The following is a 55910-nucleotide window of genomic DNA, read 5'->3' on the forward strand; positions in this document are numbered from 1 at the left end:
CGACGTGCTGGCCCGCGCCCAAGCCGTCGACACCATCGTCGAGGAGGTGACCACCGAACCCGACCTCCAGGCCCTCACAGCCTGACTGACACCCCCAACCGAGGGATCAACCTCGTACACCACCCCAGCGGACTTGACCGGCGCCGTTGCCGAGCGACTGCAGGTATCCGGTCTTGGCCTTTAGCCAGTGATAGAGGAACTTGGCGTGGACCTGTGGGCCAAGCACCAGGCTCTTGAACCCTTGATTGGTCGCCATCGGGACCGTATTGATGGCGACGTGCCCAATCGGTGCGCGTGAACTCAGGAGCACTGACCCTGCGGGTAGGACTGTGGCCGCGCAACTCTTGACGCCCGCGTCGGTAAGTTTCCGCGGAGTCGCCGAGATATACGCGCCGTCGAGTTTGCCTAGGTCAGCGGGCGTTGCCCACTCGATGTCGCCGTCCCAGTACTCCGCAACACCGGTCTTGGGCGTCGCGCCGGACACGATCTTGGCGATAGCCCCAAGGGGCACAGTCATCACGAGAGCATCGCCTTCAGCTCGGCGAGACCTTTGGCAAGCTCTTCTTCGATGGTCTCGATATCGGCGATGATCTCCAGCGGCGCACGATGCTCGATCTCGTCGAGGACGATCTCCTTGTAGCGACTTAGGGAGAGGTCGTAGCCCTGGGCGACGATGTCGCCCTTCGGTACGAGAAACGATTGCTCGGTGCGCGCGCGCTGCCGCTCACCGTCGCGGTGCTGCCAGCGAGTGAGCAGATCTGGGAGGTCGTTCGCCCCCACCGGGTTGCGCTTGTCGTCGAGTGAGAACCCATCGGCGCGGACGTCGTAGAACCAGACATCGTCGGTGCCGCCGGAGTTGGTCTTAGTGAAGAACAGGATCGCCGTCGAGACGCCGGCGTACGGCTTGAAGACTCCGGACGGGAGCTTCACGACGGCGTCGAGCTTCTGTTCTTCTACCAGCATCTTGCGTAGCGCCTTGTGCGCAGTACTCGAGCCAAAGAGCACGCCATCGGGGACGATCACTGCTGCGCGGCCGCCTGGCTTGAGCAGCTTGAGGAACAGAGCGAGGAAGAGAAGCTCGGTCTTCTTCGTCTTGACGATCCGTTGGAGGTCCTTCGCCGTCGACTCGTAGTCGAGGGACCCGGCGAAGGGCGGGTTGGCCAGGATCAGTGTGTACTTCTCCGCATCCCCGGCTGCCCCCTCGGAGAGGGAGTCGCGGTAGCGGATGTCAGGGGACTCGATGCCGTGAAGCAGCATGTTCATGCTGCCGATGCGGAGCATGGTGGAGTCGAAGTCGTAGCCGTGGAACATCGAGGAGTGGAAGTGCTTCCGCTGCGCCTGGTCGAGTAGCGCGTCGGCGTGGGTCTCGCGGACATACTCGCTGGCGGCGACGAGAAAGCCGCCGGTGCCGCAGGCGGGGTCGCAGATTTCGTCGCCGGGCTGGGGTGCGGTCATCTGCACCATCAGGTCGATGATGTGGCGAGGGGTGCGGAACTGGCCGTTGACGCCGGCTGAGGCGATCTTGGAAAGCAGGTACTCGTAGAGGTCACCGTTGGTGTCGCGATCTGCCATCGGGATGTCGTCGAGCATGTCGACGACCTTGGACAACAGCGCCGGAGTCGGGATCGTGAACCGCGCGTCCTTCATGTGCTCGCTGTAAGTGCTGCCATCGCCAAGGCCGCGCAAGAACGGGAAGACCTCGTCGGCGATCGTCTGGTGCATGACCTCGGGCGAGGTGTTCTTGAACTGGCTCCACCGCAGGTGCGCCTGACCGGGCAGGAACACCGGGTTTTCCACGGCGCCTCCGGTGACCCGGGCCTTCTTCTCGGCCAACGTCTGGATGTCGTCGAGGCGGCGGATGAAGAGCAAGTACGTGATCTGCTCGATGACCTCGAGCGGGTTGCTGATGCCGCCGGACCAGAAGGAGTCCCAGACGCGGTCGATCTTGCTCTTGAGCTCACCCGTGATCACGGATTTACCTTAGTGACCGTCGGACAGATGGGCGTGGACATGGCGGACCTCCTGCGGCCCAGTCCCTCTGGGCAGCCTTGCAGGATGTCGGAGGCCTCCGACAACGAGGTCGAAAGGTCACCCGAAGCCGCCTCGTCACGGCGCTGACAGGGGCATTTCCGGCCTCCGACCAGTGGCTCTGGGGGCGGCTCCGGCGAGGCAACTGTGCCCGCATTGTGCCCGCGCAGTGCCCGGAGGCGGTTTCGAGCAGTGTGCCTGCCGGTTCACCGACCCGGCCAACTAGTCGCGGGAAAGACAAAACCGCAGGTCAGCGGGCTCACCTGCGGTTCGTGTCTTGCGCGCCTGTAGGGATTCGAACCCCAAACCTTCTGATCCGTAGTCAGATGCTCTATCCGTTGAGCTACAGGCGCCCATCCTGCACGGGGCTGCCGCGAGGACTGGTTGATACTAGCGAACCCGCCCGCTGGTGCCGAATCGACGGGTCGAGCAGCTCGTCGGGACAGACCGTCGGGGGCTGCTCTCGTCAAAAGGCAGACCGATGTGACGAGCCGCTCTCGGTTCCCCGCCTGGGGTCGGGGCCGCCGCGCCTTCGAAGGCACCTTCGGTCTGCTGTTTGACGACGCGCTGACCTCTCACGAGGTGCTGACCGGCCGCGTGCCCCACAGGCGGCGATCCAGCCTGTGACCTGGCCCACGAGTCTTGGCTCGATCCAATATGCGGACGCGAACGTCCGAAGTTAGGGTCACGCCAGCCGGGCGGAGCCCTCGTCTCGAGCGGTGGCCCGGCGCTCACGAGCGTGGCCGGCAACGGCGCCACAGGTCCACCTCGAACCCCATCCAGGCGAGACCCGAAGAGGCCAGATGACCGTCACGCAGGACTCCCTCGACCTCAGCGACGCCCCCACGACGCACGAAGGCATCCTGTCCTTCGTCCGCGAGGTGGCCGCGCTGACTCAGCCCGACGCCATCCACTGGTGCACCGGCTCCGACGAGGAGTGGGTCGTGCTGACCGAGGCCCTCGAGGCCACCGGCACGTTCACCCGGCTCAACCCGCAGATCAAGCCGAACTCCTTCTACGCCGCCAGCGACCCGATCGACGTCGCGCGCGTGGAGGACCGCACCTACATCTGCTCGGTCGACGAGAAGGACTGCGGGCCCACCAACAACTGGATGGACCCCGAGCAGATGAAGGGGATCATGCGCGGCCTCTACGAGGGCTGCATGCGTGGTCGCACGATGTACGTCATCCCCTTCGTCATGGGCCACCTCGAGGCCGAGCGCCCGATGTTCGGCATCGAGCTGACCGACTCGGCGTACGTCACCGCCTCCATGCGGGTCATGGCGCGCATGGGGTCGCAGGTGCTGGACAAGATGACCGAGACCAACGCCGACTACGTGCAGGCGATCCACTCCGTGGGCATGCCGCTGGCCGAGGGCCAGGCCGACGTCGCGTGGCCCTGCAACGACACCAAGTACATCGTGCAGTTCCCGGAGGAGCGCGCGATCTGGTCCTTCGGCTCCGGGTACGGCGGCAACGCGCTGCTCGGCAAGAAGTGCTACGCGCTGCGCATCGCCTCGGTCATGGCCCGCGACGAGGGCTGGCTCGCCGAGCACATGCTGATCCTCAAGCTCACCAGCCCGCAGGGCGTCGTGAAGTACGTCGCCGCGGCGTTCCCCTCCGCGTGCGGCAAGACCAACCTGGCCATGCTCAAGCCGACGATCCCGGGCTGGAAGGTCGAGTCCATCGGCGACGACATCGCCTGGATGCGGATCGGCGAGGACGGCCGCCTCTGGGCGGTCAACCCGGAGTACGGCTTCTTCGGTGTCGCCCCCGGCACCAACGAGCACACCAACCCGCACGCGATGGCCACCATCAACAAGGGCAACTCGGTCTTCACCAATGTCGCCCTGACCGAGGACGGCGACGTGTGGTGGGAGGGTCTGGAGAACCCGCCGGCCAAGGCCACCTCGTGGAAGGGCGAGCCCTGGACCCCGGATTCCGAGGAGCTGTCCAGCCACCCCAACAGCCGCTACTGCACCCCGATCAAGCAGTGCGACATCCTCGCCCCGGAGTTCGACGACCCGCGCGGCGTCCCGATCGACGCGATCCTCTTCGGCGGTCGTCGCAAGACCACTATCCCGCTGCTCTTCGAGGCCCGCGACTGGACCCACGGCACCTTCCTCGGCGCGACCCTCTCCTCGGAGACCACTGCCGCCGCGATCGGTGCGACCGGTGTCGTGCGCCGCGACCCGATGGCGATGCTGCCCTTCATCGGCTACAACGCCGGTGACTACTTCAGCCACTGGATCAACGTCGGCAAGGACAACGACGAGTCCAAGCTGCCGAAGATCTTCTACGTCAACTGGTTCCGCCGCGCCCAGAACGATGACGGCAGTGAGGGCGGCTTCCTGTGGCCGGGCTTCGGCGAGAACTCCCGCGTGCTGAAGTGGGTCGTGGAGCGCCTCGACGGTCAGGCCGCCGCGGTCGAGACCGCCATCGGCCACGTGCCGGCGCCGGGCTCGCTCGACACCGAGGGTCTCGACATGACCGACGAGGCGCTGGCCGCCGCCCTGCACGTGGACGTGGAGGAGTGGAAGGCCGAGGTCCCGCAGATCCAGGAGTGGTTCGAGAAGTTCGGCGACGACCTCCCGACCGTCCTGTGGTCCGAGCTCGACGGCCTCAAGGCGCGCCTGGGCATGTGAGCCACCGCCCCCCGTGGGCCTCTGCGAGCCCGTCCCGGTGCGCTGGGGCGGGCTCGCGGCGTCGTACGGGGTCTGGGGGCGCGCTGCGCTCGCAGCTCGACCCGCCGTGGGGGTCGGGGTTTCGAGACGGTTGCTGCGCAACCTCCTCAACCGCCGACGGCGGTGGGGCGGTCTTGAGGGGCAGGACCTGCCAGTTGCAGGAATGTGCAACGCTTGGCCACCTCGGGACGGATCGACGAAGGGAGCGCCCGGTGTCGACGTACGGGCCGGAGCAGCGGGCCCTGCTGGAGTCCGAGGGCCTGGCGTTCTTCGAGCGGGTCCTGGAGGAGGACGGCATCGCCGTCGACGACGAGCGGATCGCCGAGGGCGGCCCCGACCGCGCGGCACTGGAGCTGCTCAGCAGGCTCGGGCTGCTGCTGCTCGACCCCGACGCGGACCGCTGGCTGCCCGAGGACCCGGCCCGAGCCCAGTCGCGCGTGGTCTCGCCGCTCGCCAGCGAGAGCGCCCGGCTGCTGCAGGAGTCCGGCGACTGGGCCGAGGCGTTCACCGGCGTCACGACCGCCTGGCGCCGCGCCCCCCGCTCCGATGCACGTGGCCCCTTCACCTACCTGCGCGACGAGGCCATCGGCACCTTCCTCGCCGGACTCGTCGCCGAGGTCGAGACCGAGATCCTCACCGCGCAGCCGCAGGCCGGCCGCGACGCCCAGACCCTGGCCGCCGCCGCTCTGCGCGACGTCGCCGCCCTCGAGCGCGGGGTCAAGATCCGCACGCTCTACCAGCACTCCGCGCGCCGGTCCTCGGTCACCCACAAGTACGTCGCGGACGTGACCGCCCGCGGCGCGGAGGTGCGCACGCTGGACGAGTTCTTCAACCGGATGATCATCGTCGACCGCCGGGTCGCGCTCATCCCCGGCGCGGAGGACCTGCGGGTCGCCGTCGCCGTGCGCGAGCCGTCGATCATCGCCTACCTCGTCGACGTCTTCGAGCGGGCCTGGGAGCGCGGGCGGCCGTTCGGCGACCGCGAGACCTCGATGCTCAAGGACATCGCCGCCGAGCAGCGCGCCATGACGATCCGGATGCTCATCGAGGGCCACGCCGACCCGGTCTCGGCCAAGCGGCTGGGCGTCAGCCCGCGCACGTACGCCGGCTACGTGGCCGACCTCAAGGCCGAGTTCGGGGTGCAGACCCGCTTCCAGATCGGCTACGCGATGGGTCGGCTCGGCATCACCGGGAGCGAGCGACCCGGCGAGGAGCCGTCGCCCGACGGCGTACCCGGCGGCGCCGGCGGCGCTGGCAGCCCCAGCACAGAAGACTGACCCGGCGCCGGGGGACGTCCGGGCGCCGGGTCAGGTGTCGGTGGCCCAGGGGGGGTGGGTGGCCACCTCGGCCGAGAGGGTGGTCGGCCGGGTCTGCGGGTGGAGCGGAGGGTCAGGGAGCGGTGCGGCAGAAACCGCCGCAGCCCCAGCTGGTGTCCTTGGCCTCGGCGGGCGAGACGGCGCCGAGGACGCCCAGGGACATGATCGAGGTGGCCAGGACGACGCCGGCCTTGCGGAGGATGGTCATGCGGTGTGTCTCCCTCGTGGCTGCGGGCCCACGGAACGGCCCTCGGCACCCATCATGCGTCGGGTCTGCGTGGATACCCACGGCTGCGTCGGCTCACCTCTGTGCAATGCAGAAACCTGCAACTGAGGCGACACCCGAGGGCGAGCCCCGGGGCAGACGGCTCGGCCCCCGACCTGGCGGACGGGGGCCGAGGCTGGCGGAGGCGGAGGGATTTGAACCCTCGATGGGGTTGTAGCCCCAAACCCGCTTAGCAGGCGGGCGCCATAGACCTGACTAGGCGACGCCTCCTCGCGACAGCGCCGACAGGCTACTAGCAGCGCGGCGCGCCCGCCGAATCGCCCGGTGAGTCGGTCGGCGAATCGCCCGCCCCACCGCCGGGGACTGCCGGCGACCTGCCGTCAGCGACCGGGCGCTCCTGCGCGAGCCGTCAGGAGAGCGGGCGGAGCTTCTGGCCGGCGGCGAGCCGGCGCTGCATCTCCCGCACGAAGTCCTCGCGGTCCACCGCCAAGGCCTGCACCGGGATCGTGGTGGCGGTGCCGTCCTTGAGGTGCAGCACGAAGCACGGGATGCCGCGCGGGCTCGCGGTCGCCGCCTGCGCCACGTCGGTCCAGCGCGCGCGCCGGGTGCCGGCGCCGCGCACCAGCCCGACGGCGTACCCGTCCTCGTCGACGCGCAGCACCCACGCCCGCGTGCGCAGCCACCAGCCGAGGCCCAGGACGGCCAGCAGGCCGAGGGCCGCACCGAGGACGAGGAGGTCCGGGGAGAGGTCGGCGGCGGCGACGAGGGCCGTGAGGCCCAGGACGAGGACCGCCAGCAGCACCAGCGCCGGGCCGACCAGCCGGGCGGCGAGGGTGGGCGCCAGGCGGTAGGTGTACGGCGTGGGCAGCGTCGACATGCCCCCATCCTCTCAAGCGGGGTGCAACGCGGGCGCCGGCCGGGGTGGGGGGTGGCCGCCGCGTGTGCGGCGCACCACCGTGCCGTGGAGGGGCGGACGGCGGTGGGCCGGGAGGCGTCTCCTAGGCTGGCGGTGGCCCGGTGCTGCGGCGGCGGGCCGAGGAGAGGTGCCGGAGTGGCCGATCGGAACCGCCTTGAAAGCGGTCGTAGCGAGAGCTACCGCGGGTTCGAATCCCGCCCTCTCTGCCGGCTGGCCGGGAGCGTCCCGGGGGAGTTCCGGGGCGCTCAGGCGCGGAGCGTGAGGAGCACGTCGCCCTCCTGGACGACGTCGCCCGGCGTGACCGTCACCGCGGTCACGGTGCCGGCGTGCTCGGAGATCACCGGGATCTCCATCTTCATCGACTCCAGCAGCGCCACGGTCTGCCCGGCGGCGACCTCCGCACCCGGGGCCACCGTCACCTCGAGCACGTTGGCGACCATCTCGGCCACGATGTCGATCAGCTGTTCGCGGGGCACGGGTCGAACCTAAGGGTTACCGGTGCGTACCCCGATTCGCTCGGCCCGGCGCCGGGGAGTGGCGCTCGAACCCGCGCCGAGTCGCACTCGGATGCGTGCCGAGTCACGCTCGAATACGTGCCGAGTGAGCGGCCCCGCCCTCAGAGCAGGGCGCGGCTGCGGGCGGGCTCGGGGCGCTCGGCGGAGTCCTGCTCGTCGCGGCGGGCACGGCGGCCGCGGGAGCCGGTGAGGCGCAGGTCGACCCGGATGACGGCGTACCCCAGGACCAGGCCGAGGACGAGCCCGTAGAGCACGGAGAGGCCGCTCTCGAGCAGCGCGACCGAGGGGTCGGTGAGCGCGTTGGCGACCGAGGCGGTGCCGGCGGCGCCGAACGCGCAGACCCACCAGCCCTGGCGGCGACGGGCGCGCATGTGGCAGCCCCACGCGAGGGCCGGCACGCCGAGGACGGTCTCGAGGGGCCGCGGGAAGGCGCCGAGGTTCTCCCGGCACCAGCGCACGCCGTCGAGCAGGGTGGCGACCAGGTCGCCGGGGCCGTAGGTGCGCAGCAGCTCGGCGTACCCGACGAAGGCGAGCAGCACCGCGCCGCCCCCGACGGTGGCGAGCAGGCCGCGGCGCCCGAGGCCGTGGAAGCCGGCGCCGAGGCGGTGCACGAGCAGGAACGCGCCGACGAGGGCCAGGCCGAGGGTGACGTACTGGAAGCGCACCACCGTCAGTGCCGGGGCGAAGCCGACCGTCGCCAGCGCGCCGACCGAGGCGACGGCCACCGCGATCGTGCACTCGCGGGCGGCTTCACGGAACCGCTTCGCGGGGACCGTGGTCATGACCGCCAGCACCGCGGAGACGGCGCAGGTCATCACCGCCGCCCCGGTGCGCGCGCGGTCGTCGTCGAGGAGCAGCACGAGGACACCCACCGCCAGGGCCAGCCCGCCGAACACCACGGGCCGGCCGCCGGTGCGGGCCGCGAGCGCCCAGGTGTACGCCGTCACGACGGCCACCGAGCCGGCTCCGCCCAGCCACGACGGCCCGACCGGCACGACCCCGCACACGAGCAGCGCGGTGCCGGTCAGGACGGTCAGCCACCAGGCGACCTGCGGGACGCGGGAGCGGCGGAGCCGGGTCAGGCGCTCGCGCCAGGCGGTGGCGCGGGGGGAGGGCCGGTCGGCGCTGTCGGGGCTGCCGGGGCTGCTGCCGGGGTCGGGGCTGTCGGGGCTATCTGGGTCGGCGGCGGGGATGTCGGCGGCGGGGGCCGGGGCGGGCTCGTCGGACACCCGACGTACGACGGGGCCGACGGCCGGCGAGGCGGGCGCCACGGGTGCCCGGTCGCGACCCCGGCGGACGCGGCGCGGCTTCTCGGCGCGACGTCGGGGGGCGGCTCGGGACACGCCGAAGGACCTTACAGCCGTCGGTTGGCCAGGGAGGGGTTGGTCCGACGGGCCTCGAGCAGGCGTGTGAGGCCCACCTCGGCCCGCACGACCTCGACCTCGTCGGCGCCGCCGGGACCAGCCTCCGCGAGCACGTCGCCGAGCGGGTCGACGACCATCGAGTGCCCGCTGTAGCGCGGCGCGGGCTGGGCGCAGGCCGCGACGAAGACGGTGTTCTCGATGGCGCGCGCCCGCACGAGGGTGCGCCAGTGGTCGACCTTGCGCTCCCCGGCGACCCACGCCGCCGGCACCACGAGCAGCTGGGCGCCCGCGTCGACCAGGGCGCGGGCGTGCTCGGGGAACCGCAGGTCGTAGCAGGTCATCAGGCCGACGACGAGTCCACCGACCTCGACGGTGACCGGGGTGGTGGGACCGGCCGTGAGCCGGTCGGACTCGCGGTAGCCGAAGGAGTCGTAGAGGTGGATCTTGCGGTACGCCGCCACCGCGCCACCCCGCACGAGCAGGGTGTTGAACGGGCGGGTCGGGTCGTCGCTGCGCTCGAAGGCACCCGCGACGACGGTCGTGCCGCGGGCGGCCGCGACCCGGGAGAGCTCGGTGTCGAAGGGCCCGCCCTGCTGCTCCCCCGCCGGGGCGAGGTCGTCGTCGACCGGGCCGAAGTCGCGGGCGAACGCCTCCGGCAGCACCACCAGGTCCGCGCCCTCGGGGACCAGCTCGGCCAGGCGCTCGCGGTTGCGGACCGGGTCGCGGTCGGAGGCGACCTGGACCAGCGCGACCCGGAGCACGGGGTGAGTCATGTCTCCACCCTCCCACCCCGGCCCCGGGGTCTGTGAGAGTGCTGCCCGTGAGCCCGAGCCCGTCCTCACCGCCGCCCGTCCCGTCGTCGCCCTCCGCGCTGGGGGCCTTCTCCGCGGTCGTCCTCGCGGGTGGCACCGCTGCGCGGATGGGCGGGATCGACAAGGCCTCGGTCGAGCTCGGCGGCCGCACGCTGCTGGCGCACGCGCTCGAGGCGGTGCTGGACGCCCGCGAGGTGGTCGTCGTCGGCGACGAGGTGCCGACCGACCGCCCCGTGACCTTCGTCCGGGAGGACCCGCGGCACGGCGGTCCGGTCGCCGGGCTGCTCACCGGTCGCGACGCGCTGCTGCGGCCGCCGCCGCTCCTGGCGGTGCTGGCCGTCGACATGCCCCGGGTCACGCCCGCGACCTTCGACCGGCTGCGGGCCGGGGTCGGCGACGCCGACGGTGCCCGCCTGCTCGACCCCGGAGGCCGGCACCCCCTGGCACTGGTGCTGCGGACCGACCGGCTCGACGGCGTACGGCCCGATCGGGAGGGGCAGCACGGCATGGCGCTGCGGACCCTGCTCGCCCCGCTGCGGCTGGCCGAGCTGCCGACCGTCGGCGAGGAGCACCGCGACGTCGACACCTGGGCCGACCTGCGGGACCTCGCCGAGGACTGAGTCCGCGGCGGCGACCGGGGCCCGCTCGTCACATGACGTACCGAAGTCAGCTGCGGCGGGTCCGTCCCCCGGGGCGTGGCCGGCGAGAGGCACTTCGGTACGTCGTCTGCCGAGCCCGTGCGACCAGACGGCAAGCCCAGGGGTCGGGCCCGCGACGCGCCCGGACCCTGTCGGGGCTTGTCGCCCGTGGTGGCCCCGCGGATAGTGGGCCGGGTGAACCTGCACGACTGGATCGACGAGCTCTGCGACGCGCTGGACCTCGACGCCGAGGTCGACGAGGGCCTCGTGCTGGACCTGGCGCGGGTCGCCGCGCACAACGTCACGCGCCCCGCGGCGCCGATCTCGACGTTCCTGCTCGGCCTGGCCGCCGGGCGCCAGGGCGCCGACCCCGAGAAGGTCGAGGAGCTGGCCGCTCGCGCCCGCGTGCTCGCGGAGTCGTGGGACCGGCCCCGGGGAGCCGACGAGCCGAAGGTCGACGTCGAGGTCCCCGACGACAGCGCCGTGGACCACACCGCGGACGTCCGGGACCTCGAGGACGCCTGAGCCCACGCCTGAGCCCATGTCGTACGGCGGGGACGGGTCTCGTGGCTCGCTCCGCTCGCACCTCGACCACCGGGACAGCGCGGCGCTGCTCCACCAGCGGGACAGCCCCTCTCGGGTCGAGGCCTGCGTCGAGGCCTGGGTCGAGGCCTGAGGACGCGCTCCTGCGCGTCCCCGCACCTCGACCCGCACCTCGACCCCGGCGGGCGCGGCGGGCACGGTCGGACCGGCTGTCGGCACCCCGGCGGTCACCGGTGACGCACGCGGGCCCAGCACCCCGGGCGGGCGAGGCACCCCGGGCGGGCGAGGCCGGCCCCCGGACGGCTCGGTAGCGTCGCGGCCATGCGTGCCGTCGTCGCCCAGGGGACCGGTGGTCCCGAGGTCCTGTCCGTCACCGACGTACCCGATCCCGTCGCCGGGCCCGGCGAGGTCCTGCTCGAGGTGGTCGCCGCGGGGCTCAACCGGGCCGACCTGCTGCAGCGCCGCGGCTTCTACCCCCCGCCCCCGGGCGCCTCCGAGATCATCGGCATGGAGTGCTCGGGCCGGGTGCTCGCGCTCGGCGAGGGCGTGACCGGGCTCGCGACGGGCCAGGAGGTGTGCGCGCTGCTCGCGGGAGGCGGGTACGCCGAGAAGGTGGCCGTGCCCGCGGGGCAGGTCATGCCGGTGCCCGCCGGGGTCGACCTGGTGACGGCCGCCGCGCTGCCGGAGGTCGCGGCGACCGTGTGGTCCAACGTGTTCATGGTGGCCGGCCTGCGCCCGGACGAGACGCTGCTCGTGCACGGCGGTGCCGGCGGCATCGGGACATTCGCGATCCAGCTCGCCCACGCCCTGGGGGCGCGGGTGGCCACGACCGGCGGGACGGCGGAGAAGCTCGCGTTCTGCCGCTCGCTGGGCGCCGACATCACGATCGACTACCGCGAGCAGGACTTCGTGGAGGTCGTGCGCGAGGCCACCGGCGGCCACGGCGCCGACGTGGTGCTGGACAACATGGGCGCGAAGTACCTCGCCCGCAACGTCGACGTCCTGGCGCTCGAGGGCCGGCTGGTCGTGATCGGCATGCAGGGCGGCTCCAAGGCCGAGCTCGACATCAACGCGCTGCTGCGCAAGCGCGGTGCCGTCATCGCGACCTCGCTGCGCTCGCGCCCGGTCGAGGGCAAGTCCGCGATCTGCGCCGGCGTCGTGGAGCACGTCTGGCCGCTGGTCGCCGACGGTAGCGTGCGGCCGATCGTGCACACGACGCTGCCGCTGGACCAGGCGGTCGCGGCCCACGAGCTGATGGAGTCCGGCGCCCACACGGGCAAGATCCTGCTCACCACCGGGGCGTGACTACGGTGGGCGGCATGAGCGAGCAGCAGCAGGCCCCGGCCGACCAGCACAGCGGTCCCGACGCCGACGGCGAGCAGGTCGTGGTCGTCGTCGGTCCCGACGGCCAGCCCCTCGGCACCATCCCCGCCGCACAGGCCCAGGCACTGGCCGCTGCGGCCGCGGGGCAGTCCGGGGACGACGACGACGAGGACGAGCGGCACATCACCGAGCTGGTCGAGCAGCCGGCCAAGGTCATGCGGATCGGCGGGATGATCCGCCAGCTGCTCGAGGAGGTGAAGGCGGCCCCGCTCGACGAGGCCAGCCGCAACCGCCTCCGCGACATCCACGCCGCGTCCATCACCGAGCTCGAGGCCGGGCTGGCCCCCGAGCTGGTCGAGGAGCTGCACCGGCTCTCGCTGCCCTTCACCGAGGACGTCACCCCGTCCGAGGGGGAGCTCCGCATCGCCCAGGCCCAGCTGGTCGGCTGGCTCGAGGGGCTCTTCCACGGCCTGCAGACCGCGATCTACGCCCAGCAGATGGCGGCGCGGGCGCAGTTCGAGCAGATGCGCCGCGGGCTGCCGGTCGGTCCGGGCGGGGCGGCCCCGCAGCCCGGCGCCGAGGCGCCGCACGCGCCGGGCGACTCCGGGGGCATGTACCTCTGACCCGACCGGAGTGCGCATGACGCGGCTCCCGCGTCGTACGCACTCCACTCGCCGTGACCCGGCGCTCGTTCGAGGGCACTCGAACCGGCGCCGACTCACGCTCGAACCGGCGCCGAGTCAGCCCTCACAGACCGGGTCGGGCTCAGCGGCGATTGAGGCGACGTACGACGAAGAGCCCGAGCAGCCCGGCGACGACGAGCGCGGCGCCCGGGGCGACGGCGCGGCTCAGCGGGGCCGGCTCGTCGACGGGCAGCGCCTCGAACTCCGCTTCAGCGGGATCGGCCGGGACCGGCGTCGTGGGGTTGGGAAGGATCCGCTCGACGGCGTCCAGCAGGTCGGCGTCGGCCACGGCGGTGCCGGAGTCACCGGACGCGACGAAGACCGGCGGCTCGGCGACCTGGCCGTCCTGGTCGGTCTGCGCCCGCACGAAGAACACGACCTGCTTGCCCTCCGCGAGGCGTCCGAGGTTGCAGGCGCCGGGCACGCCGCGGGTCGTGAGGACCTGCAGCTCGGCGGGGACGTCGACCCGCGCGGCCTTGTAGACGGCCTCGACGGTGACCTCGTGCACGAGCTCCACCCCGCGGCGGTCGCCCTCGACCGGGCTGGTCGTGACCGAGCGGACCTCGCCGGTGAAGACGGCCTGCGCCTGGCGGGTCTGGGTGGGCACACCGACGTCGGTGCAGGACGGCTCCGGGGCGGCGTACGCCGGCGGGCCGGCCACCAGGGTGACGGCACCGGCCCCGGCCAGCGCGCTGGTGAGCAGCGTCGCGGCGAGGATGCGGGCGGTCGTCAGCACCGGGCCATGGAAGCAGGTCACAGGTCGAAGACACCAGCCAGGACCCGGGCCACGCCGTCCTCGTGGTGGCTCGGCGCGACCTCGTCGGCGACCTCGACCACCGTCGGGTGGGCGTCGGCCATCGCCCACGAGCGGCCGGCCCACGAGAGCATCGGGATGTCGTTGGGCATGTCGCCGAACGCGATGACCTCCTCCGGCCCGATCCCGAGGTCGGCGCACACCATCGCCAGCGTCGAGGCCTTCGTGACCTGCGCGGCGCTGATCTCCAGCAGCGTGGTGGAGCTCGACCAGGTGATGGTCAGCCGGTCGCCGGTCGCGGTCTCGGCGCGGTCCCAGAACTCCTGCGGCCCCAGCTCCTCGTGCCGCGCCAGCAGCTTCCAGGCACCGGCGTCGAGCAGCTCGTCGACGTGCGCGCGCCGCACGACGTCGGGGATCGGGTAGCGCTCCATGAACCCCGGCTCCAGCTCGATGCCGGCCAGGGTCTCGACGGCGTACGCCGTGCCCGGCACCGCCTCGCGCAGCAGGCGGGCGAACTCACGCCCGGCCTCGGGGGTGATCGGGCGCTCGAGCCGCGCACGGTCGGCGGCCACGTCCCAGACGGCCGCGCCGTTGGAGATGACCGCGAGCCCGTGGGAGCCGACGTGCTCGAAGACGTCGCGGGCCCAGCGCAGGGGCCGGCCCGTCACGAAGACGACCGGCACCCCGAGGCGCTCGACCTCCAGCAGGACCTCGCGGGTGTAGTCGGAGACGTTGCCGTCGCGGTCGACCAGGGTGCCGTCGAGGTCGGTGGCGACCAGGCGGGGGCGGGGGTGCTCAGCCACGGGAGACCTCCGGCGGCAGCGGGCGGGCCATCACGAGCCGGCCCTCCTCGTCGGCACCGCGCAGGGTCGTGAAGCCGCTCTTGGCGAGCACGCGGAGGCCGGCGGCGTTGTCGGGCTCGACGCTCGCGCGCATCCGGACCCCGGCGGCGTCGGCTGCGGCCAGGACCGCGGCGAGCGCCTCGGTGGCGAAGCCCCAGCCGCGGGCCTCGGGGACCAGGCCGTAGCCGACCTCGGTCTCCAGCACCTCGTCCGGCGCGAGCGAGGGCGGGCCGAAGCAGCCGATCGAGCCGAGCACGGTGGTGCCGCGCACGATGCTGCGCGGACCCCACGGGTCACCGTCGGTCCAGAGCGTCGCGGCGTCGAGGTCGTCGGCGCGCGGGAAGTCACGGTGCCACTCGGGCCGGCGGCGGCCCGCACGCAGGTCGGCGACCACGTCGGAGGACCACAGCGGCAGGACGAGGCGCTCGGTGGTGAGCACGGGGGCAGGGGCGGGCATGCTCAGAAGTACCGCCCCAGCTCGACCGCCGCGCCGTCCTCGTCGACCGGTGCGGTGACGTCGTCGGCGGCGGCGCGGACCTCCTCGATCGCCTGGCCCATCGCGACGCCGCGACCCGCCCAGGCCAGCATCTCCAGGTCGTTGCGACCGTCTCCGATGGCCAGCGCGTCCTCAGCCGAGACCCCGAGCCGGTCGCAGACCAGCTGCAGCCCGGAGGCCTTGGAGACTCCGACGGGCGCGAGGTCCATCCAGGCCGTCCAGCCCACGACGTAGTCGGTGCCGTGCAGGCCCAGCTTCCCGGCCAGGGCCACGAAGTCCTCGGCGGTGGCCTCGGGGTCGCGGATGATCACGCGGCTGACCGGCTCGGCGACCATCTCCTCCAGCGGCGTCGGGATCATCTCCCCCGACAGCTCGCCGTCGGGGAAGGGCCGGTTGACGCGGTAGCCGCGGCCGCGCTCCTCGACCCCGACCAGGGCTCCCGGGTGCTCCTCGAGCACGGCGGCCACGGCGGCCCGGGCGTCGAAGGTCTCCTCGTGCACGACCTCGAGCGGCGGGTAGCGGAAGACGACCGCCCCGTTGGAGGCCACGACCCACACCGGCACGATCTCGCCGTCGGGACCGGCGTGCAGGTCGAGCAGGTCCGCGACCGGGGTCATGCCGTGCGGGGAGCGACCGCTGGCGAGCACCACGTGGGCACCCGCGTCCTGCGCCCGGCGTACGGCGTCGCGGACCGCGGGCGCGACGTCGGCGTGCGTCATGCCGGCTCCCTCCACCCAGCGCAGGAGGGTGCCGTCGATGTCGAGCGCGACGAGCTTCGGGACCCAGCCGGGCTCGGGCGCAGCGCTCACGCGCCCACCGGCCTGAGGACCTCGAGGCCGGCCATGTGCGGCTGGAGCGCCTTCGGGACGCGCACGGAGCCGTCGGCCTGCTGGTGGGTCTCGAGGATCGCCACGATCGTGCGGGTCATGGCGCACAGCGTCCCGTTGAGCGTAGCCAGCGGCTTGGTGCCGTCCTCGAACCGGCCGCGGATGTCGAGGCGGCGGCTCTGGAACTCGGTGCAGTTGGAGGTCGAGGTGAGCTCGCGGTACTTGCCCTGGGTCGGGATCCAGGCCTCGCAGTCGAACTTGCGGATCGCCGAGAGCCCCAGGTCGCCGGCGGCGACGTCGATGACGCGGTAGGCCAGCTCGAGCTTGTCGAGGAAGTCACGCTCCCACTGCAGCAGCCGCTCGTGCTCGGCGTAGGACTCCTCGAGCGTCGTGTAGACGAACATCTCGACCTTGTCGAACCAGTGGACCCGGATGATCCCCTTGGTGTCCTTGCCGTGGGAGCCGGCCTCCTTGCGGAAGCAGGGGCTGAACGCGGCGTAGCGCAGCGGCAGCGTCGCCGGGTCGAGGATCTCGTCGGAGTGGTAGGCCGCCATCGGGACCTCGGAGGTGCCGACGAGGTAGAGGTCCTCGCCCTCGATCCGGTAGACGTCGTCGGCGGCCTGGCCGAGGAAGCCGGTGCCGTCCATGGCGCGCGGGCGCACCAGGGACGGGGCGATGACCTGGGTGAACCCGGCCTCGCGGGCCTGCTCCATCGCGAGGTTGACCAGCGCCAGCTCCAGCTGGGCGCCGACGCCGGTGAGGAAGTAGAAGCGCGAGCCGGACACCTTCGCGCCGCGCTCGATGTCGATGGCGCCGAGCAGCTTGCCGAGCTCGATGTGGTCGCGCGGCTCGAAGCCCTCGGCGGCGAAGTCGCGCGGGGTCCCCACGGTCTCGAGCACGACGAAGTCGTCCTCGCCGCCCTCGGGCGCCTCGGGCGCGGCGAGGTTGGGGATCTCCTTCAGCGCCGCGTCCCAGGTCTCGTCGGCGGCGATCCGGGCGGCCTCGGCCTCCTTGACCTCCGCTGCCAGGGTCTTGGTCTGCGCGAGCAGGGTCTGCTTCTCCTCACCCTGCGCCTTCGGGATCAGGGCGCCGAGCTGCTTCTGCTCCGCGCGCTTGGCCTCGAAGGTCGCGATCGCGGCCCGGCGGGTGGCGTCGGCCTCCAGGGAGCGGGAGACGACCTCGTCGGACAGCCCGCGCTTGGCGAGCGCGGCACGGACGCGGTCGGGGTCGTCCCGCAGGACCTTGGGGTCGATCATGTGCGTCAGGCTATCCGGGCTCCTCGCCCCGGCTCACCCCAGTTGGTGGCCGCCTCCCCTCTGCCATGCTGTCGCCCGTGCTCGACCGCTCCCGTTCCCTGCTGCTCGCCTGGGCGCTGCTGTGCTGGGCCGGCCTCGCGCTGCTCGCCGTGGGCGTCGTCCAGGGGTGGGGCGCGCTGGCCGACGTCGACGCCCGCGGCAGCTCGGGCCCGGAGACGCCGTACGTCGGTGCCAGCTCCCCCGCCTACGACCTGCTCCGGTGGGTCGAGCTGACCTTCGGCACGATCGGGATGACGGTCCTCACCGTCGTGGTCGCCGGGCTGATGCTCGCCAAGGGCTACCGACGCGCGGCCCTCGTCGCCGCCCTCGTCCCGGGGCTGACCGCGGCCGCCACCACGGGCATGAAGGTGTGGCTGGGCCGCGAGCGGCCCCCGTGGCAGGACCCCGAGGCGCTGCTGTCGACCAACTCCTTCCCCTCCGGCCACGCCTCCTCCGCCGCCGCGCTCGGCGGCGTCGTCTGCGTGCTGGTGCTGATGCTGGTGCGTCGGGCGAGCATGCGGCGCACGGCGTACGTCGCCGTCGGGCTCGTGGTCGTGGCGATCTGCCTAGACCGCGTGCTGCTGGGTCGGCACTACCCCAGCGACGTCGTGGCCGGCGTGCTGCTCGGTGCGGCCATCCTGCTGACCGTCGTGGCGGCGTACTCCCCGCTGCCGCGCAGCCACGCCGTCAAGGCCGAGCCGCTGCCGGTGGCCATCCCCGGCACCAAGCGGCTGGCCGTCGTGCTGAACCCGATCAAGGTCGAGGACGTCCGGCAGTTCCAGACGGTCGTGACCGGGATGGCCCGCGAGGCCGGCTGGGCCGACCCGACCTGGCACCTGACCACCGTCGAGGACCCCGGCACCGGGATGGCCGAGGAGGCCTCCGTGGCCGGCGCCGACCTCGTGCTGGTGTGCGGCGGTGACGGCACCGTGCGCGAGGTGTGCGCCGAGCTCGCCGGCACCGGCATCCCGGTCGGGATCGTCCCTGCCGGCACCGGCAACCTGCTGGCCCGCAACCTCGACATCCCGCTCTACCTCCGCGCGGCCATCGACGTCGCGCTGACCGGCCAGGACCGGGCCATCGACATGGTCGAGGTCTCCGGCGACGGCATCGAGGACAGCTACTTCATGGTCATGGCCGGCATGGGCTTCGACGCCGCGATCATGGAGGGCGTCAACGAGGACATCAAGAAGCGGGTCGGCTGGATCGCCTACGTCATCTCGGGCCTGAAGTCGCTGATGTTCCCTGCGGTCAAGGTCGAGATCTCCGTCGACGGCGGGGAGTTCACCAAGCACCGCGCCCGCACCGTCGTGGTCGGGAACGTCGGGTTCCTGCAGGCCGGGATGCCGCTGCTGCCCGACGCCGCGATCGACGACGGCACCCTCGACGTGGTGATCCTGCACCCGAAGAACTTCCTGGCCTGGATCCCCCTGGCCTGGCGGGTGCTGCTCAAGCGCCCGCACACCGACGCGCTCATCGACCGCCGCACCGGCTCGACCGTCGTCGTCCGCGCCGCCACCGACACCCCGCGCCAGCTCGACGGCGACTCCATCGGCCCCGGCCGGGAGCTGTCGATGCGCTGCGTCCACGGTCGGGTGCTCGTCCGCGTCCCCCGCTGACCGCCGAACCGTCAGTTCCGCACCGCCGAACCGTCGGTTCCGAACCCTCGAGACGTCACTTCCGGCCCGTACGCCGGCCGGCTCTGCCAGGCTGACCCCCGACTCTCGGGACGGACGGGTCGAGGAGCACAGCATGGGATTCCTGGTGGGTGCAGCCGTGGCTGCCGTCGTCGCGGTCGTGGCGTGGTGGATCGGCCGGTCGGCCGAGCGGGACCGCGGGGCGATGCTGGCGACCGAGACCTCCACGGTCGCGACGCTGCGCGAGCTCGCGGCAGCCGCCTCGGCAGCGGCGGGCGCCGGGTCCTACCGCGAGCTCGTCGAGCTCTCCGGCGAGGCCGCGCCCGGGCCGGGCGGCCCGCTGCGGTCCCCGGAGACGGGTACGCCGTGCGTCTGGCACCGCCAGGTGGTGACCCGGCGCTACACCAAGATCAGCAAGGACGCCCAGGGCAACCGGACCTCCTCGACCGCGGAGGAGACCGTCACCTCCGAGAGCTCGGAGTCGGCGTTCGTGCTGCGCGACGCCACCGGCGAGGTGCTGGTCGAGCCCACCTCGGGGGTCGACGGGGCGCGCCGGTCCGTCTCGGAGTTCCGGGAGGGCAAGCGCGGTGGGGGTCGGGACACGATCGGGTTCGAGCACGAGGAGTGGGTGCTGGAGCCCGGCACACGGCTGTTCGTGCGCGGGGAGGTCCGCGAGCTGGACGGGCGGCTGGTCGTGGGTGAGCCCGAGAAGGGCGACCTCGTCGTCACCACACGGTCCGAGGAGCAGCTGCTCGAGTCGGCCGCGGGCTCGGCGCGCACGGCCGGGATCGTGTCGAAGGTGGCCGCGGTCGCCGCGGTGGGGCTCGCGGTCGTCGGGGCGGTCAGCCTGCTCTGAGGCGCGCCCGGCGGCGTACGGCGGGACGACGGCTGAGTCAGAACTTTCGGCGTACGGCTGAACCTTCACCCGTGGACCGAGAGGTTCAGCCGGCATCAGCTGAACCTCACGGCCCGCCGCTACGGCCGAGCGGCCTCGACGGCCTCGGTCTCCTCGGGCGAGAGCTGCTGGTCGCAGCGCCAGGCGGCGATCGACTTGGCGTAGGTCCGGGCCTCGGAGCGGCCGTGGATCGAGGTGAGCACGACGCCGTTGCCGCCGTCGTCGAGCAGCGCGACCGACCAGGAGAGGTGCCCGCCCATGTCGCCGAACGCGTCGTAGCGGACCGCGGCCAGGTGCCGCAGGGCGTCGCGGCCCTCGGCGCGCAGGGCGGCGACCTCCTGGCGCAGGCCCAGGACGTCCTGGGGCAGCGCGTCCGGCCCCACCGGGGACGCACCTGCACGGGCGGCCCGCAGGGCCAGCACGGCACAGGCCAGCGCGGCGAGGGCGACCACCAGGGTGAGCACGACCAGGATCTCCACGGCAGCGAACCTAGACTGCGCGGGTGCCGGAACCGCGACGCATCGCCTACCAGGGAGAGCCGGGCGCCAACTCCCACATCGTGTGCCAGGAGCACTACCCCGACCTGGAGGCGCTGCCGTGCGCCTCGTTCGAGGACGTCTTCGCGGCCGTGGCGGGCGGTGAGGCCGAGCTGGCGATGATCCCGATCGACAACTCCATCGCCGGTCGGGTGGCCGACATCCACCACTTCCTGCCCGGCAGCGGGCTCCACATCGTGGCCGAGCACTTCCTGCGGATCCGGTTCCACCTGATGGCCGTGCCCGGCGCGAGCCTGGACACGATCCGCACGGTCCACAGCCACGTCCACGCCCTCGGCCAGTGCCGCCGGATCATCCGCGAGCACGGCCTGACCCCGCTCATCTCCGGCGACACCGCCGGCGCCGCCCGCGAGGTGGCGGAGGCCAAGGACCCCACCCAGGCCTCCATCAGCCCGCCGCTGGCCGCACAGATCTACGGCCTGGAGGTGCTCGCCGCCGACGTCGAGGACGAGGACCACAACACGACCCGGTTCGTCGTGCTCAGCCGCGACTTCGTGCAGGCGCCGCCAGGCAACGGCCCGGTGGTGACCAGCTTCGTCTTCAACGTCCGCAACCTGCCGGCCGCGCTCTACAAGGCGCTCGGCGGCTTCGCGACCAACGGCGTGAACATGACCAAGCTCGAGAGCTACATGGTCGACGGACACTTCACCGCGACGCAGTTCCTCGCCGAGGTCGACGGGCACCCCGAGGAGACGCCGCTGCGCAACGCGCTGGAGGAGCTGGCCTTCTTCACCACCGACATCACGATCCTCGGCGTGTACCCCGCCGATCCGTTCCGCGCGCAGGCCTGACCTCGCGGCTCGGCGGTGCGGAACTGACCGACGGCTCGACGGTGCGGAACTGACGGCTCGGCAGTTCGGAACTGACGGCTCGGCGGTGCTGGCCTCACGGGTGGGCGGGGCGGAGCCCGGGTTCACTAGGGTGCGGTGCATGAGCGAGCGCCCCGCCCCGTACGCCGACAGCGAGGTCGGTCGTCTCCGCACCGTCATGCTGCACCGTCCCGGCAACGAGCTGAAGCGGCTGACCCCGCGCAACAACGACCGGCTGCTCTTCGACGGCATCCCCTGGGTCGCCCGCGCGCAGGACGAGCACGACGCCTTCGCCCAGGCCCTGCGCGACCGCGACGTCGAGGTGCTCTACCTCACCGAGCTGCTCACCGAGACCCTGCAGGACGAGCTGGCCCGCAACCACGCGATCACCTCCGCGCTGTCGGGCCTGCACCTCGGCGACACCCTGCGCACCTACCTCGCGCACTTCCTGCACGACGCCTCGCCCGAGGAGCTGACGGCCTACCTCACCGCCGGCATCCGCAACGACGAGGTGCGCGGTGGGTTCGGCCTGGTCACGAGCCTGCTCTCGCCGTACGACTTCCTGGTCGACCCGCTGCCCAACCTGCTCTTCACCCGCGACTCCAGCGTGTGGGTGCGCGACCGGGTCGCCATCACCTCGCTGGCCATGCCGGCGCGCTCGCGCGAGACCCAGCTGACCGAGCTGATCTACACCGAGCACCCGCGCTTCCGCGGCACCCGCAAGATCCACGGCTGGCACTCCGAGCACGTCGAGGGCGGCGACGTCCTGCACCTCGCGCCGGGCGTGATCGCCGTCGGCGTCGGGGAGCGTACGACGCCGGCCGGTGTCGAGCGCTTCGCCCGCCAGGTGTTCCACGCCGGGCTCGCGCGGACCGTGCTGGCGGTGCCGATCGCCCAGGAGCGGGCCACGATGCACCTGGACACCATCTGCACCCTGGTCGACGTCGACAAGGTCGTGATGTACCCCAACGTCGCCGACTCCCTCGTCGCTCACGCGGTCACGATGACCGAGCAGGGCGAGGAGGCCACGCTGACGCTCAGCGTCGCCGAGCCGGAGCCGTTCCTCGTGGCCGCGGCGCGCGCGATGGGCATCGACCAGCTGCACCAGATCGACACCGGCCTGGACCCGGTCACCGCCGAGCGCGAGCAGTGGGACGACGGCAACAACACCCTGGCGCTGGCGCCCCGGGTCGCGGTCGCCTACGAGCGCAACGACGAGACCAACGACCGGCTCGAGGAGGCCGGGATCGAGGTCGTGCGGATCGCCGGCTCCGAGCTAGGCTCGGGCCGCGGCGGCCCGCGCTGCATGAGCTGCCCGATCACCCGCGACCCGCTCTGAGACCCATCTCTTCACCCACGTCCCCGCGCTGACCTGCTGTGACGCGCGAGATGCTTCCTTTACACCTCTGACACGCGTCCGCGAGGATGCGGCCGGGAGGACCCACGACCGGCGGAAAGGACCCCCATGTCGTTCTTCAGCGCGTTCACTCCTCAGGAGATCGCGAAGATCAGCTCGGCCGGCACCCGCGTCACGCTGCCGGAGGGCTGGGCGCCCATCTCGGAGAAGACCGGCGCCGACAAGGCCTACATCATCCTGTCCGGCACGGTCTCGGTGCGCCAGCACGGCAAGGAGATCGCCCAGGTCGGCGAGGGCGACATCGTCGGCGAGGCCGCGATCCTCAACCACTCCCTGCGCTCGGCCAGCATCGTGGCGCTGACCCCGCTCGAGCTCATCCACTTCACCCCCGAGCAGCTCAACCGGCTCGCGGTGGAGATGCCGAAGTTCGCCGAGCAGCTCGACGCGGTGGCCAAGGAGCGCTTCGCCGGGGGCGGCGAGCAGTCCTGACCCGGTCCGGAGCCCCGCGCTGAGCACCCCCGAGCACCCCGGACGGCCCGAGGACCCGGCCGGTCCCGGCGCCCTGCCGCCCGCGCCCGACCCAGCACCCGACCTCGACGACGAGGGGTCGGTCGAGGAGCTGCTGCTCGGCGAGCGCCCGTCGCTGACCCGCCTCGAGGTCGCGGCCGCTGCCGGCGTACCCCTCGAGGTCGCGCGCGAGCTGTGGCGCCTGCTCGGCTTCCCGGCCACCGCCGACGACGACCCGGCCTTCACCCCCGCCGACGTCGAGGCGCTGCAGCTGGCCGGCGACCTGGTGGGGCTCGGCATCCTCGGCGAGGACTCCCAGGCCGCCCTGGTGCGCACCTGGGGCCGCTCCTTCGCCCGGCTCGCAGAGTGGCAGACCACGCTGCTGGCCCGGGTCGCGGCCGCTGACCCCGACGCCAACCCGGTCGAGCGGCTCGGGGTGCTGACCGGCGAGGTGCTCCCCCGGGTCGAGCGGCTGCAGTCCTACGTCTGGCGCCGGCACCTCGCGGGCGCCTCCGGTCGGCTGATGGCCGGCACGGAGTCCGACGAGACCGGGGCCACGGCGGGGACGACCCCGCAGGCGGTCTGCTTCTGCGACATCGTCGGCTTCACCTCCCGCTCCCGCTCGATGCGCGACGCCGAGCTCGTCGCGTGGATCGAGACCTTCGAGGCCCGCACCGCCGAGGTCGTCGTCGACCACGGCGGCCGGGTCATCAAGAACATCGGGGACGAGGTGCTGCTCGTCGCCGACGACCCCACCGCGGCCGCGCGGATCGCGCTGACGCTGGTGGCGATGGGCTCCGACGAGGACGACCCGTTCCCGCAGGTGCGCGCCGGCATCGCGTACGGCGACGTCGTGACCCGCCTCGGCGACGTGCTCGGCCCGACCGTCAACATCGCGGCCCGGCTGACCGGAGTCGCCCGCGACGGCACCGTCCTGGTCGACGACGGCATGCGCGAGCAGCTCGGGGACGACCCCGCGTGGTCGCTGCGGCGCGTGCCGCGGACCTCGGTGAAGGGCTACTCCTCGCTGCGGCCGTGGGCGCTGCGCCGGCGCGAGGACGACGGCGACCGCTCGGGCTGACCCGGGCCCCCGGGCCCGCACCCGTCGTCGTACGCCGACGACGCTGCGACGCGCGACCCGGCCGGTATCGAGTACGCCGGGACCCGCCTCTTTACCTAGGATGCGCCGGTGACTCGGCTGATGACGAAGGTGCTCTCCGACGACCCGCTCATCCGCTCGATGTCCTACCAGTCGGTGCTGTCGGCCTTCGGCGAGGGCGCGTTCCTCACCGGATCGGCGGTCTACTTCACGCAGATCGTCGGGCTCTCCCCCGCGCAGGTCGGCCTGGGCCTGACCATCGGCGGCATCGTGGTGTTCTGCGCCTCGGTGCCGCTCGGCCGGCTCGCGGACGCGGTCGGCACCCGGCGTACCTGGATCCTCGGCTCGCTCCTCGAGGCCCTGCTCTTCGCCTCGTGGTTCCTGGTCGAGGGGTTCGCGGCGTACGTCGCCGTCACCATCGCCCTGGAGCTGGCCGCCTCGTGGATGCGGTCGGGCCGCAACGCCTACCGCTTCGAGGTGTTCCCGCGGGAGACGCGGGTGCGGTCGCTGGCCTACATGCGGGCCTCGCGCAACGTCGGCTACACCCTCGGCGCCGGCGCGGGCGGCCTCGCGCTGGCCGCCGGCTCCGACGGACCGATCATGGCGATCCCGCTGGTGACCGCGGTGATCCTGCTGCTCAACACCGCGTGGATCACCCGGATGCCGCGGCTCTCGCGCGAGGCCGAGGCGCACGCCGAGGCCGGGGATACCGCGCTCGAGGCGGCGGTGGCGGGGAGCCGGCGCAGCGACCCGCGCGCGGCGCTGCGCAACCGTCCCTTCATCCTCACCTCGGCCCTCGGCGGGCTCCTCCTCGGCTCGGTGTGGGCCCCCGCCGCTTACACCTTCCTCGCCATGGAGGTCGGCACCTGGGGCTGGATCACCATCGGCGCGCTGGTCGTGGTCGCCGCCGCCGGCATCACCCCCGCCGCCCGGGCCGCCGAGCGACACCTGGTGCGGGTGGGGACGCCGGGGCAGGCGGCCGTCGCGGGGTAGTCCGAATCATTTCTGATGCTCAGCTCGAGTTGAGCATCAGATCGGATTCGGAGTACCCCCTCTACCGCGAGCCCGACCTCAGCGCAGGGTGACCTGGCGGTTGGCCAGCCCGTTGCGGGCCGAGCGCTCCTCCTGGGTCAGGTCGGACTCGTCGGCCAGCGCGGCCTCGAGGTCCTTCTGGAACGCGGCGGCCGGCTCCTCGAGCGCGTCGGCACCGGTGCCGACCTCGAGGTCCCACACCGGGGCGAGCAGGCCGTGGGCACGGAACATCCCGACGAAGCGCGCACCGGGCACCAGGACGTCCTTGCCGGCGGCGTGCAGCCGCGCCAGCGCGGTGAGCAGCGCGTCCTCGGGGTGCGGCATGACCCAGCGCAGGTGCTCCTTGGTGCCGATGTTGGTCCAGTACACCGCCTCGACGCCGCTCAGGCGGGAGGTCGGGACGGCCGCGGCGTTGGCCTGGTCGAGCGCGCCGGCGAGGTCGTCCTTCTCCTCGACGTCGGCGAGCCAGAAGTCGAAGCCCTCGTGCACGGTCACGTCGAGGGTGTCGCCGGTGACGAGGTCCTGCAGGCGGGGGGCGTCCTCGGGCAGCTCGGTCAGCCCGACGATGCCGGGCTCACCGGCCTCGGCCTGGGCGACCGCCTTCCGGAGCACCGCACCGAGGTCGCGGGCGGGGTCGCCGAAGTGGTGCTGCACCTGCATGCCGAGCCAGATCGCACCGGACTCGCGCACCATCGCCGGGGCCGCCATCGGCAGCAGCGAGCAGAGCACGACCTCGCGGTCGGAGTCCTTGAGGCTCAGCGGCGCCGTACCGGCCGGGACCAGCTCGCGCAGGGCGATCACGTCGCACTCCGAGGGCAGCCCCTCGAAGGGACGCTTCACGAAGGCGGGCATCGTCTTCTTGGGCTTGCCCTTGGTGCGGTTCTTCTTGGCCATGGCGGTGAAACTACCCGGCCTGGTCCGACTGCCCGTCCAGCAGGTCGAGGAGGTACGCCGGGCGGTCGCTGATCACGGCCTTCACACCGAGCTCCTGGCAGACCCGCAGGTCGTCGTCGGTGTTGACGGTCCACACGTGCATGTCGTGGCCCGCGGCGGTGATGCTGCGACCGAGCCTGGGACTCTCGTGGAGCAGCTTGACCCCCGGGCCGACCAGCCAGTCACGGCCCACGACCCGGCGCAGCACCGGCCAGTAGGGGATGTGCTCGAGCAGCTGCACCACCTGCACCCCTGGTGCGAGCCGCTCCATCCGCTGCAGCGCGGTGTGGGAGAACGACATCACCCGTGCCGGTCCGCCGGGCTCGTCCCACCCGAAGTCCTGGAGCAGGTCGGCCACGCGCCGCTCCACCAGCCCGCCGTACCGCGTCGGGTGCTTGGTCTCGACCGCGATCTCGATCCGCCGGTCGAAGTCGGCGCAGACCTCGAAGAGCTTGCGCAGGGTCAGCACCCGCCCGTGCTCCTCGACCAGGTCGGGGCGCTCGTCGTCGAGGTCGGCCCAGGGGTGCTTCCAGCTGGAGAAGTCCAGCTCGCTGAGCTCGGCGAGGTCCATCGTCGAGACGATCCCGCGCGTGGAGGCGGTGCGGCGCAGGTCGCGGTCGTGCACGCACACCAGGTGCCCGTCCGCGGTCAGCCGGACGTCGCACTCCACGCCGTCGGCACCGGCCTCCAGCGCCGCGAGGTAGGCGCCGAGGGTGTGCTCTGCGTGGTCGTGGCTGGCTCCGCGGTGGGCGAGCACGAGGGGCCGGTCCTGCATGGCTCCATGATGGGGCCAGGTCGCCCGTCCGGGTGAGCGATCAGCGCTCCGGCGTGCCGTCCTCGCGTCGTCCCTCGGCGATGGCGCGGGCCGCGGCCAGCAGGTTGTGCTCGGGCACGTCGACGTCGGCCGGCAGCTCGGCGCGCAGCCGCGCCACGACCTCCTCCTCCGGGGCTCCGCGCAGCTCGTCCTCCACGTGCCGGATGGTGCGCTCGAGCACCACCGTGGTCCGGTCGCCCTGGCTGTCGGGGTTCGCGTGGTCCATGACCCCGACCGTGCCCGCGGCCTGCCGCTCGGACACCACCCGGACGAGCGGGCGGTGCCGGGAAGCGGATGGTCGAGCAGCGAGCGCCAGCGAGCGTCGTCGGGACCGCGCAGGAGACCTGTGGACCTGCTCCTCGCTGATGGCCGTGGTCAAGGTCCTTCGACAGGTGCGGCGGTCTCGACGACGGCTCGCCGGGGGCTCGCCTGCTCGATCATCAGCGGAGCAGCGGCGTACGGGCTCCGGGGCTACTCCTGGCCGAGCAGGTAGCGGCCGAAGTGCGGCACGGTGAAGGCGATCCGACCACGCTCGCCGGAGTAGATGAGGCCCTTCTTCAGCAAGGCGTCGCGTGCAGGCGACAGCGACTGCGGCTTCTTGCCGAGCACGGCCGCGACGTCGGCGGTGGCGACGGCGCCCACGGCGTCGGTCTCCTGGCCGAGGGCGGCGTCGGCCATGGCGCGCAGGTAGTCGCGCTCGGCGGGGGTGGCGCGCTCGTAGCGGGAGCCGAAGAACCCGACGGCCAGCTCGCGCTCGGCCTCGGGCGCGGCGACCGCGACGTCCTCGGCCGTGATCGGGCTGCGCGGGGCGAGGTCCCAGACGGTCTTGCCGTAGGCCTGGATGAAGTAGGGGTAGCCGCCGGTGGCGGCGTACATCGCCTCGAGCCCCTCGGGGGTGAACTCGGCGTCCTCCTCGGCTGCCGGGGCGGCGAGCGCGCGGTCGGCGGCGTCGCGGGAGAGCCGGTCGATGCGCTGGTAGGAGAAGAGCCGCTCGGAGTAGGACTTGCTGGCGCTCAGCACCGCCGGCAGGTGCGGGAGGCCGGCGCCGACGACGATGACGGGCAGGCCGGACTGGCTGATCTCGTGGCAGGCGGCGCACAGGGCGCTCACGTCGGCCGGCCCGAGGTCCTGCATCTCGTCGATGAAGACCGCGACGCCCTTGCCGACGTCCTGCGCCAGGCCGCCGACGTCGCCGAGCAGCTCGACCAGGTCGATCTCGATGTCACCGGAGTCGGCGCGCCCACGGGCGGGGGGTACGTCGATGCCAGGGCTCCAGCGGTCGCGCAGCTTCGCGTCGCGACCGGCGTCGCGCTCGGCGAAGGCGCGCAGCACGCCGAGCACCTGGTCGCGCTCGTCCTCCTCGGGGTGACCGAGCTCGCGGACCGCCTGGTGCAGCGCGCTCGACAGCGGCCGCCGCAGCGGCTGGTCGGGGCGCGCCTCGAGCTTGCCGGTGCCCCAGCCGCGGCGGACCGCCGCGCCGCGCAGGGCGTTGAGCAGCACCGTCTTGCCGACCCCGCGCAGGCCGGTCAGCACCAGGCTGCGCTCGGCCCTGCCCCGCGCCACCCGCTCGAGCACCACGTCGAACGCGGCCAGCTGCTCGTCGCGGCCCGCCAGTTCGGGCGGGCGCTGCCCGGCGCCGGGGGCGTAGGGGTTGCGTACCGGGTCCACGATCGGACGGTATCGGGGTGTCTAGGGAAATCGTGAGATTCCGGTCGGCCCGCCCCGCGTGAGTTTCAGCGGGGCGCCGCCGGACCTGACGGCGCACCGATGCACCTGCGCCCCGGGCCCGTGAGGTCCAGCGGGGCGCCGCTGAACCTTCCGGACGGCGACGGCACGCCGGCACGCGATCGCCGAGCGACCCGCCCGGGTGCGGCCCCCACCCTAGGATCGGCCCATGCCCGAGCTGCCCGAGGTCGAGGCGCTGGCCCAGGACCTGACCGGCCGGCTGGCCGGGCGCGCGATCGTGACGGTCCACGTGCCGCAGTTCGCGGCGCTCAAGACCTTCGAACCGCCGATCTCGGCGCTGCACGGCACGCTCGTCGACGGCGTACGACGCCACGGCAAGTTCCTCGACCTCGACTGCTCCGGGACCCACCTCGTGCTGCACCTCGCCCGGGCCGGCTGGGTGCGGTGGCGCGACGAGGTGCCGACGATCCCGCCGAAGCCGTCGAGCAAGTCGACCCTGGCGGTGCGGATCGTCCTCGACGACGACGGCACCGGGGTCTCGCCCGGGCTCGACGTCACCGAGGCCGGCACCCGCAAGAGCCTGGCGATGTACGTCGTGCGCGACCCCCTCGACGTCCCCGGGATCGCCTCGCTCGGCCCGGACCCGCTGGCGCCGGAGTTCACCCAGGAGGTGCTCGGGTCGATCCTGGCCGCCGAGGGGCGCAAGCAGCTCAAGGGGGTGCTGCGCCACCAGGGGACGATCGCCGGCATCGGCAACGCCTACTCCGACGAGATCTTGCACGCGGCCCGCATGTCGCCGTACAAGCCGGCCGGCACGCTGGAGCCCGAGGAGCTCTCGACGTTGTACGCCGCGCTGCGCACGACCCTGGGTGACGCCGTCGAGCGCTCGCGCGGGCTGGCGGCCAGCGAGCTCAAGGGCGAGAAGAAGAGCAACCTGGCCGTGCACGGCCGGACGGGCCAGCCGTGCCCGGTCTGCGGAGACGTCGTGCGCGAGGTCTCCTTCGCCGACTCGAGCCTGCAGTACTGCCCCACCTGCCAGACCGGCGGCAAGCCGCTCGCCGACCGGCGGATGTCGCGGCTGCTGAAGTAGCGGCTGCGGCCGGGAGACCCGGGGCTCAGCGCAGGGCCGCGGCGTGGCTGCCCGACTCCCCCGCTCCGACCTCGTCGGCCACCGAGACGACCAGACCGCCCGCGAAGAACGCGGCGATCGCGGCGACCAGCACCGGCGTCTGCAGCGCAGGGATCCAGGGGCGGACGACGTCGGCGCCGTGGAACTCGTGGGTCAGCGCGTGGCCCTTGCCCCGGGAGAGCAGCCACTTGTTGACCGGCAGCGCGGCGAAGAAGGCGATCGTGAGCGCGAGCGGCATCGAGAGCCAGAAGACCGGGTTCACCAGTCCGGCCTCCATGGCGCCGGGGACCAGCGCCATCACGGCGTTGTCGACGACCTCCATGACCGCGATCGAGAGGGTGTCCGCTGCCAGGACGACGCTGAGGGCCGTGCCGACGCCCAGGCCGGCGCGCAGCAGCGGCAGGGTGGAGAGGGTGTAGCCGAACAGGAAGGCCAGCGAGACCGCCAGGGCGATCGTGGCGATGGTCGACAGGCCCAGGGCGGTGCCGATTGTGAGTCCGAGCACCTCGCCGATGGCGCAACCGGTGAGGCAGTGGAGCGTGGCGGAGACCGCCATCCGGTTCGAGGCCATGTCGTGGCCGAGATGACCGGCGTGACCGGAGTGGTCCTGCGCGTGTTCGGTGTGGCCCTCGTGGGCATGGGTGCTGTGGTCCAGGGCGTGGGAACGGGTACCCCACCGGGGTATATTCCACACATGCGCAACCGATCCGCCGCGATGCTCGTCCTCGTCCCCGCGTTCGTCCTCACCGGCTGCGGCACGGACGAGCCCGCTCGGGTCCTCTCCGACACCGAGCACAGCGCGCAGGACGTCGCCTTCGCCACCGACATGGTCCAGCACCACGCGCAGGCGCTCTCCATGGTCGACCTGACCCGCGGACGCCCGCTCGACCCCGAGGTCGCGGCGCTGGCCGAGCAGGTCCGCGACGCGCAGGCGCCCGAGATCGAGCTGATGACGGACTGGCTGGTCGACTGGGACGAGGAGGTGCCCGCGACCATGCGCGACCACTCCAACGCCGGCCACGGCGACCACTCCGCGGCCGAGGCGATGGAGAGCATGGAGGGCACGGGCGGGAGCGACATGCCCGGCATGCTCACCGTCCAGCAGCTGGGTGAGCTCGAGGAGGCGAGCGACGCGGAGTTCGAGGACCTCTGGCTGGAGCTGATGATCGCCCACCACGAGGGTGCCGTGGCGATGGCCGAGGAGCAGGCCGCCGAGGGCACCTTCCGCCCGGCCGTCGAGCTGGCCGAGGACGTCGTCGCGGGCCAGACCGCGGAGATCGAGCAGATGAGGGCGCTGCTGGGCTGACCCGTCGCACGACGGCAACGCTCCGACGTACGACGGCAGCCGGCCCGGCCCGGGCTCACTCCACCGAGGGCGACTCCGTGGCCTCCGGGTCCTGGCCGGCGCCGGTCGCGCAGGCGCTCGTGGCGTAGCCGACCATCGCGTCGACCTGCTCCTGCTCGCGCGAGGTCAGGTCCGGGTCCTCCAGGGTGGCGAGGTCGCGCGCGGTGGCGTCGGGCTCGACCCGGCCCAGCACCTCGAGGTAGACCTCCAGCCCGGACTGCGCGTCCTCCCCCGCCTCCTCCGGCAGACCTGCCTCGGCAAGGCTGTCGCGCAGGTCGGCCACGTCCTCCCCGTCGCGCACGCTCGCGGTCGCCAGGAGCGCCTCGCAGAAGGGGGCGACCGAGGCGGCCTCCTCCTCCGAGTCGATCCCGGGGCTGACGGTGCCGGAGCCCAACGAAGGCTGCCCGGCCTCCTCGGAGTCGTCCGCGCCGCAGGCTGCCAGCGACAGGCCGAGGACCAGGGCGATCGGGACGAGGGCGAGCTTCACGGGGGACCTTCCGTCGGGTGCATCGGGTGCATCAGGTGCGGCCCTGACGGTGCCATCCCGACCCAAGAGGCACCTGAACGCCCCGGGACGGTGGCACCGCCGATGCGGGAGCGACGCCTCGGCGGGGAGCAACCGACGGTTCGCCGGTCCAGAACCGCCGACGGCTCGGCGGTTCAGAACCGACGGTTCGCCGGTTCGGAAGTGACGGCTCGGCGGTTCAGAACCGACGGCTCGGCGGTTCAGAACCGACGGCTCGGCGGTTCGGAGCTGACGGCTCGGCGGGGGAGAGGTCAGCCCGCGAAGGCCGCCGGCAGGGGCAGGGCGACGGCGACCTCAAGCCGGGCGAGGTAGGTCGACCGGGGCACCTCGACGACGCCGAGGCTGGCCAGGTGGTCGGTGCGCCACTGGACGTCGATCAACCGTTCGGAGGCGTGCTCGTCGCGGAGCAGCCCCACGAGGGAGACCAGGGCGGACTTGGAGGCGTCGGTGACCCGGTGGAACATCGACTCGCCCGCGAACAGGCCGCCGACGGCCACGCCGTACAGGCCGCCGACCAGTCGCCCGTCCTGCCAGGTCTCGACGGAGTGCGCCCAGCCCAGGCGGTGCAGCTCGCAGTAGGCCTCGCGGATGTCGTCGTCGATCCAGCCCTGCTCGCGGTTCGGCTCGGCGCACGCGGCGACGACCTCCTCGAAGGCGGTGTCGACGCGCGACTCGAAGTCGCGGGTGGAGCGGCGCAGCGAGCGCGAGACGTGCAGCCCGTCGAGGGGCAGGACTCCGCGCAGCACCGGGCAGAACCAGTACATCGGGTCCCCGGGGTGCCCCGAGGGCATCGGGAAGAGCCCGCGCCGGTAGGCCGCCAGCAGGGTCCCCGGCTCGAGGTCCGCGCCGATGCCGACCAGGTCGTCGAGCGCGTCGTAGCCCCGGGGGTCGCCGAACGTCCACGCGGTGGCAGGGGGCTCGATGGGCATTCCAGCGAACGTACGCGCATCCGGGCACCGACCGTCAGACCCCTAGGGTGAGCGGTCGCGTCCGTAGGATCGACCGTGGGGCAGCACCCGTCCCCCACGACCGAGCCGAGGAGCAGGAGGGTCCGTGAGCAGGAGCCGCAACGTCGCCGGCCTGGTGGGCCGCCAGCTGGCCCCCAAGGTGGCCGGCGCCGCCCCCGGGATCACCGAGACCTTCGTCCGCGAGGCCCTCGAGCGGGCGATCCGCGGCGTCGGACCCCTGCCCGGTGCGGCGGCGGCCGCCGAGACCCAGCTGCGCGAGCAGGGCGGCGACGTCGAGAAGGCGGTGCACGAGGTGGTGGAGAACCACGTGCGGTACGCCGGCGCGCAGGGCTTCCTCACCAACATCGGCGGCGTGGTGACCGCGGCGGTGGCCATCCCCGCCAACATCACCGGCCTCGCACTGGTCCAGTGCCGGATGATCGCCGGGATCGCGCACCTGCGCGGCTACGACCTGGCCGACCCGCGGGTGCGCAACGCGATCATGGCCTGCCTGCTGGGCGCCGACCAGGTCGACGACCTGCTCAAGCGGGGCACGCTGCCCGCGCCCCCGATGGCCCTGGCCACCGCCCCGGTCGCCGACCCGACCCTGCACCGCACGATCGCCACACAGGTCGGCACCGAGATCATCGCGCGGATGACCGGCAAGCGGCTCGCGGTCACCGTGGGCCGCCGGGTCCCGGTCGTGGGCGGCGTGGTCGGCATGGGCGCCGACGGCTACGCCACCTGGAAGATCGGCCGCTACGCCGGCCGCGAGCTCCGCCCGCGCGCCAGCCGGTAGACCCGGTGCAGCCCGCGCCCGACGGCGGTGCGGCGCACCCCACGCAGGAGCTTCTCGCGGACGCGGTACGCCGGGCGCAGGTGCGCGCGGTCCAGCGCGACCCGGGCCTCGTGTAGCTCGTGGGCCAGCCGCTGCTCCTCGGAGCGGATACGGGCGTTCTCGACCAGCAGCGCGCGGATCGCCTCGACCGCCGCACCCGCGACCTGCGACTCGCGCGGCGAGTCCGGGTCGGCCCAGTGCTCGGGCGGCGGACCGGGCTCGAGGTCGGCGAGGTCCCCGACGACGTCGTACCCGCGCCGGCGCACCTCCTCGCTCCACCGCTGGCCCAGGTCGCGGGCCCACTCGTGGAGGTCCGGGGGCAGTGCGAGCCGGGGCGTGCGGGTGCGTCGCGAGAGCGTCTGGTGCGCGAGCAGCTCGCGGACCAGGGGGCGGTAGTCGGGCGGGTCCAGGACGGGGTTGACCGCCTTGTTGATCCGGCGCAGCAGCGCGGTCTCGGGGACCCCGAGGGAGGGGTTGGCGCGCTCGGCCTCGAGGTCGAGGTCGAGGCCGTCGAGGCCGTCGAGGCCGAACGCGGCGCTGAAGCGCTGCCAGAGCACGTCCGGCGGGCCGCCGGGGGCGGGGACGGTGACGAGGTGGACGTTCTCGGGCGGCAGGTCGTGGCCCCACCGGTCGAGGATGTCGGGGATCTCCTGCACGCCCCAGAACCAGCTGGCGATCCGGCTCGACCGCGCGGGGTCGCGGAGCTGGGCGAGGAACTCCTCGTAGGAGACGGTGCTGCGGTGCTTGACGTTCTCCTGCCACTCCGCGGGGATCTGGCGCACCAGGTCGCGCACCGAGAGCACCAGGTGCACCTCGGTGCCGTCGTCGCGGGCCAGGGAGGACAGCGCCCGGCCGACCTGGCTGCGGGAGGCGGTGGCGAGGATCTCGTGGCTGATGATCGAGGTGCCGCCGTGGCGTCGGACCTGCTCGGCGAGGGCGTCCCAGCGCCCGATCGCCTCGGCCTGCAGCCCGCCCCAGGGCAGCGCCATCAGGTCGAGCGCGGCGAGGAAGTGGGCGTCGAACCGGTCGGCGGGGTAGAGGACGCCGTGCTGCTCGAGCCGCTCCCGGTTGCGGAAGAGCACGTCCTGGAGGTGGGACGTGCCGGTCTTGGGGGTGCCGACGTGCAGCAGGACCTTCGCGCTCACGCCTGCTCCTCCTGTCGTGCCCGATCCGGTCCTGCCTGCCCCGGTCCTGCCGCGTCCGGCCCGCTCCGACCCAGCAGCAGGTCGGCCGCAAGCGCGAGCACCCGCTCGTCCGCGACCGCGGCGGGCGCGGGGGCGCGGGCGGCGAGGACGCGCGGCCGGCTGACCAGGTCCTCGACCTGGCCGAGCACAGGGTAGTCACCGGCGCGCACGGCATCGCGCAACCGCAGCGAGCGACGGTGCACCCACCGGTGGTGCTCGGGAGGTACGCCGAGGGGCGGGCCGCCCGTGCGGGCCGCCTGCTCCAGCAGCCGCGGCAGCAGCACCTCGCGCATCAGCCGCCGGCCGGGCTCGGGGGTGACGAGCAGCCCGAGAGCGCCCGAGACCAGCCGGGCCAGCTCGACCGCGTGCGCGGGCAGCACCGGACGCGCGGCGAGCGCGTCCACGCCGAGCAGCTCGGCCAGCGCCCGGTCGTCCAGGACGATCCGGACCCGGTCCCGGCCGACGCCCCGCGCCCAGCGGGCGGCCACGGCAGCGGGGTCCGCGCCGCGCGCGACCCGGCGTGCCCCGGCCAGCGAGTCCAGCCAGGTGCCCCACGCGGGGACGGCGACACCGGTGGAGAAGCAGCGGTCGGTCCAGAGGTCGGCGAGCATCGTGGCCAGGTCGTCGGCCACCACCAGCACCAGCGCCCCGCGGCCGCCGGGCGGCCGACCGCGGGCGACCAGGTCACGACGCAGGACGTCGGCGCGCCAGGGGTCGCCGACCAGGCGGTAGCGGGTGCGCCAGGGTCGACGCCACGCGGCACGGCGACGCACCCGGCGGGCGGCGTCGGCGGCGAGCCGGCGCAGGTCGTCGGCGCCGGGGTCGCCCCCTGGTCCGGCGTCGGCGGAAGCGAGGTCCTCGGCCAGCAGCAGCGCGGCGACCCGCAGCAGCTCCTCGGCCGGCAGGTCGGCCGGGTCGACCGGCGGCGGGCCGAACTCCGAGGGCGGCCGCGAGCCGACCAGCTCCAGGTCGGGACGGCCACGACCCGCAGCGCTCGCCGTCAGCACCCGCTCGGCGAGCTCGCCGGGCACCGCGCCGACCTCGTTGAGGCGGCGCAGGAGCTCCAGCTGCTGGGCGCCGGGCAGCACCCGCGGCGCCGGGCCGTCGGTGGTGCCGGTCCAGGCCGCCCACGGGGTCGTGCCCCCGGCGCGCAGGTGGGTCACCCAGGCGGTCGCGCGGGCGGCACCGGGGTCGGGCCGGGTCATCGGGCCGCGGCCCGCGGGACGTCATACGTCCCGCACCGAGGGACGTCCCGCCCGCATGACGTCCCGGGTCGCCGGGCGGGGCTGGCGATCACGACTCGCGCAGCCGGCGTACGCCGGAGCGCAGGCGGTGCGAGAGCTGCTGCTCGGGGTCCTCGCGCCGCGCCGCCTCCTGGGTCATGACGGTGAGGGCGTCGAGCGCGGCGGCGAGCTGGGCCTTGGAGGTGACCTTGTCGGGGTTGGTGTAGTCGACGCGGCGCGTCGGCAGCGGGCGGAGGTCCTCGAGGTCGCCGATGACGTCGACGCCGCTCTGCTCCAGCCACTCGACCCAGCGGGCGGACTCGGCCTCGACCCAGTCGTGCATGCCGGGGGGCAGCAGCAGCTTGGCGCTCTCGCGGCCGGCGAGCTCCTGCTCGGCGAGCAGGCCGCGGACCAGGTCGTCGTACGTCGCGTCGCGCCGGACCTTGCGACCCAGCCGCTTGTTCAGCCGACGGATCAGCGCGGCCTCGGCGACCCCCAGCGAGGGGTTGGTGCGCCGCGACTCCTCCGGCGCCCAGGCGGGGTCGATGGAGACGGCGCGGCAGAAGCGGTGCCACAGCTCGTCGGGGCCCGTGGTGCCGGCCTGCGGGACGGTGACGACGTGGACGTTCTCCGGCGGCAGCCCGGCCGACCAGGTGCTGAGCACTGCCGGGACGTCGAAGGCGCGGTAGAACCACGGCTTGCCGGTCCGCACCTTGCGCAGGAACCCGCGGTAGGTCCACTTGCGGCCCTGCTTGATGCTCTCCTGCCACGCGGCCGGGAGCTGGCGGGCCAGGTCGCGCACGCCGTAGACGACGTGCAGGTCGTCGCCGGCACCCAGCTCGGCCTTGGCCCGGGCGACGGCCTCGGCGGGCGCGGGGGCGAGGATCTCGTGGCTGACGATGACGCTGCCCTTGTGCCGCCGCACCCGGCGCACGAGGGCGTCCCAGTTACCGTCGGCGTGGCCGGGGTCGCCGCCCCAGTCCTGGCCGAGCAGGTCCAGCGCCGCGCGGAACTGGAACATCCCGGGGCTCACCAGCGGGGAGCGGCTCGGGAAGTGCACTCCGTGCTGGGCCAGGGTCTTGGCGTTGCGGCTGAGCCGGTCCTGCACGTAGGTGGTGCCGGTCTTCGGCGCACCGATGTGCAGGTAGACCCGCCGCTGGGATGTCACGAGGTGGATTGTGCCAGCGCCCGGACCACCGCGGAGGGGCTGGGCCGCCCGAGCTGCCCGGCCATCCAGGAGCTGGTCGCCACCAGGGCGCCGAGGTCGACCCCGTGCTCGATGCCCAGGCCGTCGAGCAGCCAGACCAGGTCCTCGGTCGCGAGGTTGCCGGTCGCGCTCTCGGCGTAGGGGCAGCCGCCGAGGCCGCCCGCGCTGGCGTCGTACGTCGTCACGCCGGCGCGCAGGCCGGCCTGGACGTTGGAGAGGGCCTGGCCGTAGGTGTCGTGGAAGTGCAGCGCGAGCCGGTCGAGCGGGGTGCCCGCGGCGGTGAACGCCTCGACCAGCGCGGTGACGTGGCCGGCGGTGCCGACGCCGATGGTGTCGCCGAGGCTGAGCTGGGTGGCGCCCATCGCGAGCAGTCGCTGCCCGACGCCGACGACCTGCTCGGGGGCCACCGGGCCCTCCCAGGGGTCGCCGAAGCACATCGAGACGTAGGCGCGGACGTCCAGGCCGGCCGCCAGGGCGCGCTCGACCGTCGGCTCGAACATCGCGAACTGGGTCTCGAGGGTGCGGTTGAGGTTCTTGGCGGCGAAGGCCTCGGTGGCGCTGGCGAAGACCGCGACGTGGCGCAGCCCGAGCTCCAGGGCGCGGTCGAGCCCACGCTCGTTGGGCACGAGCACCGGGCAGTCGAGGCCGTCGGCGCCCAGGCGGGTCATCAGGTCTGCGGCATCGGCCAGCTGCGGGACCCAGCGCGGGTGGACGAAGCTCGTCGCCTCGACGAGGGGGAGCCCGGCGGCCAGCAGGCGGCGGACGAACTCCTCCTTCACCGCGACCGGGACGACCGCCTGCTCGTTCTGCAGGCCGTCGCGGGGTCCGACCTCGTAGATCGTGACGCGGTCTGGGAGCCCGGGCGCGGGGACGGCCGTCGCCCGGGTGATCACACCGGTCACGCCGTGCCCTCCTGCCCCGCCTGTTCCACGTGGAACAACACGTGCCCCAGCGGCACCTGCCGTCCCACCGCCGCGTCGACGACGGTCACGGTGCCGGGGTACGGCGCCTTCATGGCCAGCTCCATCTTCATCGCCTCGAGCACCCCGAGCACCTGGCCCTCCTGCACCTGCTGGCCGGCCTCGACCCGGACGTCGAGGACGGTGCCGGGCATGGGGGCCAGCAGGTCGCCGTCGTGGTCGTCAGCGTGACCGGCGAGCCGGTCGGGCGGGGTGAAGCGGAAGAGCTGGCCGCGGTGGGCGACCTCGACGACGCCGCGGCCGTCCAGGCCGAGCCGGGCGTCGACCACCGCGCGGACGCGGGTGCCGTCGACGACCAGGTCGAGCACGTGGTCGGCGGCCGAGAGCTGGCGCACCTCGACCCCGTCGACCGTGCCGGTGTCGTCGGGTCGCCGGTGCACGACGACCGGGCGGTCCAGCTCGACGGTCGTCGCGGCCGGGTCGGCGCCGAGGCGGAACCCGTCGGCGACGTACGCCGTGCCGCGGCCGTCGAGGGAGCGCACCATGGCGGCGGTCCAGGCGGCGAGGACGCGCGGGACCTCGTCGGTCGGTGCCGGCAGCTCGGCCGGGATGTCCACCCGGTCCAGCCAGGCGGTGTCCAGGCCGCCGGGGGCGCCGACGTCGCGGAAGGCGTCACTGGCGGCGAGCGCGCGCAGGAAGCCGGTGTTCGTGGTCAGGCCGAGCACCGACGTGCGGTCGAGCGCGTCGACGAGGGCCAGCCGTGCGGCCTCACGGTCCGGGCCGTGCACGACGACCTTGCCGAGCATCGGGTCGAAGCTGGTCGAGACGACCTGCCCGGACTCCAGCGCGTGGTCCACGCGGACGCCGGCGCCGCCCGGCCAGCGCACCAGGGAGGCGGTGCCGGCCTGCGGCAGGAACCCGGCGTACGGGTCCTCGGCGTAGACGCGGGCCTCGATGGCGTGGCCGTGGATGACCAGGTCGCCCTGTTCCAGCGACAGCGGGTGCCCCTCGGCGACGCGCAGCTGCTCCTCGACCAGGTCGACGCCGCCGCAGATCGCCTCGGTGACGGGGTGCTCGACCTGGAGGCGGGTGTTCATCTCCAGGAAGTAGAAGTCGTCGGACTGCGTGTCGAGGAGGAACTCCACGGTGCCGGCGCCGGAGTACCCGACCTCGCGGGCCAGGTCGACGGCGGCGCTGGTGATCCGGTGCCGCAGCTCGGCGGTGATCCCCGGAGCGGGCGCCTCCTCGAGGACCTTCTGGTGCCGGCGCTGCGCCGAGCAGTCGCGCTCGAAGAGGTGCACGACGCCGCCGTGGTCGTCACCCACGACCTGGACCTCGACGTGGCGGCCGCGCTCGACGTACCGCTCCACGAGCATGGCGTCGTCGCCGAACGCCTTGGCGGCCTCGCGGCGGGCTGCGGCGATCGCCTCGGCGTACTCCCCCGCCTCGCGGACCACCCGCATGCCCTTGCCGCCACCGCCGGCCGCGGCCTTGACCAGCACCGGGAACGTGAAGGTGGTCGGGTCGGCCTCGGGGTCGTACGACGGCACGACCGGCACCCCGGCGCGCTCGGCGACCTCGCGCGCAGCGTCCTTGCGGCCCATGAGGTCGATGACGTCCGCGCTGGGGCCGACCAGCCGGACCCCGGCCGCCTCCAGGGCGCGTGCGAAGGGCGCGCGCTCGGACAGGAAGCCGTAACCGGGGTGGACGGCCTGGGCGCCGGTCGCCACCGCGGTTGCGACGATCGCCTCGACGTCGAGGTAGGACGGCACCTGGACCGAGTCGTCGGCCGCGCGCACGTGCAGCGCGTGGGCGTCGGGCTCGGTGAAGACCGCGACCGTGCGGATGCCGAGGCGGGCGGCCGTGCGCATGACGCGCAGGGCGATCTCGCCGCGGTTGGCGATGAGGAGGGTGCGGATCTGGATCATCGCGCTCATCTCGGGGTCTTCGTGGCGTTGTTCGCGGAGGGGCGGAGCGGGGGAGCGAAGAAGGTCATGGGGTGAATTCACATCCGGAAGATGCCGTAGGAGGGCTCGGGCACGGGTGCGTTGGCGCAGGTGGCCAGCGCCATGCCCAGGACCCGGCGGGTGTCGGCGGGGTCGATGATCCCGTCGTCCCACAGCCGCGCGGTGGCGTAGTAGGGCGAGCCCTGCTCCTCGTACTGCGCCCGGATCGGGGCCTTGAAGTCCTCGTCGTCGGGACGGTTCGCCACCGTCGCCAGGACCGACGCGGCCTGCTCGCCGCCCATCACCGAGATCCGCGCATTGGGCCACATCCACAGGAAGCGTGGGTCGTAGGCACGCCCGCACATGCCGTAGTTGCCGGCGCCGTACGAGCCGCCGATCACCACCGTCAGCTTCGGCACCACCGAGCAGGCGACCGCGGTGACGAGCTTGGCGCCGTCGCGGGCGATGCCGTTGTTCTCGTACTCCCGCCCGACCATGAAGCCGGAGATGTTCTGCAGGAACACCAGCGGGATGCCGCGCTGGTTGCACAGCTCCACGAAGTGCGCGCCCTTGAGCGCGGACTCGCTGAAGAGGATGCCGTTGTTGGCGACGATGCCGACGGGGTGGCCCCACACGTGCGCGAAGCCGCAGACCAGCGTCTCGCCGTAGAGCGCCTTGAACTCCTGGAACCGGCTGCCGTCGACGACGCGGCGGATGACGTCGCGCACGTCGTAGGGGGTGCGCACGTCGGCGGGGACGACGTCGTAGATCGACTCCGGGGCCTCCAGCGGCTCCTCGACCTCGCGGACCTGCCACGGCGCCGCGGTCCGCGGCCTGCTGAGGGTGTCGACGATGCCGCGGACGATCGCCAGCGCGTGCGCGTCGTCCTCGGCCAGGTGGTCCACGACGCCGGAGCGCCGGGCGTGCACCTCGCCACCGCCCAGCTCCTCGGCGGTGACGACCTCGCCGGTCGCGGCCTTCACCAGCGGCGGGCCGCCCAGGAAGATCGTGCCCTGCTCCTTGACGATCACGGTCTCGTCCGACATCGCCGGGACGTACGCGCCGCCGGCCGTGCACGAACCCATGACGCTGGCGATCTGCGGGATGCCGCGGGCGGACATGTTCGCCTGGTTGAAGAAGATCCGGCCGAAGTGCTCGCGGTCGGGGAAGACCTCGTCTTGCATCGGCAGGAACGCGCCGCCGGAGTCCACGAGGTAGATGCACGGCAGGTTGTTCTCGGCCGCGACCGTCTGGGCGCGCAGGTGCTTCTTGACCGTCATCGGGTAGTACGTGCCGCCCTTGACCGTGGCGTCGTTGGCCACCACCACGCACTCGCGGCCGTGGATGCGGCCGATCCCGCCGACGACCCCGGCGCTCGGCACAGGGGTCTCCCCCGGCGCGCCGTACATCCCGTACGCCGCCAGTGGGCTGAGCTCGAGGAACGGGCTGCCCGGGTCCAGCAGCCGGTCGACCCGGTCGCGGACGAGCAGCTTCCCGCGGCTGGTGTGCTTCTCACGCGCGGCCTCGCTGCCGCCCAGGCGCACCTGGGCCAGCCGCTCACGCAGCTGCGCGACCAGGCTCCTCAGGTCCGGCGGGGGTGTCTGGGTGCTCACCGCGCCAGGTTAGCGATCGTTAACCGGGGGCGCCAGGCGGCGGGTAGTCCGAACGATTTTTCACCCTCAGCTCGAGCTGAGGGTGACTTTTCGTTCGGAGTATCCCGGCTCAGCGCACCGAGCAGACCCCGCCCGGACACGAGCCCAGCCACTCCCGACCGCCCCGCAGCGAGGAGACCTGCTTGCGCCCGGCGGCGTCGTCGAACCACAGGAGCGCGTACGCCGCGGACAGGCCCTGCGTGCGCAGGGTGCTGGTGATGACGGCGGGGTCCCAGTCGCCGTCGGGCGAGTGCGCCGGGCCGACCTCGGTCAGGGCCGCGCGCGGGGCGGCGGCGGCCAGCTCGGCGTACCCCGTCAGGTCGACCTCGTCGACGGCCAGCTCCTCGGAGCCGCGGCCGCCGCAGTCGGGGTGGACGCTCTCGCAGTCGTAGGTGTCCAGGCCCACGAGGTCGACGGCGTCGGGCAGTAGCGAGCGCGGCTCGTCGACGCCCTCCCAGGTGCGCACCGCCGCGCCGTAGGACCACAGCAGGTGGTGCAGCCCGGCGTCGGCGGCCTGCTGCTGGAGCTGGGCGAAGAGGGCGCGGTACGTCGTCGGGTCCGGGCGGCCCCACCAGAACCAGCCCCCGCCGGCCTCGTGCAGCGGGCGCAGCACGACGGCCACCCCGCGTTCCTGGAGCGGGGCCAGCAGGGCCAGTGCCTCGGCCCAGTCCGCGGCGAACCGGCGCGCCGCCGGCGTCGTCGGATCCAGCAGCTCGGCCAGCCGCTCGGCGCCGGTGCGGTCGAAGGAGTCGCCACCGGTCCACGGGTTGTGGGCGTGCCAGGAGGCGGTAAGCAGTGCCCCGTCCTCGGCGAGGAGAGCGAGGTCCTCGGTGCGGTCCTGCCCACGGCGGGCGGCGTCGACCAGCTCGTCGAGGTCGAAGCCGACCACCGCGGGCGGGCCGGTCCGCCACGCGCGCAGCGGGGCGTCCCAGCGGTCGTTGGAGATGTTGACTTGCTGCCCGACCGCGGTCGCCCCGTCGGCCAGCCAGCGGTCGAGGGTCTCGGCCGCGCACCGGGCGGCGGCCGTGGCGTCGGGGTCGACGGGGGGCACCTCGGGGGTGCAGGTGCGGGCGGAGGCGCTGGAGGGGGCGCCGGTCGGCCCTGTCGCGGGGAACGTCGGCGCGGTCGAAGACGGGTCGGCGCTCGGCCAGGGAGACGCCGTCGAGACGGGCCGGGCCGCCGGCGTCGTACCGGAGGGGCCGGCCGCAGCCTCCTCGGCTCCCGCGGTCCGGGCCGCGTGCCAGCCACCGGTCGCGGCGAGGGCGGCGCACGTGGCGATCAGCGCCGACGCACGCCGGGACCTCCTGCTCCCCCCGGACATGGGTCCATGATCCGCGATCCCGCAAGGATCGGCAGGGTTTCGGGCGGGCCGCCCGGTCACCCGAGGGACGTCAGGGCCGAGCGCGCGGGAGACGTGGGCGAGGGCGGCGGCCAGCGCCTGCTCACGGTCGGCTGCCGGGGTGCCGGTCGGGCTGGTGGCAGTGACCGATGACCGCGACGTTCGTGCCGAGGTCCGCCCGCCCGCCCGCGTGCACGTCGGCTCCGCGGTCGACGACGCCACCCGCGGGGTCGGCGGCACCCTCGGCGTGGCCGTCGTGGGGTCGCTCTCCTCCTCGCTGTACGCCGACCCGCTCCTCGAGCGGACCGGCGCCGGTGACGAGCAGTGAGCGACCGCTCACCCAGCGTCCTAGTCTGGGCCGGTGAGCCGGCGCCAGCAGATCCTCGACACCGCGGCGGAGCTCTTCGCCGCGCGAGGCTTCCACGGGGTCTCGGTGGCCGACCTCGGGGCGGCCTGCGGGATCTCCGGGCCGGCGCTCTACAAGCACTTCCCGTCCAAGGACGCCGTGCTCGCGGAGATGCTGGTCTCGATCAGCCGCTGGCTGCTCGACGGCGGTCGGGCGTGCGTGGCCGCGGCCCCCGACCCGGCCGCCGCGCTCGCCGCGCTGGTCGACCACCACGTCGGCTTCGCCCTCGGGCACCGCCCGCTCATCGTCGTCCAGGACCGCGACTGGTCCTCGCTCCCCGCCGAGGCGCGCGAGGAGGTCCGCCGCACCCAGCGCGCCTACGTCGACGTCTGGGCCGACCAGCTCCGGCTGCTCCACCCCGACCTCGGCCTCGACCGGGCCCGCTCGATGGCCCACGTCGCCTTCGGACTGATCAACTCCACCCCCCACTCCGGCCTGCTCCCCGACGACCAGATGCGCGAGGTGCTGCGCTCCATGGCGCTCGGGGCGCTCGGGGTGCCGGTGGGGGCGGGGGCTGCGGGATAGTCCGAACGCTTTTCCACCCTCAGCTCGAACTGAGGGTGAGATGTAGTTCGGACTACCCCCGCTCAGGTGCCGCAGTACGTCACGAACGGCCCGCCCGCGGGATCGGGCAGCGCGTACTCCGACCACTCCGGGCGCTCGACGAACGGGTGGGTGACGACCTCGAGCATGCGCTCGAACGGTGCGAGGTCACCGGCGTCGGCGGCGTCGAGCGCCGCTTGGAGCAGGTGGTTGCGGGGCACGTAGACCGGGTTGACCCGGTCCATCGCGTCGGGGTCGGGGCCGAGGGCGCGCCACCGCTCGGCCCAGGCGTCGTACGCCGGCAGGTCGAGCACCCGGTCGCGCGCGGGCGTCCCCCGGCCGCGGAGCTCGCGGGCGAGGTCGCGGAAGAAGCCGGTGTGGTCGACCCGGGCCCCCGCCATGACCGAGAGCAGGTCGCCCACGAGGTCGGTGCGGGTGACCGGGTCGAGCCCGGCGGAGACGGCGGGCGGCAGCCCGACCTTGGCGGCCAGCAGCGCGGCGTACTCCTCCCCGTAGAGCGCCGGGAAGCGTTCCAGCACCTCCACGCACCGCGCGATCGCCTTCTCCTGGTCGCCGCTCGCCGCGGTGACCAGCGGCAGCAGGCCCTCGGCGAGGCGCGTGAGGTTCCACTGCATGACCGCGGGCTGCTGGCCGAAGGCGTAGCGGCCCTGGGTGTCGATGGAGCTGAAGACCGCGGCCTGGTCGAACCCGTCGAGGAACGCGCACGGGCCGTAGTCGATGGTCTCGCCGGAGAGCGTCACGTTGTCGGTGTTCATGACGCCGTGGACGAAGCCGACCGACATCCACCGCGCGACCAGCCGGGCCTGCACCTCCACGGCTCGCTCGAGCAGCGCCAGTGCCGGCACCTCGGCCTCGAGCACCTCGGGGTGGTGGCGCTCGGCGGCGTGGGTGACGACCCGGGCGAGGAGGCAGTCGTCACCGGGGTCCGTGCCGGCCGCGGCCGCGCGCTGGGCGTCGTGCGCCGCGGCGTACTGCACCGTCCCGACCCTCAGGTGGCTGGCCGCGACCCGTGCGAGGACCGCGCCGGGCATCGGGGTGTCGCGCTGGACGACCCGGCCGGTGCCGACGACGCCGAGGCTGCGGGTGGTCGGGATCCCGAGCGCGTGCATCGCGGCGCTGACCAGGTGCTCGCGGAGCATCGGACCGACCACGGCCAGGCCGTCGCCCCCGCGCGACCACGGGGTGCGGCCGGAGCCCTTGAGGTGCAGGTCGAGCAGCCGGCCGTCAGGTGTGGTCAGCTCGCCGAGGAGGAGGGCGCGGCCGTCGCCGAGGCGCGGGGAGTACCCGCCGAACTGGTGCCCGGCGTACCCCTGGGCCACCGGCCGCGCGCCCGCCGGCGGCTGCTCGCCGGTCAGCAGCCGCAGCCCGTCGGGGGTCCGGAGCGTGGCCGGGTCGAGGCCGATCTCCCTCGCGAGGTCTTCGTCCAGCGCCAGCAGCCGGGGGTCCGGTGCGGCCTCGGCACGCCAGTCCAGCGCCAACTCGGGGAGCGCGTCGGCGAAGCGGTGGTCGAGGTGGAGGGTCACGCTCGCCACGGTACGTGCGTGCCGAGCGGCCGGGTCGGGGCGGTGGCCGGGGCGGCGGCGGGAAGGTTCGGCTGGTACCGGCCAGATCTTTCGGCGTACGGCCGAAGGTTCAGCAGTACGCCGAAAGGTTCAGCCGGTACCAGCCAAACCTTTCCCGCACCATCCGCACCACCCGCACCACCCGTCACAGCAGGTGCTCGACCGCAGGATCCCCGGCCTCGAGCCGCTCGAGGAACCGTGCGGCCCGGGCGGCGGCGTCGAGGGCGGCGTCGAGGTCCGGGTCGTCCGGGCCGGCGGGCTCGGTCGCGGGGCCGACGGCTGACCCCGGTCCCAGCGCGTGCAGCCGCGAGAGCAGCTCCTCGCGCGGCAGCCCCCGCAGGTGCAGCAGCACGAACGGGTCGGCCTCCAGCAGCCACCCGACCTGCTGGAGCAGCGCGAGCGCGTGGACGCACGGGTCGACCCAGGCGTCGCAGGTGCAGGACGCGACCAGCTCCCCGCCGTACGGCAGGAGCTCGACGCCGGCCTCCTCGGCGTGCTCGACCAGCTCGTGCGGGAGGTCGCCGGCCAGCAGCGAGGTGATGCGTCCGGCGGCGGCGGCGACCGTCTCGACGAGGGCGTCGGCCAGGTCGTCGTCGAGCACGGGTACGACGACGTCGGCCGCCCAGAGCCCGCCGGTGTCCTCGACCGCAGCCCAGGCCCGACCCTGCTCGACCCGGATCCCGCCGACCTTCCCGGCGCGGGCCAGCCTGCGCGCGGCGACCAGGTCCTCCTCGGCGTACGCCGCCTCCTCGACGGCCCGCACCCAGGCGCGCCCCCACCAGCTCGTGGCGCGAGCCGTGCGGGTGAGCGGGGGCAGCCGGGGGTGCGTGACGGCGACTGGCTCCCCGCTCACGCCCGTCACCCGAGCGGCTCGGGCCGCAGCGTGACCAGGTCGCGCAGCTCGGCGTCGCTGAGCTCGGTGAGCGCCGCCTCCCCGCGCCCGAGCACGGCGTCGGCGAGCGCACGCTTGCGGTCGAGCAGCAGCCCGACCCGCTCCTCGATCGTGCCGCGGGTGACCATCCGGTGCACCTGCACCGGGCGGGTCTGGCCGATCCGGTAGGCGCGGTCGGTCGCCTGGTCCTCGACGGCAGGGTTCCACCAGCGGTCGAGGTGGATGACGTGCTCGGCGCGGGTGAGGTTGAGCCCGGTGCCGCCGGCCTTGAGCGAGAGCAGGAAGACCGGCACCCGGTCCTCGCCGTCGGACTGGAAGCGCCGCACCATCGCCTCGCGCTCGCGCACCGGGGTGCCGCCGTGCAGCAGCTGGTGCGGGATGCCGGCGTGGGTGAGGTGCCGGGCGACGAGCCGCGCCATCTCGACGTACTGCGTGAAGACCAGCGCCGCGCCGTCCTCGGCCAGCACCGTGCCGAGCAGCTCGTCGAGGAGGTCGATCTTCTCCGAGCGCCCCGCGATCCGCCCCGCCCCCTGCTTGAGGAAGTGCGCGGGGTGGTTGCAGATCTGCTTGCACCCGGTGAGCAGCGAGAGCACGAGGCCGCGGCGGGCGTGCTCGTCGGCGCGCTCGATCCGCTCCATCGTCTCGCGCACGAACGCCTCGTAGAGCACCACCTGCTCGCGGGTCAGCCACAGCGGGTGGTCGGTCTCGGTCTTGGGCGGCAGCTCCGGCGCGATGCCGGGGTCGGACTTGCGGCGACGCAGCAGGAACGGCCCGATCAGGTCGGCGAACCGCTTGGTCACCTCGGGGTCGACGCCCGCCTCGATCGGGGAGGCCCACACCCTGCGGAAGGCCTGCCGGCTGCCGAGCAGCCCGGGTACGCACCAGTCGAGGATCGACCACAGCTCGGTGAGGTCGTTCTCCACCGGCGTGCCGGTCAGCGCCACGCGCGCGCCGTGCGGGATCGCGCGCAGCCCGCGGGCCGTGGAGGAGCGGGAGTTCTTCACGTGCTGGGCCTCGTCGGCCACGACCAGCCCCCACGGGACCGCCGCCAGCTCCGAGCCGCCGACGCCGCCGGACCCCGTCGTGTCCACCCGCATCGTGCCGTACGTCGTCAGCACGAAGCCCGGGTCGTCGACCGGCTCCGCGGTGGATCCGGCCTCGGTCGCCGTGAGCAGGTCCGGCTCGGCGTCGGGACCCGCGGAGCCCAGCCCGGCCAGCGACCGCGTGCCGCCGTGGAAGCGCCGGACCGGCACCCCGGGCGCGAACCTGCGGACCTCCGCCTCCCAGTTGCCGAGCAACGAGGTCGGGCAGACCACCAGCGTCGGGGCCGGTCGGCGGCCCTCGGCGCGCGAGGCCTCGGCCCGGCGCAGGTGCAGCGCGATGAGGGTCAGGGTCTTGCCGAGGCCCATGTCGTCGGCGAGGCAGGCGCCGAGCCCCAGGCCGGTCAGGTCGCTGAGCCACGTGAGCCCGTGGCGCTGGTAGTCGCGCAGGGTCGCCTGCAGCCCGGCCGGCGGGTCGACCGGCTCCCGGCTGGCCGCCGCCAGCAGCCGCTCGCGCACGTGGAGCAGGGAGGCCCCCACCACGACCTGCGCGGGCTCCTCGCCGGCGGCTCCGCCGAGGGTCGCGACGCCCGACAGCGCGGCGGCCACCGCTTCCGCGGGCCGGACCTCGCGGACGAGCCGCTTGCGGGCCTTGCGCGCCACGCTCGGGTCGACGACGGTCCAGGCACCGCGCAGCTTCATGATCGGCGCCGCCGCGCTCGCCAGCTGGGCCATCTCCTCGCCCGTCAGCGGGTCGCCGCCGAGCGCGACCTCCCACGAGAACGCGAAAACCGCGTCGGGGGTCAGCAGCCCGGTCTGCAACGGCGCCTCCTGGGCCTGGCCGCGCCGCGGCGCGGTGTCGAGGACCGCGCGCGTCGTCAGGTCGCGGCCCAGCGCCCGCGGCCACAGCACGTCGACCCCACGCGCGGCCAGCGCCCCGACCCCGTGCTCGAGCAGGTCCGCGATCTCCTCGGCGTCCAGGGTCAGCTGGTCGGGGACCCTCAGCTCCAGGAACCGGTCGAGCACCGGCCACGCCTCGGCCGCCGCCCGCAGGGCGATGGTGGCGTGGGTGCGGGCCCGGTCGCCGAACCCGTGCACCTCCGGCTCGTCCAGCCACAGCGACGCCGCGTCCGCCAGGTGCAACGGGTCGCGCTCGTCGTGGACCTGCAGCACCAGGCGCACCGAGCCCGCGACCAGCTCCTCCTCGTCGGCCTCGACCCGCAGCGAGACCGTCACCAGGTGCGGCAGCGCGCTGGTGTCACGGTGCCGCGCGAGACGTTGCTGCAGCCGCTCCTGGAACGTCGCAGCCTGGTCCCGACCCGCCTGGCGTCGTACGGCGTCGGCGGCCGGGCGGGGAGCGACCGGCCGCACCGCGGCGGCCCGGGACCCGGCGACCGGCGCGCCCCGCGGCACGGCATCGGCCACCGCGTCGAGCACGGCCCGCACGACCGCCTCGGCCTCCTCGACGTCCCAGCCGTCGGCGGCGCGGGAGCGTGCCAGCATCCGCACGCGGTCCTCGTCGGCGGCCTCGAGCTCGCTGACCCGCCACGACGGCGGGCTGCCGTCCTCGACCGGGGCGGGCTCGAAGGAGCCGGCCGCGACCAGCCGCATCCCGAGGAGCGCGGCGCCGCTGAGCAGCGCGACGCTGGGGTGCAGGTCCTCGCGGGAGTGGGCCTTGGTGAGCACCGGGATCGCGGCCCGGACCGGCAGCGCCACGGTGCGGCGCTCGTCGACGAACTCCACCACCGAGTCGCGCGGCGGCACCGCCGGGCGGAAGGTCGCGGTGCCGGTGACGGGCACGAACCCCACGGGCGACCTCCCTCGATCCCAGCCGCCCCCGGGCGGAGGCTGACCCGACGCTAACGACCCGCGCCGACAGGGCGTTCCCGGGGCCGTCGGCCCCGGGATACTCCGCACGAGATCTCACCCTCGACTCGAGCTGAGGGTGAGATCGAGTTCGGACTACCCCGACCTCGACCCCTCAGCCGATCAGGATCCCCGCGATCGCAGCACTCATCAGGTTCGCCAGCGTGGCGGCCAGGATCGCCCGCAGCCCGAGCGAGGCGATGTCCCCGCGCCGCTCGGGCGCGATCCCGCCGAGGCCGCCCAGCAGGATGCCGAGCGAGCCCAGGTTGGCGAAGCCGGTGAGGGCGAAGGTGATGATCGCGGCGGTCTTCTCGGAGTACTCCCCGGCCACCGGCCCGAAGTCGGCGAACGCCACGAACTCGTTGAGCACGATCTTCTGCCCCACGAAGCTGCCCGCCTCGACCGCCTCGTTCCACGGCACGCCGATCAGCGCCATGACCGGCGCGAAGACGTAGCCCAGCACCTGCTCGACCGTGAGGTCCTCGGCACCGAACCAGCCGCCGATCCCGCCGACCAGCAGGTTCACCAACGCGATGAGGGAGATGAAGGCCAGCAGCATCGCGCCGATCGTCAGCGCCAGCCGCAGGCCGTCGGCCGCACCGTTGGCGGCGGCGTCGATGACGTTGCGCGCCCGCTCCGGCGACTGCTCCTCGACCGGGTCGCGCTCGTGGTACGACGTCGTCGACCCGCCCCGAGGAGCGCCCGCCTCCCCGCGGGACTCGTCGGCGGGCGCCACGGCAGCCTCCCAGCCGGCCGCGACCTCGGCGTCCCGCGCGGCCGCGCCTCCGCCAATCCCGGCGGCAGCCTCCTCGGCCCGCGGCTCCGGCATGATGATCTTGGCCATCAGCAGCGCCCCGGGCGCGGCCATGAAGGACGCGGCGATGAGGTAGTCCAGCTCCGCGCCGAGCAGCGAGTAGCCCACGAGCACCGAGCCGGCGACGGTGGAGAGCCCGCCGACCATGACGGCGAAGAGCGCCGAGCGCGACAGCCCGGCGACGTACGGCTTGATGACCAGGGGCGCCTCGGTCTGGCCGACGAAGATGTTGGCCGCGGCGTTGACCGACTCCTCGCGGCCGGTGCCGAGCAGTCGGCCGAGGCCACCGCCGAGCACCTCGACGACGCGCTGCAGCACGCCGAGGTGGTAGAGCACCGCGGTCAGCGAGGCGAAGAAGATGATCACCGGCAGCACCTGGAACGCCACGACCGTGCCCTGGTCCTCGGCCGGCAGCACGGGCCCGAAGAGGAACCCGATGCCCTCGCCGGAGGAGTCGATCACTGCCTGCACGCCGCTCGAGGTCGCCTCGAGCGCCCGCCCGCCGACCGACCACGAGAGGACGAGGATCCCGAAGCCCACCTGCAGCGCCAGCGCGGTCAGGACGGTCCGCGGCCGGATGGCGCGCCGGTCGCTCGAGCACAGCACGGCGATGAGCAGCAGCGCCGCCATCCCCCCGACACCCCACAGCACGTCGATCATGGCGCCGTCATGCCCGCCGGCGGCCGCACCGACACCTGGCCACGGGATGGCTACGCTCACCGCCATGCGCATCCTCAACCTCCCGATCGCCCGCCTCGACGGCACCGCCGCCACCCTCGGCGAGATCACCGGCGGCAAGCCGGCCCTGCTGGTCAACGTCGCCTCCAAGTGCGGCCTGACCCCGCAGTACACCGGGCTGGAGCAGCTCCAGGAGACCTACGGCGAGCGCGGCTTCACCGTCGTCGGCCTGCCCTGCAACCAGTTCATGGGCCAGGAGCCGGGCAGCGCCGAGGAGATCCAGGAGTTCTGCTCGGCGACGTACGGCGTCACCTTCCCGATGACCGAGAAGATCGAGGTCAACGGCGAGGGCCGCCACCCGCTCTACGCCGAGCTGGCCGGCACCCCCGACGAGCAGGGCGAGGCCGGCGACGTGCAGTGGAACTTCGAGAAGTTCCTCGTCGCCGCTGACGGCACGGTGATCTCGCGCTTCCGCCCCGGCGTGGAGCCGCAGGACCCGCGACTGGTCACCGCCATCGAGCAGGTCGTCGGCGCCTGACACCGGCCCGCCGGGGACGTCATGCGGGCGGGAGGTCCCTCACTGCGGGACGTATGACGTCCCAGCCCGCCCCGCCGGGGACGTCATGCGGACGGGATGTCCGCTTCTGCGCTGCGGATGACGTCCGCAGGTCGGAGGTCAGTAGACGCGACCCGTGACCGGCGGCAGGTCGGCGAGCGTGACGATGCCCGGTGCCGCGGCGACGACGAGCGGCAGCGCGTTGACCACCGGCATCGCGGTGTAGATCATCCCCAGGCCCATGAAGCCCTCCTCGGCCCAGTCACGCGGCGGCAGGCAGGAGATGACGGTGCGCATGTTGGGGACGCCGAAGACCTGCACCACGTGCCCGTGCGCGAGCGGCTTGGGCGGGGCGACGTGGCTGCCCATGGTCCAGTTGAAGCCGACCGAGACGACGTTGCGGTCCCCCACCCAACCGCGGTGGTAGCCCATCACGCCGCCCACGGTCCCCTCCGGGATCTCCATGAACCCCAGGTCGGAGTGGCCGGTGGCCTCGGTGAAGGTGACGTCGAAGGTCAGGCGGTCCAGGGTCACGCCCATCGCGTCGGCCATCATCGCCGCCGACTCCGCGAACACCTCCGACTCCCGCCGCACGCTCTCCTCCAGGCCCGGGGTGTCGAGCGGCCGACCGAAGCCCATCGCGCTCTGCGTGCCGGCGCTCTCGTACGTCGAGCAGTCGACGCTCTCGGTGATCCGCACCTCCTCGACCCGCTCGCAGGCGCCCGAGAGCACCATCGCGACCATGTTGGTCATGCCGGGGTGCGCCCCGCTGCCGAAGATCGTCGACCCACCCTCCTCGCACGCGGCCCGGATCCGCGCCAGGTCGCCCGGGGACTGCTTGCCGCCGGTGATCCAGGCGGCGCTGGTGCACACGTCGATGCCGGCGGCGAGCAGCGCGCACAGGTGGTCGAGGTCGGGCCAGAGCGGGTTGTAGACGCACGCGTCCGCGCCGATCGCGAGCAGGGCGTCCACGTCGTCGGTGGCCAGGACGCCCGTCGGCTCCGGCCAGCCGCACAGCTCGGCGGCGTCCCGACCGACCTTGTCACCGCCGAAGGCGAAGACCCCGGCGAGCTCCAGGTCGGGCCGGGCCAGGATCGCGTGCAGCGAGCGGCGGCCGATGTTGCCGGTGGTCCACTGCAGGACCCGGATCGGGGTGTCTCGGTGCGCAGGCGTCATGCCGGGAGGCTAGCGGCCCGCTAGAACGTGTTCTAGTTCTCCGCGCACCAGTCGCGGAAGTCCTCCGGCCGCGGCGAGCCGTTGCCCTGGCCGTACCACTCCAGCCAGTCCCCGCCGCCGCACAGCTCCTGCCCGGCCTCGGCGTAGGCCTCGCTCGTGCGCCGGCCGACCGCCGGGTCGGTGACGATCGCCGCGAGCGCGTCGCCCAGGGCCGTGGCCTCCTCGTCCGGGCCGCCCTCGTCGTCGGGTGCGATGAAGGGGCCGTAGGCGTAGGCCCACACGACCTCGTCCCCGCGCTCGGACCAGGCGAGGACCACCCCCGGGTCCTCCTCGGGGTAGCCCGCCTCGTAGAGGAGGGTCCCCGCGACCTCGTCGGTGCCGACGTCCTGGCACTTCCACGGTCCGGCGCACGGGTCCTCGTCGTCGCGGCCGTAAGGAAGCCGGTCGGAGACCACCACGCGCACGTGGGTGTTGTCGCCCTCGGACCGGTCGAAGGCCAGCTCGACGGCCAGGTCGCCGCGCCGCAACCGCTCGTCGCCGAAGATCGGCGCCGCGGCCACGAGCGGCGCGTCGTAGTGCGCGAGCGCCGCCGCTGCCAGCGACTGCGGGGTCGCCTCCTCGGCGTCGACGGCGTCGTCGGAGCAGCCGGTCACACCGCCCAGCAGCAGCGCCACGAGCGCGAGCACGGTCGTCGTACGTCGGTCCCGAGCCATGCCGCGACGGTACCGCCGCCGCGGGGTCACCGGCGCCCGCAGCCGCCTCAGGCCCGCACAGCCAGCACCAGCGGCTGCACCGAGACCGCCCCGGCGCGCAGCACCGCCCGAGCAGCGAGCGTCGTGGACCACCCGGTGTCTAGCAGGTCGTCGACCAGCAGGACCCGACGACCCTCCAGGGCCCCGGGCTCGGCCTCGAGACCGCTGCGCCTCGAGACCGCGGCGACCCGCTGCGCGGAGTTGGCCTGGCCGCGACCGGGCGGGACCTCGGGGTCCAGCACGGCCCAGCGACCCAGCAGCGGCACCTGGAGGTAGCGCGAGAGCCCGTCGGCCAGCGAGCCCACGAGCTCGGGCCGGGAGGTCGACTCGACCTCGACGACCGCGTCGACCTCGGGACGCCAGTCACCGAGCACCTCGATCACCGCCTGGACCAGCGGCACCGGCACGGCGCCGTCGGGGGTGCCCTCGCGGAAGAGCTCGCGCAGCGCCTGGCCGTAGCCGAGGTCGGTCAGCCGTGCCACGGCCCGGCCCTCGAGGGCCTGCTCGGCGACCTTGCCCCGCAGGTCCATCCCGAGCCGGTCGAGCCCGGTGGGCCACATCTTGCGCGGGGGCAGGGGCACGCCGGGGCGGGCCAGCCGCTCCTGGGCCTCGGTCACCGCCGCCGCCGAGACCTCCGTCGAGAGCGACAGCCCGCCGCAGTTGTCGCAACGCCCGCACGGCGCTGCCTCGGGGTCGTCCAGCTGCTCGCGGAGGAAGAGCATCCGGCACCGGTCGGTGCGGAGGTACTCCAGCATCGCGGCCTGCTCCCGCTCCCGCGCCTCGCGGACCCGCTCGTAGCGGGCGGCGTCGTAGGTCCACGGTTGCCCGGTCGACTCCCAGCCGCCCTTGACGCGCCGCACCGCGCCGTCCACGTCGAGGACCTTCAGCATCGTCTCGAGCCGGGTGCGGCTCAGCTCCACGCGGGTCTCGATCGCCGCGGTGCTCATCGGACGGCCCTCCTCGGCGAGCACGGCGAGCGTCTCGCGCACCTGCTCCTCGCGCGGGAAGGACAGCGAGGCGAAGTAGGCCCAGATGTCGCGGTCCTCGACGGCCGGCAGCAGCACCACCGTCGCGGACTCGCTGCGCGCGTCGAGGCCGCGCCCGGCGCGGCCGACCTGCTGGTAGTAGGCGACTGGGGAGCTGGGCGACCCGAGGTTGACCACGAACCCGAGGCTGGCGTCGAAGCCCATCCCCAGCGCGCTGGTCGCGACCAGCGCCTTGATCCGCCCCGCGGCCAGGTCGGCCTCGAGTGCCTGGCGCTCGGTGGCCTCGGTCTGGCCGGAGTACGCCGCGACGTCGTGCCCGCGGGAGCGGAGGTAGTCGGCGACCTCCTGGGTCGCGGCCACGGTCAGGCAGTAGACGATGCCGGAGCCCGGCTGCTCGGCCAGGTGGTCGGCCAGCCAGGCGAGCCGCTGGTCGGCGGTCTTCAGGTGGACGACGCCGAGCCGCAGCGACTCGCGGTCGAGGGTGCCGCGCAGGGTCAGCACCTCGCCGTCGCGCAGCGAGCCGAGCTGGCCGGCGACGTCCTCGGTGACCCGGGAGTTGGCGGTGGCGGTGGTCGCGAGGACCGGGATGCCCTCGGGCAGCTCCTCGAGCAGGGTGCGGATGCGGCGGTAGTCGGGGCGGAAGTCGTGCCCCCAGTCGGAGATGCAGTGGGCCTCGTCGACCACGAGCAGCCCGCAGGTGGCGGCGAGCCGGGGCAGCACCTCGTCGCGGAAGCCGGGGTTGTTGAGCCGCTCGGGGCTGACCAGCAGCACGTCGACCTCGCCGGCCGCGATCTGCTCGTGGACCGGCTCCCACTCGCCCATGTTGGTGGAGTTGATGGTGACCGCGCGGATACCGGCGCGCTCGGCGGCGGCGATCTGGTTGCGCATCAGCGCCAGCAGCGGGCTGACGATGACCGTCGGCCCGGCGCCGGCCTCGCGGAGCAGCAGCGTGGCCACGAAGTAGACCGCCGACTTGCCCCAACCGGTGCGCTGGACGACCAGGGCGCGACGCCGGTCGACGGCCAGCGCCTCGATCGCCGACCACTGGTCGTCGCGGAGCACCGCGTCCTCCCTGCCGACCAGCGCGCGCAGGTGCGCCTCCGCGGACGCGCGGGCGGCGGTGCGGTCGAGCGTCGCGGGGTCGGCAGCCATGGGTGCGTGTCTACCAGTGCCCGCCGACGGCGCCGGCGACCTCCTCCACAGGTGCGGGGAGGCTCACCCCGACCCTCACCCGATCGGAGTTGAGAGTTCACATACCCGGAGTACGCTCGATACATACCGACAGTACGGTCGACTCTCCCCCACCCCCAGGAGTCCCCATGACCAGCATCCCGGGCACCGCCCGCTCCACGGAGCACCTGCTGCGCACCATCCCCGCGCTCGCCGGCTGCTCCTCGCGCCGGCTGCGCCGGATGGCGTCCCTCATGGACGTCGTCACCCTCCCCGTCGGCGCCGCCCTCACCACCGAGGGCGCGTTCGAGAACCAGGCGTTCCTGCTGGTCGAGGGCTCGGTCGTCGTGACCCACGAGGGCGACCTGGTCGCCGTGCTCGGCCCCGGAGAGGTCGTGGGCGAGCTCGCGGTCCTCGACCGTCGCCGCCGTCGTACGGCGTCGGCGACCGCGCTGACCCCCGTCACCGCCTGCGTCATGACCCCGCGGGACCTGGACTCGCTGCTGCGCGGGTTCCCCGAGGTGGCCGCGCTCGTCCACGGTGCCGCCGCCGCGCACCAGGCGCCGCTCGCGGGCTGAGTACCCACTGCTCCGACCCCCGACCT

54 protein-coding genes and 3 tRNA genes are annotated in these 55910 nt (G+C 73.7%); 21 read left to right on the top strand and 36 right to left on the bottom strand.

Annotation, left to right across the window (positions count from 1 at the left end; translation table 11 throughout):
• Window positions 1-106 precede the first annotated feature (106 nt).
• The 3 genes from Q1V71_RS01610 to Q1V71_RS01620 all read right to left on the bottom strand — a co-directional run bounded on the left by Q1V71_RS01610 (window position 107) and on the right by Q1V71_RS01620 (window position 2381).
• Entirely contained in the window at window positions 107-517 is a 411-nt protein-coding gene (locus tag Q1V71_RS01610; RefSeq protein ID WP_300639821.1) for a restriction endonuclease subunit S, read from the bottom strand.
• Window positions 517-1971: a class I SAM-dependent DNA methyltransferase gene (locus Q1V71_RS01615; protein ID WP_300639824.1), complete on the bottom strand. Its 1455-nt coding sequence runs from the start codon at window positions 1969-1971 to the stop codon at window positions 517-519. The genes Q1V71_RS01610 and Q1V71_RS01615 overlap by 1 nt, the downstream gene beginning before the upstream one ends.
• A 337-nt stretch (window positions 1972-2308) precedes the next feature.
• Window positions 2309-2381, bottom strand: a tRNA-Arg gene (locus tag Q1V71_RS01620).
• Window positions 2382-2831: 450 nt separating this feature from the next.
• On the opposite strand from Q1V71_RS01620, the gene Q1V71_RS01625 reads away from it, so the two are divergent.
• On the top strand, window positions 2832-4673 hold the full coding sequence (locus Q1V71_RS01625) for a phosphoenolpyruvate carboxykinase (GTP) (protein ID WP_300639827.1): 1842 nt from the start codon (window positions 2832-2834) through the stop codon (window positions 4671-4673).
• Between the two features lie 251 nt (window positions 4674-4924).
• On the top strand, window positions 4925-5989 hold the full coding sequence (locus Q1V71_RS01630) for a LuxR family transcriptional regulator (protein ID WP_300639830.1): 1065 nt from the start codon (window positions 4925-4927) through the stop codon (window positions 5987-5989).
• Between the two features lie 112 nt (window positions 5990-6101).
• Here Q1V71_RS01630 and Q1V71_RS01635 read toward each other — a convergent pair whose 3' ends face one another.
• The 3 genes from Q1V71_RS01635 to Q1V71_RS01645 all read right to left on the bottom strand — a co-directional run bounded on the left by Q1V71_RS01635 (window position 6102) and on the right by Q1V71_RS01645 (window position 7131).
• The gene (locus tag Q1V71_RS01635) at window positions 6102-6236 is read right to left on the bottom strand and encodes a hypothetical protein (protein WP_300639833.1); all 135 of its coding nucleotides are present in this window, start codon (window positions 6234-6236) and stop codon (window positions 6102-6104) included.
• 194 nt (window positions 6237-6430) lie between these two features.
• A tRNA-Ser gene (locus Q1V71_RS01640) sits at window positions 6431-6524 on the bottom strand.
• Window positions 6525-6663: 139 nt separating this feature from the next.
• The gene (locus Q1V71_RS01645; RefSeq protein WP_300639836.1) at window positions 6664-7131 is read right to left on the bottom strand and encodes a hypothetical protein; all 468 of its coding nucleotides are present in this window, start codon (window positions 7129-7131) and stop codon (window positions 6664-6666) included.
• 160 nt (window positions 7132-7291) lie between these two features.
• Between Q1V71_RS01645 and Q1V71_RS01650 the strand changes: the two genes are divergently transcribed.
• Window positions 7292-7376 (top strand) — tRNA-Ser (locus tag Q1V71_RS01650).
• A 39-nt stretch (window positions 7377-7415) separates the two neighbouring features.
• Here the strand turns inward: Q1V71_RS01650 and Q1V71_RS01655 are convergent.
• The 3 genes from Q1V71_RS01655 to Q1V71_RS01665 form a co-directional block, all read right to left on the bottom strand.
• Window positions 7416-7646, bottom strand: a complete 231-nt coding sequence (locus tag Q1V71_RS01655; RefSeq protein ID WP_300639838.1) for a biotin/lipoyl-binding carrier protein — start codon at window positions 7644-7646, stop codon at window positions 7416-7418.
• A 140-nt stretch (window positions 7647-7786) separates the two neighbouring features.
• On the bottom strand, window positions 7787-9028 hold the full coding sequence (locus Q1V71_RS01660; protein ID WP_300639841.1) for a hypothetical protein: 1242 nt from the start codon (window positions 9026-9028) through the stop codon (window positions 7787-7789).
• Between the two features lie 11 nt (window positions 9029-9039).
• Complete coding sequence (locus Q1V71_RS01665; protein WP_300639844.1) at window positions 9040-9822, bottom strand: carbon-nitrogen hydrolase family protein; 783 nt, start codon at window positions 9820-9822, stop codon at window positions 9040-9042.
• Between the two features lie 47 nt (window positions 9823-9869).
• Between Q1V71_RS01665 and Q1V71_RS01670 the strand changes: the two genes are divergently transcribed.
• From Q1V71_RS01670 to Q1V71_RS01685, 4 genes are all read left to right on the top strand, one after another.
• Window positions 9870-10481 (top strand): NTP transferase domain-containing protein, encoded by a 612-nt coding sequence (locus Q1V71_RS01670; protein WP_300639847.1) that lies wholly within the window; start codon window positions 9870-9872, stop codon window positions 10479-10481.
• 213 nt (window positions 10482-10694) lie between these two features.
• Entirely contained in the window at window positions 10695-11024 is a 330-nt protein-coding gene (locus Q1V71_RS01675) for a DUF6457 domain-containing protein (RefSeq protein ID WP_300639849.1), read from the top strand.
• 339 nt (window positions 11025-11363) lie between these two features.
• Window positions 11364-12347 carry an NAD(P)H-quinone oxidoreductase gene (locus Q1V71_RS01680; protein ID WP_300639852.1) on the top strand — a complete coding sequence of 328 codons (984 nt, stop codon included), beginning with the start codon at window positions 11364-11366 and terminating at the stop codon, window positions 12345-12347.
• Window positions 12348-12361: 14 nt separating this feature from the next.
• Window positions 12362-12988: a bacterial proteasome activator family protein gene (locus Q1V71_RS01685; protein ID WP_300639855.1), complete on the top strand. Its 627-nt coding sequence runs from the start codon at window positions 12362-12364 to the stop codon at window positions 12986-12988.
• 142 nt (window positions 12989-13130) lie between these two features.
• On the opposite strand, the gene Q1V71_RS01690 is transcribed toward Q1V71_RS01685, so the two are convergent.
• Genes Q1V71_RS01690 through serS form a run of 5 tightly spaced genes read right to left on the bottom strand, consistent with a single transcriptional unit; the run spans window position 13131 to window position 17223 of the window.
• Window positions 13131-13784 carry a hypothetical protein gene (locus Q1V71_RS01690; RefSeq protein ID WP_300639858.1) on the bottom strand — a complete coding sequence of 218 codons (654 nt, stop codon included), beginning with the start codon at window positions 13782-13784 and terminating at the stop codon, window positions 13131-13133.
• Between the two features lie 17 nt (window positions 13785-13801).
• Entirely contained in the window at window positions 13802-14605 is an 804-nt protein-coding gene (locus Q1V71_RS01695) for an HAD family hydrolase (protein ID WP_300639861.1), read from the bottom strand.
• Window positions 14598-15101, bottom strand: coding sequence for a GNAT family N-acetyltransferase (locus tag Q1V71_RS01700; protein WP_300639864.1), 504 nt, complete (start codon window positions 15099-15101; stop codon window positions 14598-14600). Before Q1V71_RS01700 ends, Q1V71_RS01695 begins: the two co-directional genes overlap by 8 nt.
• 2 nt (window positions 15102-15103) lie before the next feature.
• Complete coding sequence (locus tag Q1V71_RS01705) at window positions 15104-15949, bottom strand: HAD family hydrolase (protein ID WP_300639867.1); 846 nt, start codon at window positions 15947-15949, stop codon at window positions 15104-15106.
• Window positions 15946-17223, bottom strand: a complete 1278-nt coding sequence (gene serS / locus Q1V71_RS01710) for a serine--tRNA ligase (protein ID WP_300639870.1) — start codon at window positions 17221-17223, stop codon at window positions 15946-15948. Before serS ends, Q1V71_RS01705 begins: the two co-directional genes overlap by 4 nt.
• A gap of 77 nt (window positions 17224-17300) precedes the next feature.
• On the opposite strand from serS, the gene Q1V71_RS01715 reads away from it, so the two are divergent.
• Window positions 17301-18881 (top strand): YegS/Rv2252/BmrU family lipid kinase, encoded by a 1581-nt coding sequence (locus tag Q1V71_RS01715; protein WP_300639873.1) that lies wholly within the window; start codon window positions 17301-17303, stop codon window positions 18879-18881.
• 133 nt (window positions 18882-19014) lie between these two features.
• Window positions 19015-19755 (top strand): GIDE domain-containing protein, encoded by a 741-nt coding sequence (locus Q1V71_RS01720; RefSeq protein WP_300639875.1) that lies wholly within the window; start codon window positions 19015-19017, stop codon window positions 19753-19755.
• Window positions 19756-19874: 119 nt separating this feature from the next.
• Here the strand turns inward: Q1V71_RS01720 and Q1V71_RS01725 are convergent, their stop codons facing one another.
• The gene (locus tag Q1V71_RS01725) at window positions 19875-20273 is read right to left on the bottom strand and encodes a DUF4446 family protein (protein ID WP_300639878.1); all 399 of its coding nucleotides are present in this window, start codon (window positions 20271-20273) and stop codon (window positions 19875-19877) included.
• 23 nt (window positions 20274-20296) lie between these two features.
• On the opposite strand from Q1V71_RS01725, the gene Q1V71_RS01730 reads away from it, so the two are divergent.
• From Q1V71_RS01730 to Q1V71_RS01750, 5 genes are all read left to right on the top strand, one after another.
• Complete coding sequence (locus Q1V71_RS01730; RefSeq protein ID WP_300639881.1) at window positions 20297-21142, top strand: prephenate dehydratase; 846 nt, start codon at window positions 20297-20299, stop codon at window positions 21140-21142.
• A 139-nt stretch (window positions 21143-21281) separates the two neighbouring features.
• Window positions 21282-22499 carry an arginine deiminase gene (locus Q1V71_RS01735; protein WP_300639884.1) on the top strand — a complete coding sequence of 406 codons (1218 nt, stop codon included), beginning with the start codon at window positions 21282-21284 and terminating at the stop codon, window positions 22497-22499.
• A gap of 126 nt (window positions 22500-22625) precedes the next feature.
• A complete protein-coding gene (locus Q1V71_RS01740; protein ID WP_300639886.1) occupies window positions 22626-23006 on the top strand; it encodes a Crp/Fnr family transcriptional regulator in 381 nt (126 codons plus the stop codon).
• 304 nt (window positions 23007-23310) lie between these two features.
• On the top strand, window positions 23311-24105 hold the full coding sequence (locus Q1V71_RS01745; protein WP_300639889.1) for an adenylate/guanylate cyclase domain-containing protein: 795 nt from the start codon (window positions 23311-23313) through the stop codon (window positions 24103-24105).
• 108 nt (window positions 24106-24213) lie between these two features.
• Window positions 24214-25116, top strand: a complete 903-nt coding sequence (locus Q1V71_RS01750) for an MFS transporter (RefSeq protein WP_300639891.1) — start codon at window positions 24214-24216, stop codon at window positions 25114-25116.
• A 78-nt stretch (window positions 25117-25194) separates the two neighbouring features.
• Here the strand turns inward: Q1V71_RS01750 and Q1V71_RS01755 are convergent, their stop codons facing one another.
• The 4 genes from Q1V71_RS01755 to Q1V71_RS01770 all read right to left on the bottom strand — a co-directional run bounded on the left by Q1V71_RS01755 (window position 25195) and on the right by Q1V71_RS01770 (window position 28570).
• A complete protein-coding gene (locus tag Q1V71_RS01755) occupies window positions 25195-26049 on the bottom strand; it encodes a DUF5926 family protein (RefSeq protein ID WP_300639893.1) in 855 nt (284 codons plus the stop codon).
• 10 nt (window positions 26050-26059) lie between these two features.
• Window positions 26060-26863, bottom strand: coding sequence for a glycerophosphodiester phosphodiesterase family protein (locus tag Q1V71_RS01760; protein ID WP_300639896.1), 804 nt, complete (start codon window positions 26861-26863; stop codon window positions 26060-26062).
• A gap of 40 nt (window positions 26864-26903) precedes the next feature.
• The gene (locus Q1V71_RS01765) at window positions 26904-27128 is read right to left on the bottom strand and encodes a hypothetical protein (RefSeq protein ID WP_300639898.1); all 225 of its coding nucleotides are present in this window, start codon (window positions 27126-27128) and stop codon (window positions 26904-26906) included.
• 245 nt (window positions 27129-27373) lie between these two features.
• Entirely contained in the window at window positions 27374-28570 is a 1197-nt protein-coding gene (locus Q1V71_RS01770; protein ID WP_300639901.1) for an ATP-binding protein, read from the bottom strand.
• A 226-nt stretch (window positions 28571-28796) separates the two neighbouring features.
• On the opposite strand from Q1V71_RS01770, the gene Q1V71_RS01775 reads away from it, so the two are divergent.
• A complete protein-coding gene (locus Q1V71_RS01775; RefSeq protein ID WP_300639904.1) occupies window positions 28797-29678 on the top strand; it encodes a DNA-formamidopyrimidine glycosylase family protein in 882 nt (293 codons plus the stop codon).
• 25 nt (window positions 29679-29703) lie between these two features.
• Here the strand turns inward: Q1V71_RS01775 and Q1V71_RS01780 are convergent, their stop codons facing one another.
• The gene (locus tag Q1V71_RS01780) at window positions 29704-30288 is read right to left on the bottom strand and encodes a DUF4396 domain-containing protein (RefSeq protein WP_300639907.1); all 585 of its coding nucleotides are present in this window, start codon (window positions 30286-30288) and stop codon (window positions 29704-29706) included.
• 123 nt (window positions 30289-30411) lie between these two features.
• Here Q1V71_RS01780 and Q1V71_RS01785 point away from each other — a divergent pair, with 123 nt between their 5' ends.
• Complete coding sequence (locus Q1V71_RS01785; RefSeq protein ID WP_300639910.1) at window positions 30412-31023, top strand: DUF305 domain-containing protein; 612 nt, start codon at window positions 30412-30414, stop codon at window positions 31021-31023.
• Window positions 31024-31078: 55 nt separating this feature from the next.
• Here Q1V71_RS01785 and Q1V71_RS01790 read toward each other — a convergent pair whose 3' ends face one another.
• The gene (locus tag Q1V71_RS01790; RefSeq protein ID WP_300639913.1) at window positions 31079-31549 is read right to left on the bottom strand and encodes a hypothetical protein; all 471 of its coding nucleotides are present in this window, start codon (window positions 31547-31549) and stop codon (window positions 31079-31081) included.
• A 290-nt stretch (window positions 31550-31839) separates the two neighbouring features.
• Complete coding sequence (aat, locus tag Q1V71_RS01795; protein ID WP_300639916.1) at window positions 31840-32517, bottom strand: leucyl/phenylalanyl-tRNA--protein transferase; 678 nt, start codon at window positions 32515-32517, stop codon at window positions 31840-31842.
• A 124-nt stretch (window positions 32518-32641) separates the two neighbouring features.
• Between aat and Q1V71_RS01800 the strand changes: the two genes are divergently transcribed.
• Window positions 32642-33334, top strand: coding sequence for an EcsC family protein (locus Q1V71_RS01800; RefSeq protein WP_300639919.1), 693 nt, complete (start codon window positions 32642-32644; stop codon window positions 33332-33334).
• Here the strand turns inward: Q1V71_RS01800 and Q1V71_RS01805 are convergent.
• The 7 genes from Q1V71_RS01805 to Q1V71_RS01835 all read right to left on the bottom strand — a co-directional run bounded on the left by Q1V71_RS01805 (window position 33295) and on the right by Q1V71_RS01835 (window position 42826).
• Window positions 33295-34518, bottom strand: a complete 1224-nt coding sequence (locus tag Q1V71_RS01805) for a hypothetical protein (RefSeq protein ID WP_300639921.1) — start codon at window positions 34516-34518, stop codon at window positions 33295-33297. The genes Q1V71_RS01800 and Q1V71_RS01805 overlap by 40 nt on opposite strands.
• Window positions 34515-35762: a hypothetical protein gene (locus tag Q1V71_RS01810; protein ID WP_300639924.1), complete on the bottom strand. Its 1248-nt coding sequence runs from the start codon at window positions 35760-35762 to the stop codon at window positions 34515-34517. The genes Q1V71_RS01805 and Q1V71_RS01810 overlap by 4 nt, the downstream gene beginning before the upstream one ends.
• Before the next feature lie 88 nt (window positions 35763-35850).
• On the bottom strand, window positions 35851-36948 hold the full coding sequence (locus tag Q1V71_RS01815) for a hypothetical protein (RefSeq protein ID WP_300639926.1): 1098 nt from the start codon (window positions 36946-36948) through the stop codon (window positions 35851-35853).
• Window positions 36945-37889 (bottom strand): hydroxymethylglutaryl-CoA lyase, encoded by a 945-nt coding sequence (locus Q1V71_RS01820; protein WP_300639929.1) that lies wholly within the window; start codon window positions 37887-37889, stop codon window positions 36945-36947. Before Q1V71_RS01820 ends, Q1V71_RS01815 begins: the two co-directional genes overlap by 4 nt.
• Window positions 37886-39844, bottom strand: a complete 1959-nt coding sequence (locus Q1V71_RS01825) for a biotin carboxylase N-terminal domain-containing protein (protein WP_300639932.1) — start codon at window positions 39842-39844, stop codon at window positions 37886-37888. Before Q1V71_RS01825 ends, Q1V71_RS01820 begins: the two co-directional genes overlap by 4 nt.
• Window positions 39845-39912: 68 nt before the next feature.
• Complete coding sequence (locus tag Q1V71_RS01830) at window positions 39913-41466, bottom strand: acyl-CoA carboxylase subunit beta (RefSeq protein ID WP_300639935.1); 1554 nt, start codon at window positions 41464-41466, stop codon at window positions 39913-39915.
• Between the two features lie 109 nt (window positions 41467-41575).
• Window positions 41576-42826: a glycosyl hydrolase gene (locus tag Q1V71_RS01835; protein WP_300639938.1), complete on the bottom strand. Its 1251-nt coding sequence runs from the start codon at window positions 42824-42826 to the stop codon at window positions 41576-41578.
• Between the two features lie 160 nt (window positions 42827-42986).
• On the opposite strand from Q1V71_RS01835, the gene Q1V71_RS01840 reads away from it, so the two are divergent.
• Together Q1V71_RS01840 and Q1V71_RS01845 are read left to right on the top strand one after the other, a co-directional pair.
• On the top strand, window positions 42987-43172 hold the full coding sequence (locus Q1V71_RS01840; RefSeq protein WP_300639941.1) for a hypothetical protein: 186 nt from the start codon (window positions 42987-42989) through the stop codon (window positions 43170-43172).
• A gap of 33 nt (window positions 43173-43205) precedes the next feature.
• Window positions 43206-43775, top strand: coding sequence for a TetR/AcrR family transcriptional regulator (locus Q1V71_RS01845; RefSeq protein WP_300639944.1), 570 nt, complete (start codon window positions 43206-43208; stop codon window positions 43773-43775).
• Between the two features lie 62 nt (window positions 43776-43837).
• Here the strand turns inward: Q1V71_RS01845 and Q1V71_RS01850 are convergent, their stop codons facing one another.
• From Q1V71_RS01850 to Q1V71_RS01865, 4 genes are all read right to left on the bottom strand, one after another.
• Window positions 43838-45337, bottom strand: coding sequence for a protein adenylyltransferase SelO family protein (locus tag Q1V71_RS01850; protein ID WP_300639947.1), 1500 nt, complete (start codon window positions 45335-45337; stop codon window positions 43838-43840).
• Between the two features lie 184 nt (window positions 45338-45521).
• Complete coding sequence (locus Q1V71_RS01855) at window positions 45522-46229, bottom strand: SWIM zinc finger family protein (RefSeq protein WP_300639950.1); 708 nt, start codon at window positions 46227-46229, stop codon at window positions 45522-45524.
• Window positions 46230-46234: 5 nt separating this feature from the next.
• Window positions 46235-49117: an SNF2-related protein gene (locus tag Q1V71_RS01860; protein ID WP_300639953.1), complete on the bottom strand. Its 2883-nt coding sequence runs from the start codon at window positions 49115-49117 to the stop codon at window positions 46235-46237.
• Between the two features lie 172 nt (window positions 49118-49289).
• Window positions 49290-50708, bottom strand: a complete 1419-nt coding sequence (locus Q1V71_RS01865; RefSeq protein ID WP_300639956.1) for a nucleoside transporter C-terminal domain-containing protein — start codon at window positions 50706-50708, stop codon at window positions 49290-49292.
• A 4-nt stretch (window positions 50709-50712) separates the two neighbouring features.
• On the opposite strand from Q1V71_RS01865, the gene Q1V71_RS01870 reads away from it, so the two are divergent.
• Window positions 50713-51204, top strand: coding sequence for a glutathione peroxidase (locus Q1V71_RS01870; RefSeq protein WP_300639959.1), 492 nt, complete (start codon window positions 50713-50715; stop codon window positions 51202-51204).
• Window positions 51205-51342: 138 nt separating this feature from the next.
• Here the strand turns inward: Q1V71_RS01870 and Q1V71_RS01875 are convergent, their stop codons facing one another.
• From Q1V71_RS01875 to Q1V71_RS01885, 3 genes are read right to left on the bottom strand one after another with little or no spacing between them, the layout of a single operon-like run.
• Window positions 51343-52398 (bottom strand): hypothetical protein, encoded by a 1056-nt coding sequence (locus tag Q1V71_RS01875; RefSeq protein ID WP_300639962.1) that lies wholly within the window; start codon window positions 52396-52398, stop codon window positions 51343-51345.
• 32 nt (window positions 52399-52430) lie between these two features.
• Window positions 52431-53111, bottom strand: coding sequence for a hypothetical protein (locus Q1V71_RS01880; protein ID WP_300639965.1), 681 nt, complete (start codon window positions 53109-53111; stop codon window positions 52431-52433).
• 47 nt (window positions 53112-53158) lie between these two features.
• Window positions 53159-55288 (bottom strand): DEAD/DEAH box helicase, encoded by a 2130-nt coding sequence (locus tag Q1V71_RS01885; protein ID WP_300639968.1) that lies wholly within the window; start codon window positions 55286-55288, stop codon window positions 53159-53161.
• Window positions 55289-55455: 167 nt separating this feature from the next.
• Between Q1V71_RS01885 and Q1V71_RS01890 the strand changes: the two genes are divergently transcribed.
• Window positions 55456-55884 (top strand): Crp/Fnr family transcriptional regulator, encoded by a 429-nt coding sequence (locus Q1V71_RS01890; protein ID WP_300639971.1) that lies wholly within the window; start codon window positions 55456-55458, stop codon window positions 55882-55884.
• Window positions 55885-55910: the final 26 nt, after the last annotated feature.

It is taken from the genome of Nocardioides sp. (genome assembly GCF_030149505.1).
Classification (GTDB): Bacteria; Actinomycetota; Actinomycetes; order Propionibacteriales; family Nocardioidaceae; genus Nocardioides.

What these genes read in the sequence shown, in the direction of transcription:
- Q1V71_RS01680 (WP_300639852.1), top strand. Translation starts at nt 11,364, where the DNA reads ATGCGTGCCGTCGTCGCCCAGGGGACCGGTGGTCCCGAGGTCCTGTCC.
- Q1V71_RS01765 (WP_300639898.1), bottom strand. Translation starts at nt 27,128, where the DNA reads ATGGACCACGCGAACCCCGACAGCCAGGGCGACCGGACCACGGTGGTG.
- Q1V71_RS01875 (WP_300639962.1), bottom strand. Translation starts at nt 52,398, where the DNA reads ATGACGCCTGCGCACCGAGACACCCCGATCCGGGTCCTGCAGTGGACC.
- Q1V71_RS01635 (WP_300639833.1), bottom strand. Translation starts at nt 6,236, where the DNA reads ATGACCATCCTCCGCAAGGCCGGCGTCGTCCTGGCCACCTCGATCATG.
- Q1V71_RS01785 (WP_300639910.1), top strand. Translation starts at nt 30,412, where the DNA reads ATGCGCAACCGATCCGCCGCGATGCTCGTCCTCGTCCCCGCGTTCGTC.
- serS (WP_300639870.1), bottom strand. Translation starts at nt 17,223, where the DNA reads ATGATCGACCCCAAGGTCCTGCGGGACGACCCCGACCGCGTCCGTGCC.
- Q1V71_RS01780 (WP_300639907.1), bottom strand. Translation starts at nt 30,288, where the DNA reads ATGGCCTCGAACCGGATGGCGGTCTCCGCCACGCTCCACTGCCTCACC.
- aat (WP_300639916.1), bottom strand. Translation starts at nt 32,517, where the DNA reads ATGCCCATCGAGCCCCCTGCCACCGCGTGGACGTTCGGCGACCCCCGG.
- Q1V71_RS01835 (WP_300639938.1), bottom strand. Translation starts at nt 42,826, where the DNA reads ATGTCCGGGGGGAGCAGGAGGTCCCGGCGTGCGTCGGCGCTGATCGCC.
- Q1V71_RS01880 (WP_300639965.1), bottom strand. Translation starts at nt 53,111, where the DNA reads ATGGCTCGGGACCGACGTACGACGACCGTGCTCGCGCTCGTGGCGCTG.
- Q1V71_RS01720 (WP_300639875.1), top strand. Translation starts at nt 19,015, where the DNA reads ATGGGATTCCTGGTGGGTGCAGCCGTGGCTGCCGTCGTCGCGGTCGTG.
- Q1V71_RS01890 (WP_300639971.1), top strand. Translation starts at nt 55,456, where the DNA reads ATGACCAGCATCCCGGGCACCGCCCGCTCCACGGAGCACCTGCTGCGC.
- Q1V71_RS01870 (WP_300639959.1), top strand. Translation starts at nt 50,713, where the DNA reads ATGCGCATCCTCAACCTCCCGATCGCCCGCCTCGACGGCACCGCCGCC.
- Q1V71_RS01625 (WP_300639827.1), top strand. Translation starts at nt 2,832, where the DNA reads ATGACCGTCACGCAGGACTCCCTCGACCTCAGCGACGCCCCCACGACG.
- Q1V71_RS01760 (WP_300639896.1), bottom strand. Translation starts at nt 26,863, where the DNA reads ATGCAGGACCGGCCCCTCGTGCTCGCCCACCGCGGAGCCAGCCACGAC.
- Q1V71_RS01740 (WP_300639886.1), top strand. Translation starts at nt 22,626, where the DNA reads ATGTCGTTCTTCAGCGCGTTCACTCCTCAGGAGATCGCGAAGATCAGC.
- Q1V71_RS01885 (WP_300639968.1), bottom strand. Translation starts at nt 55,288, where the DNA reads ATGGCTGCCGACCCCGCGACGCTCGACCGCACCGCCGCCCGCGCGTCC.
- Q1V71_RS01645 (WP_300639836.1), bottom strand. Translation starts at nt 7,131, where the DNA reads ATGTCGACGCTGCCCACGCCGTACACCTACCGCCTGGCGCCCACCCTC.
- Q1V71_RS01700 (WP_300639864.1), bottom strand. Translation starts at nt 15,101, where the DNA reads ATGCCCGCCCCTGCCCCCGTGCTCACCACCGAGCGCCTCGTCCTGCCG.
- Q1V71_RS01610 (WP_300639821.1), bottom strand. Translation starts at nt 517, where the DNA reads ATGACTGTGCCCCTTGGGGCTATCGCCAAGATCGTGTCCGGCGCGACG.
- Q1V71_RS01665 (WP_300639844.1), bottom strand. Translation starts at nt 9,822, where the DNA reads ATGACTCACCCCGTGCTCCGGGTCGCGCTGGTCCAGGTCGCCTCCGAC.
- Q1V71_RS01810 (WP_300639924.1), bottom strand. Translation starts at nt 35,762, where the DNA reads ATGACCCGGCCCGACCCCGGTGCCGCCCGCGCGACCGCCTGGGTGACC.
- Q1V71_RS01755 (WP_300639893.1), bottom strand. Translation starts at nt 26,049, where the DNA reads ATGGCCAAGAAGAACCGCACCAAGGGCAAGCCCAAGAAGACGATGCCC.
- Q1V71_RS01775 (WP_300639904.1), top strand. Translation starts at nt 28,797, where the DNA reads ATGCCCGAGCTGCCCGAGGTCGAGGCGCTGGCCCAGGACCTGACCGGC.
- Q1V71_RS01685 (WP_300639855.1), top strand. Translation starts at nt 12,362, where the DNA reads ATGAGCGAGCAGCAGCAGGCCCCGGCCGACCAGCACAGCGGTCCCGAC.
- Q1V71_RS01735 (WP_300639884.1), top strand. Translation starts at nt 21,282, where the DNA reads ATGAGCGAGCGCCCCGCCCCGTACGCCGACAGCGAGGTCGGTCGTCTC.
- Q1V71_RS01825 (WP_300639932.1), bottom strand. Translation starts at nt 39,844, where the DNA reads ATGAGCGCGATGATCCAGATCCGCACCCTCCTCATCGCCAACCGCGGC.